The organism is Paenibacillus nanensis, assembly GCF_003583765.1.
Classification (GTDB): domain Bacteria; phylum Bacillota; class Bacilli; order Paenibacillales; family Paenibacillaceae; genus Pristimantibacillus; species Pristimantibacillus nanensis.
Window position 1 is genome coordinate 115,343 of the sequence record NZ_QXQA01000014.1, and the last position, 57,671, is coordinate 173,013.

The window sequence follows — 57,671 nt, forward strand, 5'->3', positions numbered from 1 at the left end:
GTTCATGGAGAGCAGCCTTCCCGATCATCAGCTGGAACAGCTTAACCAAGGCATTCGCGTAAGCGACATCGACGAATATAACAGCGTATTATCCACTTACAGCGACTATGCGATGGAGCCTAATGAGAAGGCCATGAAGCAGGCTTATTAGAATTTGGAATCGATGATTGAAACAAGGATAAAAGCCTCCTGCCCAATCCGATAAGCAGGAGGTTTTTTGTGCTGCTTGTTGGGCTTTGCATTTGTGACAAGTCCAATTCTATCAAACATTCGTTCTCATTCTCTTTTTATTTTGCTATAATGAAGGCTGGGCGTTTATTAGGCAGTCCCGATAGGAGTTGGCATGTTGCGAGTATTAGGCATTGACCCGGGCATAGCGATCGCGGGTTTCGGATTCATAGATAAAATAGGACATAAGCTTACGCCCGTGCAATACGGCGCGATCACGACGGAAGCAAGCACGCCTCAGGAACAAAGGCTCGTTCAAATTTACGAATCGGCAGGAGCGCTGATGGACCGGTACAAGCCGGATGCGGTAGCGGTTGAGAAGCTGTTCTTCAACCGGAACGTCACGACGGCTTTCGCCGTCGGACAGGCGCGCGGCGTCATCATATTGGCGGCCGCCCAGCGCGGATTGCCGGTAGCGGAATATACGCCGCTTCAAGTGAAGCAATCGGTCGTAGGCTACGGCAAAGCGGAGAAGCGGCAGGTGCAGGAGATGGTTAAGATGTTCCTTAAGCTGTCCGCGATCCCGAAGCCGGACGACGTGGCGGACGCTCTTGCCATAGCGATCTGTCATGCCCACTCCGCCGTGTTGACACAGAAAATAAATGAGGTGACCTAGTCAATGATCGATTTTTTAAAAGGACCGGTCGTACATATTGAAGCGGAGTATATTGTGATGGACGTAAGGGATGTCGGATACCGCGTATTCGTTCCAAGTCCTTACGCTTTTGCGGCTAAGGAGGGAGCGGTTACCGTATACATCCACCATCATGTGCGCGAAGACGCGATCCATCTGTTCGGCTTTGAATCAAGAGAGCAGCAGACGCTGTTCCGCAAGCTGCTGGATGTGTCCGGCATCGGACCGCGTGTCGCGCTGGGCGTCCTGTCGGCCGGTAAGCCGGAATCGATTGTGGCTGCGGTTCAGCAGGAGAATATCGGCTTTTTGACCAAGCTGCCCGGCATCGGCAAGAAAACGGCTCAGCGTATGATCCTTGACTTGAAGGACAAGTTATTCGGGGCGGTTGCTGACGGAGGACTGCTTGCCGCGGCGGGATTCGCCGCTGAGCTGGCTGGCGAGACTATAGGAGACGAAGGCGCAGGCACGGCATGGAAGGAAGCGCGCGAAGGGCTTGCGGCGCTTGGTTATACGTCCGCGGAGCTGGATAAGGCCTGGAACGGACTCAAGGACAGCGTCAAAGCGGACGAAACCGTCGATTCGCTGATGAAGCGGGCGCTGCAGCAGTTGTTTAAAGGGTAACGGAGAGGAGAGAACAGCGGGCAATGGACGATCGAATTATATCCGCCAACCTGATGATGGAAGACCAAGCTGTAGAGCTGAGCCTAAGGCCGCGCTACTTGGCTGAATATATCGGACAAACGAAGGTCAAGGAGAACTTGACCATTTATATTGAAGCCGCAAAAATGCGGAAGGAGGCGCTGGACCATGTGCTTCTTTATGGCCCGCCGGGTCTCGGCAAGACGACCTTGTCGAACATTATCGCCAATGAGCTTGGCGTTAATCTGCGCACGACGTCCGGTCCCGCCATCGAACGGCCGGGGGACCTTGCGGCGCTTCTGACCAATTTGCAGGAAGGCGATGTTCTGTTCATCGACGAGATTCACCGCCTGCACCGTACCGTTGAGGAAGTGCTTTATCCCGCGATGGAGGACTTCGCGCTTGATATTATGATCGGCAAAGGTCCGAGCGCGCGTTCGGTGCGGCTCGATCTGCCGCCGTTTACGCTGATCGGGGCGACGACACGAGCTGGGCTGCTCTCAGCCCCGCTGCGGGACCGCTTCGGCGTCGTAAGCCGGCTTGAATTTTATACGGTGGACGAGCTTGCGTTTATCGTATCGCGCGCATCCGAAATATTGGATGTGGCTATCGTCGGCGAAGCGGCGACGGAAATCGCAATGCGCTCCCGGGGAACGCCGCGGATCGCGAACCGGCTGCTGAAGAGGGTCCGGGACTTTGCTCAAGTGCGCGGAGACGGCGTGATCACGCATGAAATCGCGAGATCCGCGCTAGAACTCCTGCAGGTCGATCCTATGGGATTGGACCATATCGATCACAAGATGCTTCATGCCATGATGACCACCTTCTCCGGCCGGCCTGTCGGACTCGACACCATTGCGGCCACGATCGGCGAAGAAAGTCAGACGATCGAAGACGTGTATGAACCTTATTTAATGCAGATCGGCTTCTTGCAGCGCACTCCGCGAGGACGAATCGCAACCGACAGCGCTTATAAGCATCTTGGACTGCCGATACCGAAGCGTACGTAGAGAGAGGAGTTCAACTGGTGAAGACGATTAATCATACCTGGAGAAAGCTTGCGCTTACGACGATCGCGCTGCTTGTCCTCGTTTCTGCCGCAACGGCCGTTCCTGTTCGGACGCAAGCAGCCGTCCCATCCTTACAGGATATTCGGGTAGCAATGTTTATGCAGCTGCCCGGCAAGTACGATCAGACGACGGCGGCAGCCACATTCCAATCGGCGGGCGGTATAGGTCTTGGCGTTCGCGAGCCGGATGGCGCGCATAAATGGTTGTCCATACCCGCGGGGGAAAGCGTCCGCGTCGCAGTTGACGATTATAAGGTCAAGCTGCTGGAGACCAAAACCTTCACAAGCGCTTGGAGCGTCTATCAATACGTCGTCTCCGCTAAAGGCACAGCTTATATAACGTCAGTAAAGAAAAACGGCGCTCTTCATTATCAAATATTCGAAGGCGCGTATAAATCAGCGGCGGAATCGGCATCCGCCGTTAGCCGCTGGAATGCTGACGCTAAGCTGTCCGGGATGCTCGGCGGCTTTAAGCCGGCAGCGCAAGGCCCGCTGCGCTTGGAGACCCCTGCCTATAGCAGCAAAGCGGCCGCTGAAGCGGGGGCCGAGCAATACGGCGCGGCGGGGTTCGATGCTTATGTTGCGGTGAGAGCAGGCGCTTCCGGCCCGGTGTATTCCGTTATGATAGGCGGAGCGTCTACGGCTGAAGAGCTGAAGACGCTGCAGGCGGATGCAGCGAAAGCGCCAAGCAGCGCTTCCTTGAAGCCGGTGGATCCAACCTCGCGATATATGCTGATTCGCCCGGATTATGCGAACACCGGTAAGGCAAACGATAGCCAGACGCTTTACATGTTCCCTTTAAACGATATGAAGGTTTGGCTCACACCTTCCGGAGAGCAGCCAATCAGCCTCAAGGAGCGCAGCGGCCGGACGTATCGGGGGAGCTTCGAGCTTAGCGCGTTTAATGGGAAGCTCGCGGTGATTAATGAACTGCCCTTCGAGGAATATCTGTACTCGGTCGTAGCGGTGGAGATGTATACCTCCTGGCCGCTTGAAGCGCTGAAAGCGCAGGCGGTAGCGGCGCGTTCCTATGCTTTAAACAAAGGGCTAGGATTCCAGATCGCCCATGTCGTAGACACGACTTTAAGCCAGGCCTATAACGGTACGGGTGTCGAAAAGCCGTCTTCAATCGAGGCGGTCGAAGCGACGAGAGGCGTTGTCGCGTTATACAACGGCAAGGTCATTGAAGCGATATTTTCATCGAACGGCGGAGGCATGACGGCGGACGCCAAAGAAGCCTGGAATAATGAAGTGCCTTATCTGAAATCCGTTCCGAGCCCGGATGATGTGTCGGAGAAAGGGCTTTACAGCTGGTACCGCGTCGTTCTGCCGAGCGGACAGCTTGGGTATGTGCGCGAGGATCTAGTGACCGATTCAGGGCAAAAGACATCGGCCGGCAGCCGAATTTTGGAGCTGACTGCCGATGGAACGAATATTCGAAAGCATCCGTTGATTCAAGAAGCTGTCCCCGTCGTGGCTCAGTTGAATAAGGGCGCGCGGGTTGTCGAGCTCGAGAAGGTGATGGAGTCGAATCCGATGCGCTGGATTAGAGGTCCCTTTACCAGCACGGAGCTGCTGACAACGTTGAATCTTCGCGTCAATCCCAAGCTGACTGCTCCGATCACTGCGCTAGAAGTGAGCAGCCGAGGCGTTTCGGGACGCGCGACAGGTCTTTCCGTGAATGGGGCAGAGCTTACGCTCGCATCGCCGGATACGATTCGGTCGGCGCTAGGCGTAGGCGGGTCGCTCCCTAGCACATTATTTGATATTGAAGAAACGGGGAAAGTCGTTATCCTTGGCGCAGGGGGAGCGCAATCGACCAAGTCGGACGAATCCCGCAAGGTTTATGTAATGGGCGCCGACGGCAAGTCGGCAGCGTATAACGGCGAATATCTCTATGCGATGGACGGCGACGGTGACATTCGGGCCGCTTCGAAAGGCGCCGCGTTTGAATTTAGAGGCACCGGATACGGACACGGCGTCGGCTTGTCCCAGTATGGAGCGCTCAGCTTGGCTCAGCAAGGGTATGACTATGAATATATTTTGAAATACTACTATAAAGGCATTACGCTAGCTAAGGAATGAATATGAGATGAATGTAGATTGGTTTGATTTCCATCTTCCGGAGGAATTGATCGCACAGACGCCGCTTAAGGAGCGTACGGCTTCGAGGCTGCTTATGCTGGACAAGACGAGCGGAGAAATCAGTCACGGCGTCTTCACCGACTTGGAGGGCAAGCTGCGGGAAGGCGACGTGCTTGTGCTGAACAACACGAGAGTCATCCCGGCAAGATTGATGGGGATGAAGAAGGAAACGGGAGCTAAGGCGGAGCTGCTGCTCCTCAAGCAGCTAGGCGAGAATCAGTGGGAGACGCTGGCGAAGCCGGCTAAAAAGCTGAAGGTTGGATCGGTCATCGTCTTTGGCGATGACGGAACGGGCAATCCGCTAATGGAAGCGGAAGTGCTGTCGGAGGGCGAAATGGGATCGAGAACGATCCGGTTCCGCTATGAGGGGATCTTCCAGGAGCTGCTCGATAAACTGGGGGAAATGCCTCTCCCGCCTTATATTAAGGAGCGGCTGGAGGAACGGGAGCGGTATCAGACCGTATACTCCAAGCATGAGGGCTCAGCCGCCGCCCCAACGGCAGGTCTTCATTTCACCGAAGAGTTCCTTCACCGGTTGGAGCAAAAGGGCGTAAAGCTCGCGTATGTGACGCTCCACGTCGGTCTCGGAACGTTCAGGCCGATGTCGGTCGACACGGTGGAAGAGCATGAGATGCATTCGGAATATTACGAGCTGGATGAACAGAATGCGGAATTGCTGAATGAGGCGAAGCGTTCCGGCAGAAGAATCGTTGCAGTCGGCACCACATCCGCTCGTACGCTGGAGACGCTGGCCAATCGTTTCAAGGATGCGCCGATTGAGTCTTGCAGCGGCTGGACTTCCATCTTTATTTATCCGGGGTACCAGTTTCAGCTTGTGAATGCGCTGCTGACGAACTTCCATTTGCCGAAGTCGACGCTGGTTATGCTGGTTAGCGCGCTTGCCGGACGCGACACGATTATGAAGGCCTATCGCGAAGCGATCGAGCGCCGTTACCGATTTTTTAGCTTTGGCGATGCGATGTTTATTTATTAACCAAATCAGAGAATGGAACGTGACGAAGTGGCAGTTAAATATGAGTTGATTAAACAATGCAAGCAATCGGGGGCGCGGCTTGGACGTGTGCATACGCCCCACGGCGTCATAGAGACGCCGGCTTTTATGCCGGTAGGCACGCAGGCTACGGTAAAAACGATGAGCCCCGAAGAATTGAAAGCGATGGACGCGCATATTATTTTAAGCAATACTTATCATTTGTTCCTCCGTCCGGGACATGAGCTCGTTAAAAAGGCGGGGGGACTTCACAAGTTCATGAACTGGGACCGCCCGATATTGACGGACAGCGGAGGCTTTCAGGTGTTCAGCCTGGCTGAAATGCGGAAAATTACGGAAGAAGGCGTTCATTTCCGTTCGCACTTAAACGGCGATAAGCTGTTTTTGTCGCCAGAAGTTGTAATGGAGATCGAGAACGCGCTGGGACCCGACATCATGATGGCATTCGATGAATGTCCGCCGTATCCGGCCGAGTATGAATATGTCAAACAGTCGACGGAGCGAACGTCCCGCTGGGCGGAGCGGTGCCTGAAGGCGCATGCAAGACCGCATGATCAAGCGTTATTCGCCATTGTGCAGGGCGGCATGTATAAAGATCTGCGCATCCAAAGCGCCAAAGATTTGACTTCCATGGATTTCCCGGGGTATGCTATTGGTGGACTCAGCGTTGGCGAGCCTAAACACCTCATGTATGAGGTGTTGGATTATACGGTGCCTGAGCTCCCGGCGGACAAGCCTAGGTATTTAATGGGCGTCGGTTCGCCAGACGCGCTCGTCGAAGGCGCGATCAGAGGCGTCGACATGTTCGATTGCGTGCTGCCGACCCGTATCGCGAGAAACGGGACAACGATGACGAGCCAGGGACGCCTAGTCATTCGCAACGCCAAATATGCGGAAGACTTGGGGCCGCTTGATCCGAACTGTTCCTGTTATACCTGCCAAAACTATTCAAGAGCCTATATCCGTCATCTTTTGAAAGCGGATGAAACATTCGGAATTCGGTTAACGACATACCATAATTTGCATTTCTTGCTGCAGCTGATGCGGGATGTGCGTCAAGCAATAATGGAAGACCGGCTTCTGGATTTTAGAGACTCGTTCTTCGAGTCTTACGGCCTTCACGATAACGATAAAGGGTTTTGAAAGGGGTGAATTCAATGTTTCAATATTTAGCAGCAGACGGTGGTCAAGGCGCAACGAACATTTGGCAGCTCATCTGGCCTTTCCTGCTTATGTTCGCCGTATTTTATTTTTTGCTTATTCGCCCTCAGCAGAAGAAGCAGAAACAGCGTACAGCTATGTTAAATCAAATTAAAAAAGGCGATAAAATTACGACAATCGGAGGACTGCACGGCACTGTTATGGAGTTGAATGACGACACGGTCGTTATTCGCGTCAATGATACGACAAAAATGACGTTCGAACGCAGTGCAGTCAATACGATTATAAGCTCCGCGCCATCGGCATCCGAGCAGTAATTCCACGATAGGAATGAAACGACCGGCAGATCTCTCTGCCGGTCGTTTTTTTTGTTCCTATCTGCGCAGGTTCACGCCGATCATGCCGCCGAACGCTCCGGCAAGAAGCGCTGCGCCGAGCAGGAGCGCGCTATTCCAGGTTGGAGCGGCGTTAGCGGCCAAGAAGCTGATGATCATCACCATAATGCCATAAATGAGGCCAAGCATGCCGCCGTTGTACCAGCCCTTGCGTTCAGAACGTTTGCCGGCTGTAAATCCGCCTGCGAGAGCGGATACGCCGTGCACGATGAGGGAGTATGTGCCAAGCTCGCTCTCTTTCATACTGGAGAATTGGAGCAGAAGTGAAAGCAGCAGCGCGCCTGCGGCCAGCCATAGGATCGAAAAAATAACTCCGGCGAGCAATGGAGATCCGATGATCGGCGATTTGGGAGCTTGTTTGACGGAACTCATCCTATTCCTCCTTCGAGATGAAGTATTACTTATCCATATGGTCAAGCCTTTCGCTTTAGTACATGTCTTCTGTCCGGAATGTGCGCTTTTGCCATTAATTCGCGCAACGATTTTCGTATGATGTGTTTGGACGGGGGTGAGAATAGCTGTACGAGCTTAGGCGGACAGACTTCTACGATCGAGGAGGCGCATAGCACTTGGAATTATGGAGCCTGTTGTTGCGGACGGTGGTCATTTATTTTGTCGTGTTTCTCATTATGCGATTAATGGGAAAACGTGAAATCGGCAAGCTGTCGGTGCTTGACCTCGTCATTTCCGTTATGGTTGCCGAAATAGCTGTCATTGTTATCGAAGACGTAAAACGGCCATTGATGGATGGAATCCTGCCAATGGCAGTCCTTATGGCTATTCAAGTGGGCACGGCTGTATTGTCCCTTCATAACCGAAAGCTGCGCTTATTGTTCGACGGTAAACCAAGCGTTATTATCGCAAAGGGGAAGGTCGACAAGGAGGAAATGCGCAAGCAGCGATATAACCTGGATGATCTGATGCTCCAGCTTCGGGAGAATAAGCTGACCTCCGTAGCGGATGTCGAGTTTGCGATTCTGGAGACGAGCGGCAAGCTGTCCGTTATACCGAAGGAGGGCGTTCAGAGCGGCTCAAGCAGTTCGAACAGCAAGGATTCGCCAAATGTAGAAATTGAAAGGTCAAACCATCCGCTTTCCGAAAAAAGCAAGGAAAAGCTGATCCCTGCCGGCTTCCGCTATGAGATATTGCCGATTCCGCTTATTATGGACGGCAAAGTGCAGGACGAAAATCTCGCTAAAATTGATAAGACCCGGTTTTGGCTTAAAAATGCGCTTCAGGAGCATAAAGTGACGGATTTTAAAGATGTTTTCCTATGCACCATCGACCATAAAGGAAAGCTGTTTGTCGATGTCAATCAAAAGAAAACTACCTGAACCAATTGCCTACCCACGGTATGCGAGCGACATCATGCCGGTCGATAATCCGCATCCAAATCATAAGCAGCAGGTAAATAAGGACGCTTGCCGCACAAGCAAGGAGAAGGCTCATCCATTCCGCGCCTGCTGGCGAGTGCTTCATTACCCATTGCGCGGCCGCTCCCATAATAATCATGGCGGCGAAAACCTTCATAAAATCGAGCAGCTTCATTCGGAATCCGATGAATCGAAGCACGCCAATCGCGTGAAGAACAGTGACCAGCACAATATTAATGCTGATGGCGATTACCGCCCCGTAGATGCCAAGCTCCGGATTGGAAGCGAGATACACGATCAGGACGAGCTTGACCGCGGCAGCGATAAAGGTGTTCAACAGAGCGGTTCCCGGTTTGTTGAGCGCTTGCAGCGCGGCCTGGAGCGGAGCCTGCAAGTATATGAAAATCCCTACCGGAGCCATAATCTGCAGCATGGGGGCATACTCCGGATGATCATAGATCAGCCTGCACAGCGGCTCTGCGAATAACCCCATCACGACGGTAAACGGTGCGCCGGATACCAGCGCAATGCGCATCGATTGATGAAGACGTTTGTGAATAAGCGGTTTATCATTCCTAGCCGCCGCTTCGGAGAGCGAAGGAACAAGAGAAACCGCCAAGGAATAGGTTAAGGCGGTCGGGAGCAGCAGCAACGGAATAATCATGCCTTGCAGCGCGCCGTATTGGGCGGTGGCGATACCCGTCACAATGCCGGCAGCCGCCAGGCTGCGGGCTGTAAAGATCGACTCCAGCAAATAGGACAGCGAGCCGACAAGTTTGCTGCCGGTTACCGGGATCGATAATCCAAGCAATCGGCGCAAAACGGATGGCTGCGTGCTGGATGCAGCTTCAGATGGCTCGGACATTTCCGAAGGCGAAGATTTTGTCTTCTTTTCCCGGGCGTATTTCCATAGCAGAACGAGCAATCCCCCGGTTTCCCCGGCAACGACTCCAAGCATGGCGCCCGCCGCCGCCCACTCCAGTCCGTATGGAAGAAGCAAGTAAGCTAGGAAAAGGGAGGCTATAATGCGAACAATCGTTTCGACGAGCTGCGACACAGCGCTTGGTATCATATTTTGCTTACCTTGGAAGTAGCCTCTGTATACGGATGAAATACCGACAATGAGCAGCATCGGGCTCATCATGAGGAAAGAGCGGTAGACTCTCTCATCCGGCAGCAAGTAACGAATGATAACCGGGGCGAACACCAGCATGGCAACGGTTATAACGGCCGCAATGGAAACCGTTAGCAGCATGGCCGTCCTGAAAATATGTTTGACTCTTTTGGTGTCGCCTTGCGATTCCGCTTCTGCGATCCATTTGGCGATTGCGAGCGGGATGCCGCCGGTAATAATAGTTAGCAGCACGATCAAAAATGGATAGGCAAGCTGATAGATGCCGACGCCCTCCGCCCCGATGATACGCGGCAGCGCAATTCGCGGAATAAAACCAAGCAAGCGGTTTACAATACCGGCGGCAAGCAGGATCATAGCTCCCTTAATAAACGTTTGCTTCGTCATAACCCTGAACCTCATCTCCTTGAGAGTACCTGCCTGCATCGAACGTGCGGATAAGGACATGCAGGTATTATCACTTTATGCTCGGCATGTCCGCTTCCATGTCTGCCAATTTTGTTAATATCGCGGATTCGGCAGGAGAATACTGAAGGAATAGAGAATACATAGGATGTGGAACAAGATTTATGTATGCGAGGCAGGCTTCGCTGCATTGCAGAGCAATCGTCGGCGAAGCATCTAAGGAGGTTTGGCATGGCAGACGAAGAGCTTGCGGGGATGATCGAGGAGCTGTGTCACAGCAAAGCGGAGGAGTTCCGGATGCTCGGGTACGAGCACGTGGACGGAAAGGAAATTTGGGATTGCGTCAGCGCGAAATACGCGAAAACGGGTCAACCGGAGCTGCACCAGCTGGTTAACGATATTTTATCGCTGAAGGTGACGCAATTTATGAACCATATGACGCTGAACGCGTTTAAGGGGAACCCTTTCTAAAGAAGCGGGTTCTCTCTTTTTTGACTCGTTTTTGCGGCATCTGTATAATGGGAATATTGAGATCATAAGGGGGATTTGAGCGTATGTTCGGGAAGAGAATTGCAGCCTTCCTTGCGGTCTTGGTCGTGACGGTCGCCGTTATCGCCGGGACAAGCCCTTGGCTGCTTCAGGATGTCAAGCTTGGTCTTGATTTGAAGGGCGGCTACGAGGTGCTGTACAAAGCGACGCCGTTCGAAGGCGGCGCGGAAGTAACGCCGGAAACTTTGAAGGAAACAGCTAAAGGTCTTCAACAGCGTATTGACAAGGAAGGTTTGGTAGAGCCGGATATTACGCCGGAGGGCAGTGATAGAATCAGGGTCAAGCTGCCGGGTGTGGAGAGCGAAGACGACGAGGTGCTGAAAATGCTCTCGGAGCCGATCAACCTGACATTTCGCGCGCCTGACGGCGAAGTGATGCTGACGGGTACTGATTTTGTTGAAAACGGTGCGGGGATTGCATATGACAATTTGAATAACCCGATTGTCACCATTAAACTGAAGGACGCCAAAAAATTCGGCGATGTGACAACGAAACTAGTTGGACAGCCGATGTCCATCTACTTGGATGAAGAGCTGATCTCGAGCCCAATGGTAAACGAACCGATCAACAGTGACAGCGCGACGATTACATTGGGGAGTGGCCCTGATGTTCTAAAAGAAGCAAAGGATTTGCGCGACAAAATCAACATGGGCTCGCTGCCGCTGAAGCTTGAAGCTCTTTATACGAACAGCGTCGGAGCCAAACTGGGCATGGAGTCCTTGAAGGACACGGTGACGGCGGGCGTTATCGGCTCCTTGGTCGTCCTTGTATTTATGATTGTGATTTTCCGGATTCCGGGTTTTGTCGCTGCGATTACGATCATTACGTACGCTTGGATGCTCATCCTTGTGCAGAACCTGCTGAATACCACGCTTACGCTGCCGGGTATTGCGGCGTTCGTGCTTGGGGTCGGGATGGCGGTTGACGCCAACATTATTACGGCCGAACGGATTAAGGAAGAGATTCGAAGCGGCAAGAGCGTGCTTTCGTCTCTAAAATCCGGCTCCAAAAACTCGTTCCGTACGGTCATGGACGCGAACATTACGGGTATTATCGCCGCAGCCGTGCTCTATTTCATCGGGGACGGAGCCATTAAAGGATTTGCGCTGACGATGATTTTCAGTATTCTCGTCAGTATTGTCACGAACATCTACTTTGCGCGTTTCCTGCTGAATCTGCTGGTCCGGAGCAACAAGTTTATTAAACCGGGCTACTACGGCGTGAAGGAGAGTGAAATCCGTGAACTATAATACAAAAATTCGTTATGATGTCGTAGGCAACCGGAATAAATATTTTATATTCTCCCTTGCGCTTACGCTTGCAGGTATTGTGTCGCTCATTCTGGTTCAATTGAATCTCGGCGTCGACTTCAAAGCGGGCACCACTATGGACATATCGGTCGGTAAGTCGGTGACGCAGCAAGAAATGAAGGATGCTTTGGCGGAAGCGGGCTTCCCGGATGTGACGCCGACGGTCGGCGGGCAAAATAACGACCGGGCTTCCGTACGGTTTGACGATGTATTAACGCAAGAGCAATCGGCGAAAGTGAATCAGACGTTGAAAACGAAGTTCGGAGAAGACGTATCGGCTGAAACGAGCGTCGTATCGCCCGATATCGCGCGAGAGCTCGGTATCAAAGCCATATGGGCGATTCTGATCGCCAGCCTCGGGATTATGCTGTATGTCATGATCCGGTTCGAGTGGCGCTTCGCGCTTGCCGCGAATATTTCTATCTTATATGACAGCTTTGTCGTTATCGCGTTGTTCTCCATCTTCCAGCTGGAAGTCGATCTTCCGTTTATCGCTGCCGTGCTGACAACGCTTGGTTATTCGATTAACGATAAGATCGTTATCTTCGACCGGATCCGCGAAAACTTGAGATTTGCTCAGGTGAAGAATGAAGAACAGCTTGCAGAGCTGGTCAACGCAAGTATTTGGCAGACGATGGCACGGAACTTATATACGGTGCTGACGGTATTTATCATTACCGTATGTATTTACTTTTGGGGAAGTCCGTCGATCAAGCTGTTTTCGCTTGCTATGCTTATCGGTCTGGTCAGCGGGGCATACTCCACGATATTCCTCGCAAGCCCGCTGTGGTACCTCCTTAAGCGTAAGGAGAAGAAAAAGCCGAAAGCAGCAGCTGCGAAAACCGCTCCATAAAACGGAGGATAGAATATGTCAACCAGATCGCGAGATGGGAAGCGGGAGCCCGGCAGAACGCGCTTTTGGGAAAGCTTGCTAGCCTTTCTGTTTCGGGGTTCGCGAAGAAATAACAGTGTCTCCGGCAAGGAAGAAGCCGCGGATGAGCTCATGCAAGTGGTGCAGCGCGTTGAAGGCGTTGTGACCGTAGAATCGCTGCGCGCCAGAGAACAAGGGCATTACGTTGTCGCGGATATCGTCATCAGCGTCAACCCGAGAATTACGGTGCTCGAAGGGCAAGAGATTGCAAAAAAGGTGAAGACGCTGCTGATGCATCGTTTTCTCCATTTATCGGATGTTTCGGTTTACGTGGAGCCTTATGATCCCGGATATCCGTATAAATCCAATCATGATCCAAATCAGGAGCACATGCCGACACTGCTGCAATAGAAAGCTCGTCAGCAGAAAGGGAGAGATTACCTGATGATTCATAGGAAGACACGCTGGGCTCTAGCGGAATGGAAAGAGTCGGAGGAAGGCGCAGCCAAGCAGCTATGCGAGAGGCTCAGCCTTCCTCCTCTTGTTGCGCGTTTGCTGGTACAACGCGGATACCGCGATGAGGAAAGCGCTAGACGTTTCTTGCAAGCGGATGCCGCCGACCTTCATGACCCTTATTTGCTAAGCGGGATGGAGGCTGCCGTTCATCGGATAAGGAAAGCGGCGGAGCGCGGGGAAAAGATTCGTATTTACGGCGATTACGATGCCGACGGCGTATCCAGCACGTCGCTGCTCGTCCATGTGTTTCGCAAGCTAGGCTTGCAGTTCGACTATTATATTCCGCACCGCGCCCTGGAAGGCTACGGTTTGAACAATAACGCTATTGACCTGGCCGCGAGTGAAGGCGTGCAGTTGATCGTGACGGTGGATACCGGCATCAGCGCGTACGAGCAAGTGGAATATGCCAAGACGCTTGGGATCGATATTGTCGTAACCGATCATCACGAGCCCCCGGAGAAGCTGCCTGACGCTTGCGCGGTCGTCAATCCGAAGCAGGAGCATTGCGCTTATCCATTTAAAGGGCTGGCCGGCGTCGGTGTCGCTTTCAAGCTGGCTACCGCTTTGCTGGAGCAGCCGCCGCTCGAGCTGACCGATATCGTATGCCTCGGGACAATCGCGGATTTGATGCCGCTGACGGACGAGAATCGCATTTTGGTGCGCTGCGGTCTGGAGAAGCTCCGGAAGGATGCCGGCTGCGGATTCCGGGCGCTCGCGGAAGCGGCGGGGATTGAGCTTCCTTCGATCGTCTCGACGGGAGTTGCCTTCGGCATGGCCCCGCGCATTAACGCGGCGGGCAGGCTGGACCACGCGAGACGCGCCGTAGAGCTGCTTACGACCGATGATTATGACGACGCGATGCTGGCGGCGATCCATCTGGATACATTAAATAAAGAAAGACAGCGTATCGTAGATACGATTGTGAAGGAAGCGGAAGAACAATGGCTTTCGAAGCGCCTGGCAGCGGAAGAAGCGGGGGAGGATCCACCGGCTGTTATTGTGCTTGGCGGCGAGGATTGGAATGTCGGCGTGATCGGCATCGTCGCTTCGAAGCTGCTGGAGCGTCATTATAAGCCGGTTATAATTTTTGGCATCGATAAGGAAACGGGCATGTGCAAAGGCTCAGCCCGTTCTATCGACGGCTTCGATCTGCATGCCGCTTTGACGGAATGCGAAGAGCTGCTTGATCATTACGGCGGCCATCAGGCCGCGGCCGGCATGAGCCTTCACCGCGACAATTTGCCTATGCTCGAGCGGCGGATGTCTGAGCTGGCGATGAATTGGCTGAAGGAAGAGGATTGGATTCCGAAAACGCTCGTCGACATCGCCTGCGGTCTCGAGGACGCGACGCTGGAGACGATCTCACAGCTAGCGCTGCTTGAGCCGTTCGGTGTTGCGAATCCGTCGCCTAGACTGCTGTTCCAACATGTTCAGCTGGCGGATAAGCGAGCCATCGGCAAAGAAGCTAAGCATTTGAAGCTCGCTTTGGGGAGCGGACGAAAGCTTCTGGACGGCATCGGTTTCGGGATGGGCGAGATGGCCGCCGTTATGCCGCAAGGCTGCCGAATAGACGTAATCGGCGAGCTTTCCATTAACGAATGGAATAATCAGCGGAAAGCCCAGCTGCAGCTGCATGACTTGCATTATGAGCCTGCTCCGCTCACCGCATTCCCTACCCGAGAGCAATTCGGTCAAGTGTACCAGATGCTTCGGCGTTTGGGCGAGGCACCGGAACGCGGACTTGCCGCAAGGCTATCCGAGCATATCGGCTTGACTGTGGATGCTGTACAGCTTATGCTTGACGTATTCGAGGAGCTGAAGTTTATCGGGCTAAGTAACGGCATGTACATAACAGCCGCGGCCCCTGAGAAGCGTGAACTGGCTTCGTCGGAGCGATACCGTTCCGCAAAGGAAAAGCATGATCGGTTGCATGCGCTTGCTTGACGGACGAGTTACCATTAAAGTGTGAAGAAGAAAGGGTTGACCTCACGTGTCGAAGGCATTATACAATTTCAAGGATTACATTCGCGTTATTCCGGATTTCCCGCAGCCGGGCATCCGCTTTAAAGATATAACGACTTTGCTTAAGGACGGGGCTGCTTACCGCGCCGCCGTTGAACAAATGCGCGCGGCGGTCGAGCATTTGAAAATCGATATCGTGGCAGGACCGGAAGCTCGCGGCTTTGTTGTCGGCGCTCCGCTTGCGCTTGCGCTGGGAGTAGGCTTTGCCCCGATCCGCAAAAGCGGCAAGCTGCCGGGCGAAACGATCACGGCAAGCTATGATCTGGAATACGGCAAAGACCAGCTTGCAATGCACAAGGATGCGATCGCTCCCGGCCAACGCGTGCTGATCGCTGACGATCTGCTGGCTACGGGCGGCACGATCGCAACTTCGATCAACTTGGTTCGCCAGCTTGGCGGCGAGGTAGTCGGAGCGGCGTTTCTGATTGAGCTTGGGTATTTGAACGGACGCGAGAAGCTTGAAGGCCTCGACGTGTTCTCCCTTATGACATACGAATAATCGTGTTTGGAAGGAAGCCGCCGCGGCCAAACGTAATCGTCCGATGACGAGACGTGTGCCGGAGCGGCTTCTTTTTGTCGCAGGAAGTTGACGTAACCGCGCTGTTAAAGGCATAATATGATAAAACCTAAATACAGTGAAAGACGAAAACTCGGAAAATGCCGAATCGGTATATAGGATAAGAGAAGTAAGCGAATATGATGGCGTTAAACGCTACGCTTGGAAAGGGACGTTTCATGGGCATCGAGCAGTTACTTGAGAAGGCATCCGTCTATATGAAAGAGCAGGACCTCGTTCGCATCAAGGAAGCCTATGATTTCGCAGAGCAAGCCCATCACGGACAAGTGCGGAAATCGGGGGAGCCTTATATTCTGCATCCTGTGACGGTTGCCGATATATTAGTGGATATGGGGATGGACGTGCTGTCGATTATCGCAGCGCTTCTTCATGATGTCGTTGAGGATACGACCGTAGATTTGGAGACGGTTCGCGCGAAATTTGGCGAAACCTGCGCCATGCTGGTGGACGGACTGACCAAGCTGGAGAAGATCAGATTCCAATCCAAAGAGGAACAGCAGAACGAGAATTACCGAAAAATGTTTGTGGCCATGGCGCAGGATATTCGCGTTATTCTCATTAAGCTGGCTGACCGTCTTCATAACATGCGTACGCTCAAATACCAGTCGGAGGAATCGCAGCGCCGCATCGCTTATGAGACGCTTGAAATCTTTTGCCCGATCGCTCATCGGCTCGGGATTTCGGCGATCAAGTGGGAGATGGAGGATATTGCGCTCCGTTATTTGAACCCGCAGCAATATTACCGGATCGCCAACCTCATGAAGAAGAAGCGGGCCGAGCGCGAGCAGTTCATTGATGACGTTATTTCGCGCATCCGCGAGAAGCTCGAGGAAATGGGCATCGAAGGCGACATTTCCGGGAGACCGAAGCATCTATACAGCATTTATAAAAAAATGACGACGCGCAACAAGCAGTTTAACGAAATCTATGACCTGCTTGCCATTCGTATTATCGTAGACAATATAAAAGACTGTTACGCGACACTAGGCATTATTCATACGCTATGGAAGCCGATGCCGGGCCGCTTCAAGGATTATATCGCGATGCCGAAGGCGAATATGTACCAGTCGCTTCATACGACGGTCATCGGTCCTAAAGGCGAACCGACCGAGGTTCAGATCCGCACATGGGAGATGCACCGCACGTCGGAATACGGTATCGCGGCTCATTGGGCTTACAAGGAAGGCATGGTTGTGCCTGACGGCACCTTCGAGGATAAGATGTCGTGGTTCCGCGAAATTTTGGAGCTCCAGAACGAAACGCGGGACGCTTCCGAGTTTATGGAATCGCTTAAGATGGATTTCTTTGCCGATCTGGTGTTTGTGTTTACGCCTAGCGGCGAGGTCATCGAGCTTCCGGCCGGCTCCGTTCCGCTTGATTTTGCATACCGCATCCATACGGAGGTCGGCAACCGTACGATCGGCGCGAAGGTGAACGGCCGCATCGTGCCGCTTGACCATAAGCTCAAAACAGGCGACATCGTGGAAATTCTGACGTCCAAACATTCCTACGGACCTAGCCAGGATTGGATAAAGATCGCGCAATCCTCTCATGCGCGCAGCAAGATTAGGCAATGGTTCAAAAAGGAGAAGCGCGAGGAGAACGTGGCGAAGGGCCGCGATTTGCTGGAGCGCGAGCTGAAGCGTCTTGGACTTGAGCCGTCCGCATGGATGACCGAGGAAAAGCTGCAGGAAGCGGCGTCGAAGTTTACGTTCCATGATATCGAGGATATGATGTCGGCAATCGGCTTCGGCGGCATTACAGCCGCGCAGATTTGTACGAGGTTAACCGAAAAGCTGCGCAAAGAAGCAGAAGAGGCAAGCCAGATCGAGCTGACGGCCGAGAAGAAAGAAATAAAGACGCCGACGTCCGGCGCGAAAAAAAACCGTCCGAATCATGGTGTTACGGTTAAAGGCGTCGACAACCTTCTTGTCCGTTACGCGCGCTGCTGCAATCCGGTGCCGGGCGACGCCATTGTCGGTTACATTACGCGCGGGCGCGGCGTATCCGTGCATCGGATGGACTGCCTGAACATTCCGTTCGGCTCGGACGCGGAGGAAGCGGACCGCGTCATTGAGGTCGAATGGGAAGATTCCGTTGAAGCGAATTACAGCGTCGATATCGAAATTACCGGGCATGACCGCAGAGGCCTGTTGAACGAGGTGCTGCAGGCGGTATCGGAGAGCAAAACGAATATTTCCGCCGTAACAGGCCGATCGGTAAAAAATAAAATGGCGCTGATTCATATGACGGTGCTTATCCGGAACATCGACCATCTGTCGGCCGTTGTCGAAAAAATTAAGCGGGTTCAAGATATTTATTCCGTGCAGCGGATTATGCAATAAAGGGAACAGGAGAGGTTTAGAAGTGAAAGTAGTCGCGCAAAGAAGCAAAGCAGCGAGGGTGACGGTGGACGGCGAAGTGACGGGCGCAATCGATTCGGGATTAGTGCTGCTTGTCGGCATTACGCATGAGGATACGCTCGACGATGTCCGCTGGATGGCGGACAAAGTGGCGGGACTTCGCATTTTCGAAGATGAGTCCGAGAAGATGAATTTGTCCGTCCTTGATGTTGGCGGCGCGATTTTGTCCGTATCCCAATTTACGCTGTATGGAGATTGCCGGAAGGGAAGACGTCCGAACTTCATGGCTGCGGCTAGACCCGAGCAAGCGGAGGCGCTCTATAACTCGTTTAATGAAGCGCTGCGGGGACTCGGGCTTCGGGTTGAGACAGGCCGTTTCGGAGCGATGATGGACGTGCAGCTTACGAATGACGGGCCGGTTACATTAATTTTGGAGAGCGGCGCTTAAGTTTGGCCGGTTAAGCCAACACTAGGTGTAAAAGGCGGGAGAGGTCCCCGCCGCATCTAGGTTGGAGGAATGCATGACATGCATCAATCGAGGAAAGAGCAAGGCGTAGAGCGAATCACCAGAATGCTGCTGAACCCGGACCGCAGAGAAGCGAGAGCGATAGCGGAGCTGGCGGCGGATATGGAAGCGGGAGAAGAATGGGAAGGACGTCCGCAGCACGCGGGCCGATCCGGCATAGAACGATAAGCGCCGTAAAGCGCTTTACGAACAACCTCTAAAAGCGCTTTCGAATTTGTAATATGTTTGTAATGTATCCCTAACGTTTTATTAACATCGTGTCCCTATAATAAAGATCGACCCCCTTTTTTAAAATATAATTTATTTTGGACCTGCACATCGGTGCAGGTTTTTTTCTGTTTGTATAGCCCATTGACCTTGACTTTCGTCATTGCGATCAGTACAATTACAATCATTATATCCATATGGATTCGATGACGGGACAAAGTAGCTCCGCGCAGCGTACACAGAGAAGAATGCCATAGGCTGCAAGCATTCTAACGACGGCGGAAGGAAAGAACCTCCCTGAGAACAGTCGGCGAACCGCCGCGCGCGACGAGCGTTGCGCAGGGCAAGCTCCGAAGCTTAGTAGCCGATTTGCGTACGACGGACGTTACCCGTCTTGGAGCGAGCGCTTTTGTTTGAAGCTGCTCGGAATGTGGGTGGTACCACGGGAGATCAACTCTCGTCCCTTTCGGCGATGCCGATTGGAACGGGAGTTTTTTTGTATCCATATACGGGTACTAATAGGGTGTCAAGGAGGTAGAGACATGAAGTTTCAGAAATCGCCCGGAACGCAGGACATCTTGCCAGGCGTGGTGGAAAGATGGCAGTACGTAGAGGGCAAAGCCCGCGATATTTGCAGACGCTTCAATTTTAGAGAGATCCGCACGCCGATGTTCGAGTCGACGGAGTTGTTCCAGAGAGGCGTCGGTGAAACGACGGATATTGTCGAGAAAGAGATGTACACGTTTGTTGACCGCGGAGAACGCAGCCTGACGCTCCGTCCGGAAGGCACGGCGGGCGTCGTCCGCTCTTACGTGGAGAATAAGCTGTTCGGCGATCCGGATGTGAGCAAGCTGTATTACATCGGCCCGATGTTCCGTTATGAGCGGGCGCAGGCGGGACGTTACCGCCAGTTCCATCAGTTCGGCGTGGAGGCGATCGGCGCTGTCGATCCGGCGCTCGACGCTGAAGTCATCGCGCTTGGCTATACGTTCTATACCGAGGTTGGGCTGAAGGGCGTACGCGTCGAGATTAACTCTGTCGGCACGCCGGCTGTCCGCGCGGCATTCCGAGAGCGCCTGCTGGCGTTCCTTGAGCCGAAGCGCGACATTCTATGCAAGGATTGCCAATCTCGCATGGAGCGCAATCCGCTCCGTGTGCTGGACTGCAAGACGGATCAAAAGCATTTCGAAGGCGCGCCTTCCATTCTGGACAGTCTGGACGAGGAATGCACAGCGCATTTCGAGAAGGTTAAGCAATGCCTGTCGGATATGAACATTCCGTTTGAGATTAATCACCGTCTCGTTCGCGGATTGGATTATTACACGCATACCGCTTTCGAATATAAGGCGGAAGGCATTGGCGCCATCGATACGATCGGCGGCGGCGGACGCTATAACGGGCTCGTATCCGATATCGGCGGTCCCGAGCAGCCTGGCGTCGGCCTTGGCCTCGGCCTCGAGCGCACGATTCTGCTGCTGGAGCATCAGCAGACGGAGCTGCCGAATTTGAATGAAATTGACGTTTATGTCGTCGCCCTAGGCGATGACGCGGACCGGGAAGCGACAAAGCTTGTTTATGAGCTGCGCAAGCAAGGGATCAGAGCGGAGCGCGATTACCAGGGCCGTAAAATGAAGGCGCAGCTGAAGTCGGCTGACCGTCTGGGGACCCGCTTTACGGCAATTCTCGGCGACGATGAGCTGGCCCGCGGCGAGATCGCCTTAAAGGATATGGCGAAGGGCGAGCAGCGGATGGTGCCGATTCTAACGCTGGCGGATGAACTGAAGTAACGATTACGAGATGAAATGAGGAGAACGAAATGACGATGTTGAAAACGCATAGCTGCGGTACGCTGACGAAAGCGAACGTAGGAGAAACAGTTATTTTGAACGGATGGGTGCAGCGCCGCCGCGACCTTGGAGGCGTGCTTTTTATCGACCTTCGCGACCGTACGGGTATTGTGCAAATCGTATTTAACCCTGACTTTTCCGGCGACGCATTGGCTGTCGCGGACCGCGCGCGCAACGAATACGTGCTGGCCGTTAAAGGTAAAGTCGTCGAGCGCGATCCCGAGACGTACAATGCGAACCTCGCAACCGGCGAAATCGAAATCCGCGTAACCGAAATCGAGGTGCTGAACGCGGCGAAGACGCCTCCGTTCCCGATCGAAGACGGCGTTGAAGTCGACGAGTCGCTGCGCCTGAAATACCGCTATTTGGATTTGCGCCGTCCGGAAATGTACAAGACGCTGCTGCTCCGTTCCAAAGCGGCGAAAATATTCCGTGACTTCCTCGACGAAGAGGGCTTCCTCGAGGTTGAAACGCCGATCTTGACAAAGAGCACGCCTGAAGGCGCGCGCGATTATCTCGTGCCAAGCCGCGTTCATGAAGGCGAATTCTACGCGCTGCCGCAATCGCCGCAGCTCTTCAAGCAGCTGCTGATGGTGAGCGGGGTTGAGCGTTATTACCAAATCGCGCGCTGCTTCCGGGACGAAGACCTCCGCGCAGACCGTCAGCCGGAGTTCACGCAGATCGATATCGAGACGTCGTTCCTGACGCAAGACCAGCTGCTCGGCATGATGGAACAGGTGACGGCAAGATTGCTGCGCGAAACGGTAGGCGTGGAGCTCGAGCTTCCGTTCCAACGTATTACGTATGCGGACGCGATGAACAAATACGGCTCCGACAAGCCGGACCTTCGTTTCGGCCTTGAGATTGAAGACATTACCGACATCGTGTCGGGCAGCGACGTGAAAGTATTCGCTAGCGTTGCGGCAAGCGGCGGCGTTGTTAAAGCGCTGAACGCTAAGGGCTGCGCGAGCTGGAGCCGCAAAGAGCTTGACGACCTTCAGCCGTTCGCGGCACGCTACGGCGGCAAAGGCCTTGCATGGATTACTGTGAAGGACGGCGAGTGGCGCGGTCCGATCGTGAAGTTCTTGAAGCCTGAGGAAATCGCAGCGCTGACAGCTCGCCTAGGCGTTGAGGAAGGCGACCTGCTGACATTCTCCGCCGATAAGCCGAAGGTTGTTGCGGACGTTCTTGGCAACCTGCGTCTGAAGCTCGGCCGCGACCTGAATCTGATCGACGAGTCGAAGTTCAAATTTGCATGGGTCGTCGACTTCCCATTGCTTGAGTGGGACGAGGAAGCGAAGCGTTATGTCGCATTGCATCATCCGTTCACGCGTCCGAACGATGATGACCTGCATTATTTCGACACGGATCCAGGCCAAATCCGCGCCCAAGCGTATGACTTGGTGCTGAACGGTTACGAGGTCGGCGGCGGATCGATGCGGATTTACAAGAGAGAGGTTCAAATGCAAATGTTCAAAGCGATGGGCTTCTCGCAGGAAGAAGCGCAGGAGCAATTCGGCTTCCTGCTTGACGCGTTCGAATACGGAACGCCTCCGCATGGCGGTATCGCCTTCGGCTTCGACCGTCTTGTCATGCTGCTAGCCGGCCGCACGAACCTGAGAGAGACGATTGCGTTCCCGAAAACGGCAAGCGCGACGGACCTGCTTACCGATGCGCCTTCCGAAGTCAAACCGTCTCAGCTTGAGGAGCTGCACATTCGTACTGTCGTTAAGCCAAAACCGGTTCCAGCCGCAGCGGAAGCATCCGCTGAAAGCAAAGAATAATGAGTTAGAAGATAGAAGGAGGCGGCACATCCATGCTGCACCAATTTTCTCGCACGGAGCTTGCGATCGGTCCGGAAGGACTGGAGCTGATGAAGGGGAGCACGGTTGCCGTGCTCGGCATCGGCGGCGTAGGCTCCATCGCCGCGGAGGCGCTGGCTCGGACCGGCGTCGGCCGCATCATTCTAATCGACAAGGATGTTGTCGATATAACGAATATCAACCGTCAGATTCACGCCTTAACGACGACGGTTGGGCAGCCTAAGGCCGATTTGATGAGGGACCGGATCAAGCTGATCAATCCGGAATGTGATGTGATCTCGCTCCGCATGTTTTATACGGAGGAGACGTATGAGCAGCTGTTCGAATACAAGCTTGATTACGTCATCGATGCATCCGATACGATCATTTACAAGGTTCATCTGATCAAACAATGCTTGGAGCGGAATATTCCGGTCATCTCGAGCATGGGCGCCGCCAACAAGATGGATCCGTCACGGTTCCGCGTCGCGGATATATCCAAGACGCATACAGACCCGATCGCGCGCGTCGTCCGTACGAAGCTGCGCAAGGACGGCATCAAGAAGGGCGTCAAGGTTGTTTTCTCGGACGAAGAGCCGATGAAGCCTCGTGAGGATGTCACGCAGCGGATCGTGCCGGAGAACGCGCCGGAAATCCGTAAAGCGCAGCAGCCTCCTGCAAGCAACGCTTTCGTGCCGCCGGTCGCCGGACTGATCATGGTGAGCGTCGCGGTAAGGGATTTGCTTGAATCCGGGGGCGTGAAGCTGTGAACGAGGATTTAACTCGCAAGCTGCGTCTCGCTCCGGAGATGAAGGCGGTTGTCATGAATAGGCCTTCCGATTACGAGGTGCTCGAGGAGCTGGGATTGCCGGCGGAAGCGGGCGTATCAGCCGAATCGACGCTGGCGGAGGGCGAATACGATTTCGTCCTGTTGTTCGTCACCTCGCTTGCTGAGCTGAAGCAGTTCGCGCCGGCAGCGATTAAGGCCGCAGCCCACGACGCTTTGCTTTGGATCACGTATCCGAAAGGCACCTCCAAGATCAAGACGGATGTGAACCGCGATACGGGATGGGCGGTCATGATCGAGCTTGGCGTAGAAGGCATCGCCATGGTGTCGATGAACGATACGTGGTCGGCCATGCGTTACCGTCCGGCGGGCGTCGCGAAGACGAAGCGCGCTCGCAAAGGCGACGGCAATCCGATCCTATCGATTCCAACGAGCAAGGCGGATGTTCCTTTGCCGGACATGCCTCCCGATCTTAAAGCGGCATTGTCGGGTTCGCCAGCTGCAGCCGATTTCTACGGAACGCTGACGGACTCGATGAAACGGGACTATTTGAGCTGGATTCTCGGCGCGAAGAAAGAGGAGACGCGTGCGAAGCGCGTCGCGGCTGCGGTAGAGAAGCTGGAAAACGGGCTGAAGCGCCCAACGGATAAATAAAAGGAAATCGAAATGGCAGTGCCGAGGGCAATCCTTAGCGCTGCCATTTCTTATTTATGGCCCATTGCCATGGCCGAACGAACGGAGCAAGAAATGTTCTGGATATTATTATTACCAGTCATTGACAAGACTGATGCTTCGGATTAGAATGGACACTTGTGTATTTATACAGTTCCTAATGGAGAGGCGGTAGAAGCAAATGATTCGTGTTGGTTTAATCGGCGATTATGACGTTCAGGTCAAAGCGCATGTCGCAATTCCCCTAGCTCTGGAAATAGCGGCAAATGACCTGGGGGTACAGGTCGAATATGAATGGATCGCCACCCCAAACCTTACAAAGGATTTTGAGCGAAAACTAGGTAAGTACCAAGCGCTGTGGACGGTTCCGGCAAGTCCTTATGCCAGCATGCAAGGCGCCTTGAACGGCATCCGATTCGCTCGCGAGCGGCAGCTTCCTTTCTTAGGAACATGCGGCGGCTTCTAGCATATGCTAATCGAATTCGCCAGAAACGCGATGGGACTTCATGAAGCGGAGCATGCGGAAGAAAGTCCGGCAGCTTCCGTTCTATTGGTTGCTCCGCTTACCTGCTCTGTTAGCGAAACAACGAATATGTTCAAACTAACGCAGGGCACAAAAGTATCGGCGATTTACGGAAAAGAAGAAATTGCCGAACAATACGGCATTTGTAATTATGGGTTGAATTCCGAATACGCATCTTTGCTGGAGCAAGCAGGGATGCGGATTGCCGGAGTGGACGGCAATGGGGAGATTCGGATTATGGAGCTGGACGGACATCCGTTCTTCATCGGAACGCTTTATCAGCCCGAACGGTCCGCCTTTAAAAAAATTACGCATCCGCTGGTGAAGGCATTTCTTCATGCGGCGGGCGGCAAGCAATACATAAAGGAAAGACAAGCTGCGGAGATTTCTTGAAATCCGCAGCTTTTTTTCATATCACCGCGTTTTCTCCTTCCCCCTCGATTGGATTGCGCATCTTTTAGAAATGGGATATAATAGTAGATATAAGAAAAATGAAACGTTGTTTCACGTAATGAAACTGTTGAGCTGTCAGTAGAAAACAGGATTCGAATAGGAAATGAGGTGAGATTATGTCAAACGCATTGGCATTCCATTTCGAAGGCATTGACCATGTCCAATTGGCGGCTCCGGAAGGCTGCGAGGAGAAAGCGCGTCAATTTTATGGCGAGCTGCTGGGCTGGGCGGAGCTGGAGAAGCCGGAAACGCTTCGGGGCCGAGGCGGCGTATGGTTCAGTTGCGGCAACCATCAGGTGCATATCGGCGTTCAGGCGTCCTTTGCGCCGGCTTTGAAGGCGCATCCCGGCTTTGCCGTTCGGGGGCTGTCAGCTTTGAAAGAGCGGCTAATCCGCCATGGCATGCAGGTTATCGATGACGAGCTGCGGGCAGAGGAAGGCTGCAGACGTTTTTTCACGAATGACCCGTTTGGCAACCGTTTAGAGTTTTTAGAACACATGGAGACGAGTTGATAAGGAAGCGGAGGGATAATCGATGGACAATAAGGAACGGTTTTCAAACCGGGTAGAACATTACGTGAAATACCGACCGACTTACCCGCGCGAAGCGATCGATTTTTTGTATGACACTGTAGGGTTTCGTCAAGGCAGCGTTATCGCTGACGTCGGATCGGGGACCGGTATTTTTTCTAAGCTGCTCTTAGAGCGCGGAAGCCGGGTAATCGGCGTTGAACCGAATGAAGCGATGCGAAAGGCGGCGGTTGCTGCGCTCGGAGAGGAAGAGCGGTACAGCCCAGCCGACGGTTCGGCGGAGGAGACGGGACTATCCGAGCAGTCCGTCGATTTCATCGTGTGCGCCCAGTCCTATCATTGGTTCGACAAAGAACGGGCAAGGGAAGAATTCCGCCGCATACTGAAGCCGGGCGGCAAGGTAGTTCTGATCTGGAACTCAAGAAAAACAAGCGGCACCCCCTTCCTTGAGCAATTCGAGCGGCTGCTGCTGACATACGGAACGGATTACGAGAAGGTCGCCCATAAAAGCATCACATTGGAGACGCTTAAGCCTTATTTTGCGGAAGGCGGGCCTCGGCTTGATACGTTCTCGATGGTGCAGCTGTTAGACGAAGAAGGCTTAGCCGGCAGGCTGCTTTCCTCCTCGTACAGCCCGCTGCCCGGTCATCCGCATTATGAACCGATGATGCGCGAGCTGCGGGATATTTATCAATCCAATGAAGAGAACGGCTTCGTAGCGGTGGAATACGCGACAGAGCTTTATTGGGGCGAGGTATAACGACAGGGATGGTATAGCGAACGTCTGTGCTTATGTGCTATCATACAAAGGTAAACCATCATAAAGGATTGAACAAGCATGGACTTATTTAGCTACGAAGAGGCGGAGGCGCCGCGCGCCCGCCTGCTGGCGGACCGGATGCGGCCGCAGACGCTTGATGAATATATCGGACAAGAACATATTGTAGGTCCAGGGAAGCTGCTTAGACGGGCGATCGAGGGCGACCAGGTGTCGTCCATCTTGCTGTACGGCCCGCCAGGCTGCGGGAAAACAACGCTTGCCCATATTATATCGCTCAGGACGGAGGGCGACTTCGTCAAGCTGAATGCGGTAGACGCTTCGGTGAAGGACGTGCGGGACGTCATAGACCGTGCGAAAACAAACAAAACGCTTTATGGGAGAAAGACGATTCTCTTCCTGGACGAGGTTCACCGGTTCAACACGTCCCGTCAGGATGCGCTGCTTCCGGCAGTTGAGCAAGGCATTATCATCTTCATCGGCGCAACAACGGAAAACCCGTTCCATCATGTAAATGGAGCTTTACTATCCCGGTCGACGCTGTTCCAGCTGGAGGCGCTCGAGGAGAAGCATTCGCTCGAAGCGATGCGCAGAGCGATCAAGGATTCGGACCGCGGACTCGGCTTTATGAAGCTCGAAGTGGAGGAAGAGGCGCTCGCGCATATTGCGGTGATGTCGGGCGGAGACATCCGGCGCTCGCTTAACGCGCTGGAGCTTGCGGCGGTAACGACGCCCTCTGAGCCGGACGGTACGGTGCGCATAACGCTTGAGGTTGCGCAGGAATCGGTGCGCAAGCCGTCCATTCGCGCCGATATGTCGACGCAATACGATGTGCTCTCGGCCTTCCATAAGAGCGTACGCGGCTCCAGCGACGCCGCTCTGTTCTGGTTCCTGTACGCCGTCGAGCGGCTTGGCATGGATCCGATGACGTTCATACGCAGGTTGATCGTAGCGTGCAGCGAGGACATCGGACTTGCGAACCCGCAGGCAATGGTACAGGCGGTTACGGCGATGGATGCCTATCACAAGATCGGCTGGCCGGAAGCGAAGTACAACATTGCCCAGGCAATATTGTTCGCCGTCGAAAGTCCAAAGTCGAACGCAACGGCAGTTGCAATAGGCAATGTAATGGCGGCAATCGAAAGAAGCGGCAATCTGGAGGTGCCCTTGCATTTGCGGGATACGCACTATAAAGGCGCGGCCCAGCTTGGTCACGAGGGCTACAAGTATCCGCATGATTACCCGAACCACTATGTAAAGCAGCAATATTTGCCCGACCCGCTAGCCAGAGCAGTCTTCTATCATGCGACTGAGCAGGGGATGGAGGATAAAATTAAACAAAACCAGCAGCGCCGCTCTAAGTGAGGCTGCTGGTTTTTTGTTGTTAATTAGGACCCGCAGCAGCTTCTGATTGAATTACCTGCATAAAAATGTGATAAATTTTTGCAACTAACCATGTATAAGAGTTGTTTTTAATCATAGACAAGAGTGCGCTTCCCCCATTTTTTGATGGCGGCATGGAGTGCAGAATCAAGATTTCTAGAAAGTACCGCGACGGATTTCTTTGAAATGTAAATTGGAGGGGAGTCTTCTGAAAACAAAAAGAAGGATGCTGTCGATATGGATTGCTGCAATGACTTTCTTGTTCTTGTTAATTAGTTGCCAAGTAACGTCTTCCCAAAATCCTTACGAGCTTTTGATCGATTGTCTAACAGATGATGAATTCGAAGGGAGATTGACGGGAACGGAAGGCAATGCAAAAGCGCAAGCTTGGATTGAAAAACAGTTCAAAACGATCGGATTAGAACCTTTCCATAATGACAGCTATGCTATTCCCTATGAGCATGAATTTTATAATCCTGACAAACAGAAGATTTCGCTCGAGGTAATCTATTCGGATCAGGAGCGGTACACATTTAAGTATGGTGCAGATTTTCTTGATCAAGCGCATCATTTTCAGTTTGATGAAACAGCGCAATTAGCCTTTTCTTCGGATGACCCCGAGCTCTCCCAGAAAGTTTTGGTATTGGCGAATGGACAAGACCTTGTAAAGCTTCCTGCAAACAAACCTAAAGCGGTTCTGCTGAAGAGCGAGAGATTTAAAAAAATACCTCCAAGAGGCTCCGCGGAAAGCGCGATGCCAATTCTACAAATTAGCAGTCAATTGTATGAGCGGCTAATTCATGACAAAGAAGAAATAGACGAAGTGAAAATCGTTATGGAAATGGAAAGTGAAAACATTCAATCATCGAATGTAATAGGCAAGATCTCAAGCAAAGATGATGTTCCTAATGAGGCTATTATAATATCGGCTCATTTTGACTCAGTTGGATGGGCTGCTGATACATCCTTCAACGGGGCCTTGGATAATACAACAGGTGTAAGCATGATGCTTCAACTGGCAAACCTATTGAACATTCATTTCGCAAATCATCCTATAGGTGCCGATCTGATATTTGCCGCTTTTAACGGTGAAGAAACTGGTCTGCAGGGAAGCAGAGCGTTTGCAGATCAAATAGCCAATTTATATGAGTCCCTTTATGTTATTAATCTTGATTCTATTGGCGGGAAGAATAAGGGACAGACGCTTATTTCTGTATGGAATGGCAGCAATCCTCTCGCACTGTCGATGGAACAATTCCTCAACGACAACCAATTGCCTGCAAAGTTAGCGGATGGAGCAGTATCAAGCGATCATCTTCCATTCGCTGAACAGAGCATACAAGCGATTACAATTTCGGATGAGGATCTATCGTTACTACATACTTCAAGCGATGAAAATGACGTCCTAGATTACGCTCATATGGAAAAAATGGTGACGGCATTATTTAACTTTTTGACCGAAGGAACGCATCTTCCGAATGTTTTTAACGATGAAACAACTCCGTCACAGGACGCGATGGTTAGCGAGAACTCTCATGACGAGTTTAAGAAAATTTTAGATGAGGCCAAACAATATCAAAAGAAGTTGGAGTTAGGTCAATATCTCGCATTTATTGAATCCGTCAATCAGAAGAAGTTCATTACAAAAAGACTGGATTACACCTACTATGAAATAGCGGATATAGAAAACCGGATTAATGGGCTTAAGATACCGAATCAAGTGGATGGAATTCCATTCGAATCCGCTGCGGTGGCGATAAACGATTTCGGGGAGCAGATAAAGCTTGATGCAGAAGTCGGTAAAATCTATTCAATAGCAGAAATTAACGCTAGTGACATTAATAATATGTCCTTATATTATGTGGATCAGGAAGGGTACGGAGTCAGCTTTAACATTTATCCTATGCAGCCAGGGCAAAATGAAAAAGACTTTAGAAGTGCTTCCAATGATACCATAATTGAGGACTACACCTATAATGGGCGAAACTATACTCAACATTATTTATCTGATATTGATGAATCATTATTTGTATCGTTTTCGGTTCAATTAAATAATCAACAATATTTCATCACCGTCTATGAAGTTAAAAAAAATGGCGAGCAATACGCAACCATATCCAAAGCAAGCGAAAAAGAAAAATTCGTAGAAAAAGTAGATAAATTACCGTGGAAAGATTTGATTGAGGATATGGGATTAGGAAGTCGAAAAAGCAAATGAGCTCTATATAGTAAGCTATTTCCTGCATGGTTCTTTATGCGAGGACCATTTTTTCTTTTATATTTGCAAAATGCAAATAATTGTGCTACATTAAAAACAAGAGGTGAATCACAATGAACGAGCAACAAGATTTGCGCGGCATGTTCCTCGTACTCGCCAGACGATTCGGTTTTTTAACCGAGCAATGCTGCGACAACTGCTGCGGTACCGAGATTTCGCTGCAGCAAAGCCATATTCTGTTCGAGATCAAACGGCTTAACAGACCTTCCGTTCAAGAAGCGGCGAACGCGCTTGGCGTCGATATTACGACCTTCAGCCGGCAAGTGAAGGCGCTGGCGGAGAAGGGATTGGTGAACAAAACGCCTCATCCTGACGATAACCGGATTCAAGTGCTGACGCTTTCGGCACAGGGCGAGGCGATTAACAGCAGCTTGGACCGCCAAGTGAACCATCATTTGCGGCAAGTATTATCGCATTTGAGCGAATTTGAAAGAGAATCCGTCATTCGCTCGATCGGCCTATTAAACGACGCGATGCTGAAATCGGATTCCTGCTGCTCTCCTCTACGCTGATAGAGGATTTCTTTTCAATAAATATTTGCAAATTGCAAGTATACTTGAAGAAGGAGGTGAACAAAATGAGCCAACAAAACTGCTGCGAGCCAGCTTGCTGCGAAGAGGTAAAAGCCGAGACGAGCTGCTGCGAACCTGGATGCTGTGATCCGGGCTGCTGCTAATCCGGGAAATGCAAAAAAGAAGCAGCGCCCAAAGCGGCGCTGCTTCTTCCGTCTATCCTATCCTAAGATATAGAGAACATAAGCCCTAAGTACGTGAACCCTGCGGCAAGCAGCCCAAGCGGGAGCGCTGTCCACGGTCTGTTCAAGCGGTACGTCCACACAACGGCGACCGCAACTAGCAAAGCAGCCGCCAGCATCAGAATGCTTTCCATATGCAGCGTGAAGCGCAGATCGAGATCAGGACTGAACGAGCCTTTGTACAGCCAGGTGAACAACGGCGACGGCGACTCCGTTTGCAGCGTGTCTTTGACCGTATGCGGAGGCGTTTGCTGTCCCATAAATGCAGTCGCCCCAAGCATAAGAACCGCTGCAATGCTTTCGATTCGCAGCCATTTGACCGGATGAAAATCCGGGTTAGCCGCGACGGCGGATTTGTACATAAACCCGTTGGTGTAAGCAAACAGCAGCAGCGGCAGGATCAGCAGATGCTTGATCAGCAGCGCTTGGCCGTAAGGCAGCATCCAGGCATTCACATACTCCGGCGTCGTAAAGGTCATAAGCGTAAAGCCTGCGAGCAGCGTAACAACGACACAGATGATCGCAAGCGGCGAGAACCATTTCAGAAAAGCCGGCCAATTGTCTGCGCTTTTGCCTGCGCTTCTGGAGAACCAGGCAGTCACGAACAAAATGCCGATCCATAGGCTGAACGCGAAAAAGTGGGCGGTATGAACAACCAGCCCCTTTAGGGCGCTTAAAGACGAAGCATGGCTGGCGTAACCGAGCCATACGATCAGAAGCATCGTAACGAACAGCGCAACCTTCGGCATATGCCGGTCGTTCCGGAACGACTTGGCGGAGAGCAGCACCGCGAGTCCGGCAGCGCCTAACGCCGTCCACAGCCATGCTTTGCCCGCTTTGACGTCAAGCAGGATGCTCTTCAGCATCGCGAAATACGAAAGCTCGAAGTCTTTCGCGAACAACCTCGCAAGCTGGTGGATCGGCACATAAGACAATACCGGAATGGCCGCAGCGCAAGCCAATAGTAAGCCGTTCGGCACTTGCACGGCCGGCTGCAGCTTCTCCGGCACAATTCGGAGCGTCAGCGCCCCGATAAGGATCGCGAAGCATACATAAAGTAAACCTTCGCTTATATAAATCATGATTTGCGCCTCCGCGACAGCGTAATAATTACGGCAGCGATTACAATGATCCCCGCGATGATGAGTATAGGTGTCAGTGCGGAACCGTTGCCGTCATTTTCATTGCCGGTATCGTCTGCTTGCGCAGCATCAGCCGATGGCGACGGCTCGACTGTCGGGGACGGTTCAGCAGAAGCCGCAGGCTGGCCGGATGCTTCCGCGCTGTCTGGCGACGGCGAAGCTTCCGGGGATGGAGATGTTACAGGCGCATCGACCGTAAACGAGAACTCTCCTTCTACTGAATGGCTGTCGGCGCCAATAATCGTCCATTTCACCGTATAGACGCCATTTGCCAAATCGGGAGGCAGCGCGCCGGTCATTGTAGCGCCGTTAACGGACGCCTTGCCGGTTTCGATTTGTTCCCCCGCCGCATTGAACAGCTTAAAGTTGCTGAGCGATTCGATATCCGTATTAAAAGTCATTTCAACCTGCCCGGGAACGGTATTCACCGTAGAATCAGCGGAGGGCGTGGAAGCAGTCAGCTTGGAATGCGCTAGAACCGTATTTGGCAAGATCAGCATGAACGCAAAGATGAAGATAAGCATGCGTTTCATTTGAATCAATCCTCCTTTCATGATAGATGGGATAGCCGATGGCTCGGCATCTTGATGCCTCCTTGCATTATACCAAATAAGGTACGCGTTCCGCTTCGAAATAGGAGGGGCAAATTCATGAGATTATGAACGTTTCCTGACAAAAAAATCCCCCGCCCCCGTACTGCCTTGCATAACGGCTAAGCTATCCCGAATAGACATTATGTTAACTACACAAAGCTTTTTATTAAAGAAGCTTTGGACGCGAAAGGGAGGTGCGCCTGCCGTCGCGCTCGCTGCAGCGAGCGGCCGTGACAGGCAGGGACGTTTTGGGAGATCCATTACCGCTCAGCTTGTCGCTTGCTTTGGTACTGCTTCTGATTGGCGTGAACGGATTTCTTGTGGCGGCACAATACGCTCTTTCTACAGCAAGAATCTACCGGTTTGAACAGATGACAAAGGAAGGTGGCGTTAGAGCAAGAAGGGCAAGGCGAATTCTCGATCGGCTGAATTTATATATGACGTTATGTCAGCTTGGCGTAACGATCTCATCCGTAGGGCTAGGATGGCTTGCCGCGCGATTGACGGAATCGGCAGGCCTTGCCGAAAGCTTAGCTCGAGCCTTCCCCGAACTGACTTCTTCGACGTCGATTTTCGCTTTTCTACTCGTATTCGTCCCCACTGTCATGCTTCATTTGTTAGTAGGCGAGCTGCTGCCGAGATCAATCGTAAAGCGAAGAGCGGAGCGAACGGCGCTTGCGGCGGCGAAGCCGCTTCATATCCTTTATTTGCTGGCGTCTCCCGTTATCTGGCTCATTGAGCTAATCGCTTCGAAGCTGCAGCGGTTTTTTGGCGTTGTGCCCGACACGGCGAAGGAGACGGCGCATACGGAGGAGGATTTGCGCGACTTGCTGAAGGAGAGCCACCGCAACGGGCATATTGACCAAACCGAGCTCACGCTGGTGGATAATATTTTCGACTTTGCGGAAACGACCGCCAAAGAAATTATGATCCCGCGAACGGAGATGATTTGCCTTCATGCCCAGCTGTCGTTGGAGGCGAACAAAGCGATAGCGATCCAATATATGAGAACCCGTTACCCCGTTTGTGAGACGGATAAGGACAACATCATCGGTTTTGTTCATATGAAGGATTTGCTGAAGTCTTCCGCCGGAACGGAGGAATCGATTCTGGAGCTAATCAGGCCTATCACATCGGTGCCGGATTCGATCCCCATCAGCGCGCTGCTCAAGCTGATGCAGAAGAAAAAGTCGCAAATCGCGATACTGATCGACGAATATGGAGGAACTTCCGGTCTTGTCACGCTGGAGGATATTATGGAGGAGATTGTAGGGGATATTAAAGACGAGTTTGATCCCGACGTCTCCGCCATTGTAAAAAACGAAGACGGCTCGTATTCGGTCAGCGGCCTTATGCTGATCGAGGAAGTCAACGGCTTCTTCGGAACCGAAATTGATTCCGGCGACTACGATACGATCGGCGGCTGGATTTATTCGCATATCGATTTCCCGCCCGTAAGCGGTCAATCGGTCTATGTTGACGGGAGATATGCCTTTTATATCGAGGAAATGCAGCATTTGCGGATTACCCGTATTCGCATACAATTTGCGGACGGCGGGCTAAGCGGCGCCGCGCCGAATCCGGAGCATAAAAAAGGGCTGAGCGGGAACGCGTAGTTCCCGGCTCAGCCCGACTATTTATACGACGGTTTCCGCTTTTATTTTATTGACGACGTCGATCGTGCCTCCGCCTAAGCAAACCTCGCCGTCGTAGAAAACAACCGCCTGTCCAGGCGTAACGGCTTTTTGCGGCTTGTCGAAATCGACAAGCGCGGTTCCGTCTTCCCGCATTGTAACCGTAACGCCTTGATCCGGCTGGCGGTAACGGAACTTCGCCGTGCAGGAGAAGGGCTTTGAGGCTTCGATTGGAACAATCCAATTCACCCCGCTAGCGACTAAGCTCTCCGAATAAAGGCTTGGGTGGCTTTCGCCCTGTACGACATACAGCACGTTTGCCTCTAAATCTTTATCGGCTACGAACCATGGCTCGCCGTTGCCGCCGCCCGATCCGCCGATGCCAAGGCCTTGGCGTTGACCAAGCGTATAATACATGAGACCGTCATGACGGCCTTTCTTCTCTCCGGTGCGGATGTCCACCATATCGCCGGGACGGGCGGGCAGATAGCCGCTGAGGAATTCCTTGAAATTGCGTTCGCCGATAAAGCAGACGCCGGTGCTGTCCTTCTTCTTCGCGGTGTGAAGACCGGCTTCTTCCGCGATACGGCGAACCTCCGGCTTCGGCAGATGGCCGATCGGGAACATCGCTTTGGCTAGCTGCTCCTGATTCAGCGCGCTCAAGAAATACGTTTGGTCCTTGCCGGGATCGACGCCGCGAAGCAGCTTGGTGGTCCCGTCCGCCGACCGTTCCACTCTGGCGTAATGACCGGTCGCAAGATAGTCGGCGTTAAGCTCAAGCGCCTTGTTCAGGAAATCGCCGAACTTGATTTCCCGATTGCACATGACGTCAGGATTAGGCGTCCGTCCGCGCTTGTACTCGTCCAGGAAATAAGTGAACACCTTATCGAAATATTGGCGTTCGAAATTTACGGTATAATAAGGAATGCCGATTTGGTCGCATACGCGGCGGACGTCTTCGGCGTCCTCTTCCGCGGTGCAATGGCCGAATTCATCGGTGTCATCCCAGTTTTTCATGAAAATGCCGATCACGTCATACCCTTGCTGCTTCAGCAGCAGCGCGGTGACCGAAGAATCTACGCCGCCGGACATGCCGACGACAACTCGCGTTTCGGCGATTGATTTGCTCATAAGTTTCACCTTCCAGTCTGTTTGGAGCTTTCAACATTGTACCATAAGCCAAAAAGTTTTTCATGAAGTTGCCAACCTTTTTACACACGCAGCGCGGCTGATATGATAACATAGATGAATAATGGGAATACAGTGATTTATAGAATGAGGTGCCGCTTTTGAAAATATCGACGAAAGGCCGTTACGGCCTTACAATTATGATGGAGCTTGCAGCAAAGTTCGGAGAAGGTCCGATTTCGCTGAAAAGCATTGCCGAGAAAAATCAATTATCCGAGCATTATTTGGAGCAGCTCGTAGCGCCGCTGCGCAATGCGGGCTTGGTGAAAAGCATCCGTGGCGCATACGGCGGTTATATCCTGTCCAAGGAGCCGTCCGAGATTACATCGGGCGATATTATCCGCATCCTGGAAGGACCGATTTCGCCGGTTGATTTTACCGAGGAGGACGATCCGGCTAAGCGCAACCTATGGCTGCGAATCCGCGACAGCATCGCCGATGTGCTGGACTCGACGACGCTGGAGCATATGATCAATTACAAGGAAGAAGAGACGAAAGAAAGCTATATGTTTTACATTTAAGGACACTAGAACGGTTTTCGTATGGAGATGGAATAAAAATGAGCTATTACTTTGACCATGCCGCAACGACGCCTATGCATCCGGAGGTCATCCAGACGATGGTGGAACTGATGCAAGGGCCGGGCGGCAACGGCTCGAGCATTCACGCGTACGGACGCGCCGCCAAAGGGCAGCTGAGCCGTGCGCGTGATCTTATTTCGGCGGCGGTCGGCTGCAAGCCGAATGAATTGCTGTTTACTTCCGGAGGCACGGAAAGCGATAACGCCGCGTTAATCGGGGCGGCTAGAGCCCAGCGCCAGAAGGGGAAACGCCATATTATAACTTCCGCGGCTGAGCATCATGCCGTGTTACATACATGCAAGTGGCTGGAAGAGAAGGAAGGGTTCTCGCTAACGGTGCTGCCGGTGGATATCCACGGGCGCGTCCATCCGGAGCAAGTGAGAGAGGCGATGCGCCCGGAAACCGCGGTTGTCAGCATCATGCACGGCAACAACGAGGTTGGCACGATTCAGCCGATTGAGGAAATCGGCGAAGTTGTCCGCGCGGGCGGAGCTGTCTTTCACGTGGACGCCGTGCAGTCGCTTGGGTATACCGACTATCGGCTGTCGGAGCTGCCCGTCGATTTGATGAGCTTCTCGGCTCATAAAATTAACGGCCCGCAAGGCGTAGGCGCTCTTTATATCGCTTCGGGGACTCCTTTTGAACCGACCCAGCATGGCGGCTCGCAGGAGCGGAAACGCCGCGCGGGCACGGAAAACGTGGCCGGGATCGCCGGTTTTGCCAAAGCTGTTGACATTTGTGTGAACGAACGAAAAAATAAGAAACCTTTTATGGACAAGCTTCGTATGAGATGGATAGAGCTGCTTCGTCAAGACATACCGGGCGGCGAGCTCTTCATCAACGGAGACGAAAGCGGCAGTTTGCCCCATATTATCAACATTAGCTTCATCGGCGTGCAGACGGAGACGATGCTGATGAACCTTGATATGGCGGGAATCGCGGCTGCAAGCGGCTCGGCCTGCACATCCGGCTCGCTGGAGAAATCGCATGTGCTGCTGGCGATGGGCCTGCCGCAGGAACGTCTTGATTCCGCTGTAAGATTTAGCTTTGGAATGGGGAATACTTTGGAGGAGCTTGAGAGCGCTGCGAAGATCGTGACCGATATCGTCACTCGGATTCGGAGCAAAGGTTAGGAGGTTTCCTTCCAAAGTGGTGAAGCTTCAACAGCTGATTGGATTGCCCGTAATTGTCATTCATTCCGGCAAGCAGGTCGGCACCGTTAAGGACGCATGGTTTGACGAGAATTGGAAGCTGAACGGCTTGATCCTGGAATTCGCGAAGTGGTTCGCGTCGAAGACGCGGGTCGTCCCGTGGAGCGAGGTGCTTACCTGCGGCGAAGACGCGGTTATCATTTCCGGTGCGGAAGCCGTTATCTCGATGAAGCCAAAGCAAGTCAGGCGTGCCTTCTATACCGGTATCATCAAGCTGAAGCATATGCCGGTCATTACCGTGCACGGCGAACAGCTGGGGTTATTGTCCGATGTTTATTTTTACCCTTCGCAGGGAACACAAATAGTAGGCTATGAGCTTACAGACGGTTTTATTTCGGATCTGATGGAGGGGCGTAAATGGCTGAAGGCGCCGAGTGATCCGGATATGGTATTGCTCGGGGAAGACGCGATTATCGTTCCTGCTGTCAGTGAAGCGGAATTGGAGCCTGTCGCTGCTTCCAATTTCAGAGGATAGGGAGAATGGTTGCTATGAGTATGATGAGATGTCCAAACTGTAATTCGAAAGATATAGGGAAAATCGGTTCCCACCAATTTTATTGCTGGGGCTGCTTTATTGAGCTCACAGTGAACGGCGATAAAATGTCGGTCTACCAAGTGGAAGAGGACGGGACGCTCAGCTCGCTGGACGATCTGTTTTTTGAAGAAGAGATTCCGCCTTCTGTTCATTTGAACGGTTAACGGTTTGCAGCAGACGAAGACGGCCCCGCCGTCTTTTTTTGCGTTTTCGTAGGATGACGGGCACAACTTGTACATATACTGTACTAGATTAGCGTTATGGTCTTGCAGGGAAACGGGCGGGACGGGCGCGCTTTTTTGGTTCGGAGGTGGGCAAGTTGGAACGATTTACGAATAACCGGCTGTTTGTTTGGCTGGTCTACCTGATACTCGGCCTGATCGCGATTTATTTTTTGCTCCTGCTGAAGCCGCTTATTGTTTCGATCTATAGCTTTCTAAAAGCGGTGCTGGGGCCCTTCCTGATTGCCATGATTATTTCGTACGTGCTCAATCCGATTGTCACGCTGCTGCATGAGCGGAAGGTGCCGAGGACGATTGCGGTGCTGCTTATTTACGCGGTGTTCTGCGCGGCGCTGACCGTTCTGCTGGTTAATATGATCCCGATGTTTATCGAGCAAGTGCAGGAGCTGAACCGTCATCTACCCGAGTTCACCGTTCGAGCGCAGAGCATCGTGACGGATCTGAACAATACGTCCTTCCTGCCGGAAAGCTTCCGGGACGGGATCGACAAGGCGCTTGTCGGCATGGAGAAGCGGGTTACGGAAGCGCTCATGCATTTTGTCAACAATATCGGCTCGATGCTGAATGCGGTGTTTGTAGCGTTTATCATCCCGTTTCTCGCTTTCTACATCTTAAAGGATTTCGATGTGTTCGAACGAACGGTCATTACCTATGTGCCGAAATCTCACCGGAAAAATACAGTCAGGCTGATGAAGGATATCGATCATGCGCTAGGCAGCTATATCCGCGGCCAGTTCCTGGTCTGTATTATCGTGGGAACCCTCGCGTATTGCGGCTACCTGCTCATTGGCATGCCTTACGCTTTGCTGCTCGCCAGCATTGTCGCGATTACGAACGTGATTCCGTATATGGGGCCGTTCTTCGGCGCGGCGCCGGCGCTGCTGATGGCGTCTACCGTTTCGCTTAAAATGATGGTGCTGGTTGCGATCGTCAACACGGCGTGTCAAATTCTCGAAGGCAACGTGATCTCTCCGCAAGTCGTTGGCCGAACGTTACATATGCATCCGCTGCTAATCATATTTGCTCTCCTGGTCGGCGGGGAAATCGCGGGAATTGTCGGGATGATATTAGCTGTTCCGATCTTTGCCGCCTGCAAGGTCATCGTTCAGCATATGTTCGCTTATTATGTAAGGCGCAAGATCATTTGACAGCCTTTTCGGCGATGGATATAATTTGAACTATATGTCTGAACACGTTGACGAAATGAAGTAAGCCATTGCCCGACATCCAGAGAGAGCGCTCCTTCGCTTATTGCCCCAGGGCCTAGGCGTTGGTTGGGAGAGCGCTTATGCGAAGAATGGCCGAAAGCTGTTTTCGGAGTGTGAACGAACTTCACCGGTTGGACCCGTTATCGTCTTCTAAGGAGATTGCGCTTTGCATGCGCGATAACCAGGGTGGTACCGCGAATTTCATTCGTCCCTGTCGATGACAGGGGCGTTTTTTGCGTCAATGAGGAAGCGGGGATGCTTCGCGCGACTTGGATAGGTTAACGAGGCGGTTTTGCTTCGCAAAACTTTGAGGAGGAATAAAGGATGAAAGCTAGTGAGATAAGAGCCAAATGGCTGCAATTTTTCAAAGAGAAAGGACATGCGATCGAGCCGAGCGCGTCGCTCGTTCCGCATAACGATCCGTCGCTGCTGTGGATCAACGCGGGCATGGCTCCGCTTAAGCCGTATTTCGACGGCCGCGTCATCCCGGACAATCCGCGGATTGCGAACTCGCAGAAGTGTATCCGCACCAACGATATCGAGAACGTAGGCAAAACGCGCAGGCACCATACTTTTTTTGAAATGCTTGGCAACTTCTCCATCGGCGATTATTTCAAGGAAGAAGTCATTACGTGGGCATGGGAGTTTCTGACGGACAAGAAATGGATCGGCTTTGATCCGGAGCGCTTGTCTGTAACGGTCTATCCGGAGGACGAGGAAGCGTTCCGCTATTGGAACGAGAAGATCGGGATTCCGGAGTCGCGTATCTACAAGCTCGAGGAAAACTTCTGGGATATCGGCGAAGGTCCGTGCGGCCCATGTACGGAAATTTTCTATGACCGCGGCGACAAATACGGCGATCTGAACGATCCGGAATGCTGGCCTGGCGGCGAGAACGAGCGTTTCCTCGAAGTATGGAACCTCGTATTCTCCCAGTTCAATCACAATAAAGACGGCAGCTACACGCCGCTGCCGAACAAAAACATCGATACGGGCGCAGGACTCGAGCGTTTCGCTTCCATTCTTCAAGATGTGGACTCCAACTTCGACACGGATCTGTTCCGTCCGATTATCGACCGTACCTGCGAAATCGCGAATGTGAAATATCATGTGAATGAAGAGCACGACGTTGCGCTGAAGGTTATTGCCGACCATATCCGCACGGTGGTGTTCTCCGTCGGCGACGGCGTTATGCCGTCTAATGAAGGACGCGGCTATATTATCCGCAGATTGCTTCGCCGCGCGGTGCGTTACGGCAAGAAGCTCGGCGTTGACCGCCCGTTCCTGTATGAGCTGACAAGCGTTGTCGGAGACATCATGGGCGTGTATTATCCGGAGGTTGTCGAGAAGCGCGAGTTTATCGAGCGCGTAATTCGGACGGAGGAGGAGCGTTTCCATGAGACGTTGACCGAAGGTCTGGCGCTGCTTGCAGATGTCGTCTCCTCCGCTTCGGCGTCGGGGAGCAAGCAAATCGCGGGCGCTGACGCATTCCGTCTGTACGACACCTACGGCTTCCCGTTCGACTTGACGGAGGACTTTGCCGCTGAGCACGGCATGACGGTAGACCGCGAAGGCTTCGATAAAGAAATGGAGCTGCAGCGCGAGCGCGGACGCGGCGGACGCCGCGATACCGGCAGCATGAAGGTCCAGGGCGGACCGCTCTCCGACTTTACGGTTAAAAGCGAATTTGTTGGCTATAATGATCTGGTAACAGAATCCCATATAACGGCTATCGTACTGAGCGATGAGCTGGTGGAGGAAGCCGGCGAAGGAAGCGAAATTATGCTTCTGCTCGACCGGACGCCGTTCTATGCGGAAAGCGGCGGTCAAGTGGCCGACCGCGGCTTGATCACGGCGGACACCTTCGTCGTCCGCGTGAACAACGTGACGAAAGCGCCTCACGGCCAATCTGTCCATCATGCTGTGGTAGAGTCCGGCACTGTGGCGGTTGGCGCGAAGGTGAAGGCGGAAATCGATAAAGCGGCCCGCGAAGATATTATCAAAAACCATACGGCGACACATCTGCTGCATAAAGCGCTGAAGGAAGTGCTGGGCGACCATGTTAACCAAGCGGGATCGCTCGTCGAAAGCGAGAGACTGCGGTTCGACTTCTCGCATTTCGGCAGCGTAACGCCGGAGGAGCTTGCCGAAATTGAGCGCAGAGTGAACGAGCAGATCTGGTTCGGCACGGATGTCGACATTTCGAACAAATCGCTGACGGAAGCGAAAGCGATGGGCGCGATGGCGCTGTTCGGAGAGAAATACGGCGACATCGTGCGCGTTGTGCGCGTCGGCGACTACAGTTTGGAGCTGTGCGGCGGCTGCCATGTCCGCAATACGTCGCAAATCGGATTGTTCAAGCTGCTCGGCGAAAGCGGCATCGGCTCCGGCGTGCGTCGTATTGAAGCTGTAACCGGCAAGCATGCTTACGCGTACTACGAGGAGCAAGTGGAGCTGCTGAAGCAAGCGGCAGGCCTGCTGAAGTCGAATACGGCCGATGTGCCGAAGCGGGTTGAAGCCTTGTACGGTCAGCTGAAGGAGCTTTCGAGAGAGAATGAATCGCTGCAAGGAAAGCTGAGCCGGATTGAAGCGGGCTCCCTGGAATCGAAAGCGATCAAAGCCGGAGACGTAACCGTCCTGTGCGCGAAAGTAAGCGCTCCTTCGATGGACGCGCTGCGCGGCATAGTTGACGAGCTCAAAGGGAAGCTCGCATCCAGCGTCATCGTGCTTGGCGCCGCCGGCGAAGACAAAGTGAATCTGGCTGCGGCTGTATCCGCCGATTTAGTGAAGAAGGGCTTCCATGCCGGCCAAATTATTAAGGAAGCGGCTGTCGTGTGCGGCGGTAATGGCGGAGGACGTCCGGATATGGCCCAAGCAGGCGGCAAAGACGTGTCGAAGCTCGAAGAAGCGCTCAAAGTTGCGGAAGAACTGGTTGTTAACCGGGCGAATGTGATATAGTAAAGTTAGGTAACAGCGATTTGGATGGTTTTTGAAAGCGAGGTGCTGTTGATGAGTTCTATGGACCAAACAATGAAGTTTAACGTGAAGGCAGAGGGGGTGGAGACTTCTTCTGGGGATATTCTGCTTAAGGTGCATGAAGCGCTGCTGGAGAAAGAATATAATCCGATAAACCAGATCGTTGGGTATTTGCTGTCCGGAGACCCCGCGTATATTCCGCGGCACAACAACGCCAGAAGTTTGATTCGCAAGAAGGAACGTGACGAATTGATCGAAGAGTTGGTCCGGTTTTACTTGCAGCATAAGAACCAATAATAGGTGAGGAGCCGGACACCGGATGAGAGTTATGGGACTGGATTACGGAGACCGCAATATCGGGGTAGCCGTGAGCGACGCGTTTAGATGGACGGCTCAAGGCCTGACCGTCGTTGAGAAACGGCGGGACGGCGGAGAGCTGGATCGGATCGCAGAGCTCGTGAAGGAGCATGAGGTTTCCGAGATCGTAGTCGGTCTGCCGAAAAACATGAACGGTACCGTCGGCCCGCGTGGCGAAATTTGCATCGCATTTGCAGAGCAGATTGGGCAGAAGCTAGAAATACCCGTTCACCTTTGGGATGAAAGGCTGACAACGGTAGCCGCCGAGCGAACGCTGCTTGAAGCGGACGTCAGCCGGAGGAAGAGGAAGCAAGTAATCGACAAGATGGCGGCAGCGCTCATCTTGCAAAATTATCTCGATTCTAATACGAAAAGGTGAGGGTTACGATGACAAAGGACGACATGCAGTACGAAGAGCCGGAAATTATCTATATTCCGGATGAAGAGGGTAACGAAGAAGAATTCGAAGTCATCATGAAGTTCGAGGTCGATGGTTCGGATCAGAAATATATGATGGTTGTTCCTCTTATCGGGTCGGACGAAGAAGAAGACGAGGTGTACGCTTTCCGCTATGAGGAAGAAGGCGATGACCTGAAGCTTTATACGATCGAAGACGAAGAAGAGTGGAATATGGTGGAGGAAACCTTCAATACGCTGTTGGGCGAGATGGAGGAGCAAGACTAATGCCGGAAGGTTATGATAACGCTCCCGTGGAGCAAAGCCGCCTGAAGGAATTGTTCGGCGGGGAAATCGAGCTTGTGGCTGAGGACGGCGCTACGGAGACGTATCGCATTAAAGCGGAGTTTCAATTAGGTGATGTACAGTATGTCGCCTTACAGAACGAAGCAATGCGCGGCGAAGACGAGGTTGAGCTGCTTCGCATTCGTTTGGAGGACGGAGAGCCCCACTTGGAGTCCATCGAGGACGATGAAGAATGGGAAGCGGCGTCGGAGGCGTACGACGATATGATGTTCGCGGGTGACGAACGCCCCTAGCGGATGGTGACACATTCCTATAGTTGAACCAAAAGGGCGGCTTACGGGCCGCTCTTTTTTTCGGAAACTTTTCAAAAGAGGGTGCGATCAGTTGTTAGATACGACGGAAGAGAAGCAGAAGAAGAAAAAAAGAAAAAAAGCGCAAGGACCTAAGCGGTGGCTCATCAATCTGTGGGTTGCGCTCAGTTTGCTTGGCCTTATGCTGCTTGTCGCCGGAGGCGTATTGTTTTACATATGGAACAGCCTGCAGCCTACGAAGAGCGGAGAAGTGAAGCAAGTTACGATCAGCCGGGGCATGTCTGCCAATGGGGTTGCGGAGCTTCTGGAAGAGAACGGCATTATTAAAAATGGATTCGTATTCAGCTATTATTTGAAACTGAAGGATGAAGGCTCCCGTTTCCAAGCGGGCGTGTACGAGCTGTCCCCAGGGATGGAGATCAACGCTGTCATCGCCAAGCTAAACTCCGGCGATATCATTGAAGAGGAAACGATCCGATTCACGATTCCGGAGGGCTATACGGTGCTGCAAATCGCGGAGAAGCTCAGCTCGGAAGGCATCGTGGACAAGGATAAATTTCTTGAGCTTGCGGAGACGGATCGTGAATGGGGAGACGCCGAGGCGGTGCGGGACATTCCGAAGGAAGCGGCGCTGCATAAACGGCTCGAAGGCTACTTATTCCCGGAAACGTATGAATTGAAAAAAGACAGCACGGAAGAGGATATTATTATCCGGATGCTGACGGAGACCGACCGCAAGCTCAGCGGGCTTCCTGATGATTGGCAGTCTGTGCTGGAGTCGTCCGGCAAGACGCTTCACGAAATTTTGACCATCGCTTCCTTGGTGGAACGCGAAGTCGTCGTGGACGAGGAACGCGCGCTCGTAGCCGGCGTCATCTACAACCGTTTGTCATATCCTATGCGGCTTCAGATCGACGCTACCGTGCAGTATGCGCTTGACGCTCCTAAGGAGCGGCTGTCGCTGGCCGATTTGGAAATTGATAGTCCGTACAATACGTACAAAATCGATGGTTTGCCGCCGGGGCCGATTGCAAGTCCTAGCTTAGCGTCCATTCAGGCGGCGCTGTATCCGGCCGATACCGACTATTTATTCTACGTAACGAAAAAAGACGGCTCACAGACGCATTTATTCGCCAAAACGTTCGAGGAGCATCAACGGAATATTGAACTAAGCGAAAAGGCGACGGAATAGCCGAATAGTCAAAGTGGACTGTTTGAACAACCTCAAAAGGAGTTTTATCTATGTCGTACAAACCTGAACTGCTGGCGACCGCGTCCTCGATCGAGGAGTTAACGCGATTGACGGATGCGGGCGCGGATGCGTTCCTCATCGGGGAGGCACGCTTCGGCATGCGGCTTGCCGGCGAGTTTACACCGGAGATGATCAAGGAAGCGGTAGAACTGGCCAAGCCTCGGGGCGTCCGCATCTATGTCGCGGTAAACAATTTGATGGATAATAACATATTGGATGATTTGCCGGGCTATCTCTCGTATTTGCACGAGGCGGGCGTTGACGCGATTGTGTTCGGCGATCCCGCCGTTCTGATGGCGGCGCGCAAGCATGCCCCGGGCATGGCTTTGCATTGGAATGCCGAAATGACATCGACCAACTATTCAACGGCCGAGTATTGGGCGCGCAGGGGAGCGACGAGGTTTGTGCTTGCCCGCGAGCTGAACATGGAGCAAATTGAAGAGACGAAAGCGAAATCATCGATGGAAATACAGGTTCAAGTTCACGGCATGACAAATATTTATCATTCGAAGCGAACGCTTGTGAACAGCTACTTGGATCATCAAGGCGATTCGGAGAAGGCCCGCGAGCTGGATCAAAACAAAGCTCTTTATTTGATGGAAGCGGAACGCCCGGGTGAACGCTATCCGATCTTTGAAGACGCGAATGGCACGCATGTAATGAGCTCGGACGATATATGCATGATCGAAAACTTGCATGAGCTGCTGGTAATTTCTGTAGACAGCTTAAAAATTGAAGGCATCCTGAAATCAATCGAGTATAATGAAAGAGTCGTCCGCGCTTACCGCCAGGCGATCGACGCTTACCTTGCGGATCCGGAGGGCTATACGTTCCGCGAGGAATGGCTGGATTCGATTCGTGAAGTGCAAGATCCGAACCGTGAGCTTAGCTACGGATTTTTCTATAAAGAACAGGTTTATTGACAGGCATTAGCAGGAGGTGGAGACGAAATGACGTCAAACACAAAATCGGCGCCGCGTTATCATGGGAAGCGGTACCGTCTGGATAGACCGGAGCTGCTGGCTCCGGCCGGCAATTTGGAAAAGCTGAAATTTGCGATCCATTATGGCGCGGACGCCGTCTATATCGGCGGACAAAAGTACGGTCTGCGTTCCAACGCGGACAATTTCAGCTTTGAGGAAATGAGAGAAGGCGTAGAATTCGCGAATCGTTATGGGGCGAAGGTGTTCGTCGCGACTAACATTTATGCCCACAACGAGGATATCGAAGGGCTGGAGGACTATCTCCGCAGCCTGGAGGAAGTCGGCATCTCGGCGATTATTGCAGCCGACCCGATTATTATCGAGACGGCGCAGCGCGTTGCTCCCAAGCTGGAGGTTCATCTCAGCACGCAGCAATCTACGCTGAACTGGCAGGCGGTGCAATTCTGGAAGGAAGAAGGCTTGCCTCGCGTTGTGCTCGCCCGGGAAACCAGCTTTGAAGAGATCGAGCAGATTAAAAAGCATGTCGATATCGAAATCGAAGCGTTTATTCATGGAGCGATGTGCTCATCGTTCTCTGGACGCTGCGTCTTGTCGAATCATTTCACCGACCGGGATTCCAACCGGGGCGGTTGCTGCCAATCATGCAGATGGAAATACGATTTGTACCAGGATGAAGAGCGGATGTACGAAGAGGGTGAAGACCAGTTCACGATGGGCTCGAAGGACCTCTGCATGATCGAATATTTGCCTGAGCTGATAGAGGTTGGCGTGGACAGCTTCAAAATCGAGGGACGCATGAAGAGTATTCATTATGTGGCAACGGTGGTGAACGTGTACCGACAAGCGATTGACGCTTACTTTGCGGACCCGGAAGGTTACGAGCTGAAGCAGGAGTGGATCGAGGAAATTAATAAGGCGGCCAACCGTCCGCTGAACACAGGCTTCTTCCTTGATGCGCCAGGCGCCGAAGATCATATTTACGGTCCGGAGGAGAAGGCCGCTCCGTATGATTTTGCCGCGATCGTGCTGGATTACGACGATCGTACGGGTTTTGCGACGATTCAACAGCGTAACCATTTCAAAATGGGGCAGGAAGTCGAGTTTGTCGGTCCAGGAGGCACGTTCTTCAAGCAGACCGTTACGGAATTAACGGATGCGGACGGCAACCCTCTGGAAGCGGCTAGACATCCCATGCAGCATGTCCGGCTCCGTACGCTTAAACCGGTTAAAGCGATGGATATGATGAGAAAAAAGATTCGTTAAAGATAAATTTCTAATTACAAAATGATTATTATAATCATAAATTTGAACCTTATGATCTTTCGTAAGGTTCTTTTTTTCATTTTTTGTTGACAGTCACGCATCTTTCCAGAATAATGGGTAACAAGAATCGTACATCAACGGTGAGTTAATTTGACATAAGACTGATTGATGTCGCTCATCTAAGATCTAAGACCATGAAGGAAGGTGCTGCAGGATGTTCGGAATCAGACGGACGAGAGAGAAAACTGTGAATAAGAAGGAAGATGGCCCGGCAAGGGGGAAATCGTTACACTTCGTCAAATCCTTGAATATTGCGCAAGCAGTGAATTCCGTCGGAGTTAAGCTTTTTTTTATCATTTTCTTCAGTATTCTTGCATGCGTATTGAGTGTAGGGCTGCTATCTTATTCCCAATCCAAAAAAATGGTGGAAACCAATGTTTCGGGAGCCAGCCAGCAAACGATCAACCAAGCGGCGGGCAATTTGGATGTGGTCTTTCATACATACGAGGATTTCACGCTGCAGTTGTTCAACGACAAAGAGTTTCACGATCTAGCCCGAACGATGACGGAAACGGACGATGACCAGATTCACTATGAGGCGGGCCTGAGGATGAAGGATAAAATGTCCGCACTCGCGTTAAGCCAGAGCAACGTTAACGGGATGATGCTGCTCCCTTTAAAGGATGGTTTAAGCGTAGTGGCGACAGGCTCCTCCCTGAGCACGAAAGCGGAAGCGTTAATGGAAACGGATTGGTTCAAAGAGACGGTACAATTGGAAGGACAGACGCTATGGATCGCTCCGCAAGCGGGCGGAATTTCTTACGATTCGAAGACACCGACTATTGGGCTCAGCCGTATGATTAAAAACGGCGTCTCCAGCACCCCGTCGTACGTGCTGCTCATGGAGCTGGACGCCGCGGTAATCAGTGAACGCTATGCCGATGTTAATCTCGGAGAAGGCAGTGAAATTTCGATCGTGGACAGCAAAGGGCTGTACGTGATTGCGGACGAGCCTTCCTTCATTGGCCAGCCCGTCAATGTAGGCTTGCCCGAGAAGACCGAGGGCTCGCTGAAGCTGACCAAGACGGATGGCACAGAAACGTTGACGATATTCCAAACGTTTGACACGATGAATTGGAGAATTGTCGCTACAATACCGGTGGACCAGCTGGTGAAGGACGCCGAGGTCATTCGCAGGTTTACATGGATGATTTCGATTGCGGCCGCGATGATTGCAATCGGTATTGGAGCGCTTGTCATTTATACGATCGCGAGGCCGCTTGTCCGGATACGGGACTTAATGCTGAAGGGAGCAGGCGGTAACTTGACCGTCCGGTCCTCTTTGAGAAAAAGGCGCGACGAAATCGGCGCGCTAAGCGATAGTTTTAACCGAATGATGACGCAAATGAGCGAGCTTGCCGAGCAGACAACACATTCGGCTGCTGCCGTTTTATCAACAGCGGCTGATTTGTCGGACGCATCGAAGAAAACATCCGCGTCTGCGCGGGAAATAGCAGTTGCGACGGAAGAAATCGCAAAGGGTGCGGCGAATCTTGCGGCAGAGGCGGAAAAGGGCAGCGGATTGACGGAGAATATGAATACAGGTATGAGAAACGTCGTTACCGTGAGCGAAGCGATGCAGACCTCCGCTGTGAACGTCGAGGAAGCGAGCGTTCAAGGCTCGGCTTATATGAGCCAACTGATCGAAAAAACAAACAGGACGGAAGAAATGACGCGCTCGATGGCGGCCAAGGTCGAAACGCTGAAGGAGAGCACAAGCTCCATCGCCAAAATTTTGGATGTGCTTAACAGCTTAACGAAGCAGACAAATATTCTATCGTTGAACGCTGCCATTGAAGCAGCCAGGGCGGGGGCCGCAGGGAAAGGCTTTATGGTTGTAGCGGATGAAATTCGAAAGCTGGCCGACCAATCGCGCCATTCCATTGACGTCGTCGCGGGAATTATAGGGAGTATTCATCACGAAATCGATGAGACCGTTCAAATGATGACGGAGGCGAATCCGTTGTTCCGGCAACAGATCGAATCCGTTAAAGAAGCTAACGGTATCTTCCTCAGCGTGCAAGAGCAGATGAGGCAATTCGTGCAAGGGATGCACAGCGTGTCGGATTCGGTCCATGATCTGGAACGTTCTCAAGCCATATTAGCTGAAGCGATGTTCAGCGTAAGCTCGGTCGCGGAGCAATCCTCCGCCACATCGGAGGAGGTTGCATCCTTGAGCGGCGAACAGCTTGGGGTCAGCGAAAACCTGGTTTCATTGTCCGAGAAGCTGAGCGAAGTATCGGACGCGCTTAAGGTTACACTGTCGCAATTTAAGATTTAGTTCGGTGGAACAAGGGCCCTATTTGTTCGTTAATCATGCATAGGCATGCGTTTGCGGACAATAGGGCTTTTTTTGTTCGAATGAATTGACAAGTAAGCAACTATGTCAAATAATAGAACTAATATAATTGTAGACAAAAATCGCCAGTATTCGCTAAAGTGAAGACTTTAGGTTCGTTAATCAACCATTCTATCAGAGGCGGGTGTACCTGTATGGCCGATAAAGAAAAAAAGACAGGCATGCGGTTTTTCAAGAAGAAGATGAATAACGTGGAACAAAATGAAACCGCTGTCAAAAAGACTGACGCAACGTCTTGGCAAAAAGGCCGTCAAGCCGTAACGGTCTCGGCTAAAGCGGCATCTTCCGTGTTGGGAGAATTGAACTGGACGAACCCGTTAAAGTCTGTCGGGATGAAGCTGTTTATTGCGATTTTCGTCAGCATTCTAGCGTGCGTACTGACCGTAGGACTATTGGCATATAACGAAGCGAAATCAATGGTCGAAAAGAAGGTTTCGGACGCGAGCCTGCAAACCGTTAATCAAGTGACAGGGAATTTGGATATTATTTTTAAAACGTATGAAGATATAACGCTGCAGCTGTTGGTTGACAAGGACTTTCATGAGCTCGTGTCGCGCATTGACGAGAGCGGGGATGATTATGCCAGATTCGAAGCGACGAGCGAGCTCAGCGAGAAAATGCAAGCCATCACGCTCGGAAACGACACAATCGAGGGGCTGGCGCTGCTGCCGTTGAAGGAGAACCTTCCTCCCATTGTAAGCGGCGGAGCGCAAATGTCCCGAATCGAGACGCTGAAGGATGCGGGATGGTATCAGCAAACGATTGACTTAAACGGCAAGGTGAATTGGATTGTGCCGCAAGCTGAAGGAATGGCTGTAGACGGCGATTCGTCGACCATCGGAGTCGCCCGCTTGCTGAAGGATTCGATATCCAGCAATGCCGGTTACCTTCTGCTTCTTGAGATTGAATCGGCATCGATCGCCAATCGTTACAAGGATGTCAATCTTGGCGAAAACAGCGAGCTAAGCATCATCGACCAACAAGGGAACTATATTACAGCCAATGATGCTGCCCTGATCGGCCAGCCAAGCCGCGTCGCATTGCCGACAGAGGGGGAGAAGGCGAGCAGCGGAGACGAAAAAACAACGACAACGGATGGCGTCGAAGTGCTCGCGGTTTATAAGACGTTCGAATCGATGGATTGGCGCCTGCTTGGAACTATTCCAGTCGAGGCGCTCGTGAAGGATGCCCAGTCCATCCGGAATTTAACGTGGATAACCGCCATCGCGGCCGGCATTATTGCCATTTTAATCGGCTTCGTCGTTATAATGACGATTGCGAGACCGCTTGTAAAGATATGCGCGCTTATGATGGAAGGAGCCCGCGGCAATCTGACCGTGCGTTCTTCGATTAAACGGAAGGATGAAATCGGTACGCTTAGCGTCAGCTTCAACGGCATGATGGAACAGATCACCGAGCTTGCGATGCAGACGACGCAATCGGCACAGCAAGTGCTGCTGACTGCGTCTGACTTGACGGAGGCCTCAAGGAAAACCTCCGCTTCCGCCAAAGAAATTGCCGTCGCGACGGAAGAAATCGCAAACGGCGCGACAAGCCTTGCGGTTGAAGCGGAGAAAGGCAATGAGCTGACCGCTCATATTAACGAGCAAATGAAGCAGGTAATGGAAGCGAACAGCGAAATGGTGGCGTCCGCCTCCAAGGTCGAGAAGGCAAGTGAGCAGGGAACAACCTATATGAACGGTTTAATCTTGAAGACGGGCATGACGGAAGAGATGACGCGCTCGATGGTGGAGAAGGTCGATTCGCTGAAGGAAAGCACGGGCTCGATTGTAAAAATATTGGACGTGCTGAACAGCTTGACGAAGCAGACGAATATTCTTTCCTTAAACGCGACGATCGAGGCGGCGAGAGCCGGGAATGCAGGCAAAGGATTTATGGTGGTAGCCGACGAGATCCGCAAGCTGGCGGATCAATCCAGGCAGTCGATCGACGTGGTCGGTCAAATTACCGAAAAAATCAGATCCGAGATCGACGAGACGGTGAATGTCTTGTCCGACGCCTATCCGCTGTTCCAAGAGCAGATTCAATCGGTGAAGGAAGCGAACGAAATCTTCCTAAGCGTGCAGGAGCAGATGGGACAATTCGCTGAACGCCTAGAAGGTGTGACAAGCTCGATCGGCCGGTTGGACGAGTCTCAATCGGTGCTGGCGGAAGCGATGACGAACGTAAGCGCCGTCGCCGAAGAAGCGTCCGCAACTTCAGAGGAAGTGGCGTCGCTCAGCAGCGAGCAGCTAAGCATCAGCGACAATCTGGTCGGACTGTCGGAGAAGCTGGATGCCGTATCCCGCGGTCTTTCCGAGTCGTTATCCCGGTTCAAAATTGAATAAATGTTAGGGAGCTGATCCTGCGCTTTTTGGGGTCAGTTCCATTTTTTTTGGAAAAACTATTACATTACGCCAGCCTTCGGTCGATAACAATCATGTATTGAATGTTAATAAGGCGGTGTCTTACAACATGACAGACTTTATGAAAAAGGTCGGTAAAGGGATGAAGAAAGCGCTTAAAAAAGCGGGGGAAATGACAGGAGGACTGATGGCTTCCGTACGCCGCGCAGGCAATAAACCGGAGTCGCCGGGGCAGTCGGCAGAACATGGTTCAACGCAGACGAGATTGATGAAACAGTTAAGGTCCGTCGGAGGAAAGCTGTTTCTCATTATTTTTGTCGGCATAATCATTTGTGTAATGACAGTAGGTTTAGTGGCTCATTCGAGAGCGAAATCCATTGTAGAGAACCAAGTGTCTGAAGCAAGCTTCCAAACGGTTAACCAGGTAACAAACAATTTGGATATTGTTTTTCAGTCCTATGCGGATCTTTCCTTGCAGGTTTTGATCGACAAAGACATTCAGGAGCAGCTGAACACGCTTGAAAAGTCTAGCGACCAATTCGAAGCGTTACAGGCTTCGCGTTCAGTGTCCGACCGGCTGACGAACTATGTAATGGGCAACACCAACATCTCGGGCGCGGCGTTAATTCCGGTCAGCAAAGACCTTAATATGATTACAGTCGGCAGTACGAACGGGAAGAAGGAAGATATATTAGCAGAAGCCGAGTGGTTTAAAAACGCCCAGGAACAGCAAGGCCGCGTCTTATGGATTGAGCCTCAAGAAGGCGGTCTCATTGCGAAAAGCACCAAGGATACGATTGGTTTAGCAAGAATGGTAAAACCGACGGGCTTGAAAGAGCCGTATGTGTTCGTGGTTGAAATTAATATGAAATCTATTTTGGACCGGTACAGCGATGTTAATTTCGGCGAGGGCAGCGAGCTTGCCATCATTAGCGCCGATAACAAGTATATTGTATCGAACCAGCTGGATAAGATAGGACAGCCATTCAAGGTTGCTCTTCCAACGGAAGGGGAGCAAGCCGTTCAAGGCAGAGAGTCTCTCAAAACAACGGATGGCGATAAAGTGCTGGCTGCTTACCAAACCTCCGAGCAAAGCGGTTGGCGGTTTGTGGCGACGATTCCGGTCGAGAAGCTGGTAGAAGACGCAGAAGTCATCCGTACGTTGACATGGATTATGGTTGGTCTTGCAGCCGTTATCGCTATCGGTATTGGTTTGCTGGTCTTCCAAAACGTCGCGAAACCGCTTATTACGCTTCGCAATCTCATGCGCGAAGGCGCTAGAGGCAACTTAACAGTACGTTCGAGCATGAACAAGCGTCATGACGAAATCGGCGAGCTGTCCGAAAGCTTCAACGATATGATGAAGCAAATAACGGAGCTGGCGAAGCAAACCACTTTATCCGCCGAAGAAGTTCTCTTCACGGCCAACGAATTGACGGACGCGTCCAAAAAGACTGCGATTGCCGCAAAAGAAATCGCCGTAGCGACGGAAGAAATTGCGAATGGAGCGACGAGCCTTGCGGTCGAAGCGGAAAAGGGCAGCGACATTACGAATCATATGAACGACCAGATGAAAAACGTCATCGCCGCCAACAGCGAGATGGCGGAGTCGGCGTCCGAGGTCGAGAAAGCGAGCGAGCAAGGCACGACTTACATGGGGCAGCTTATTCAGAAGACGGGCATGACGGAAGAAATGACCCGTTCGATGGTAGAGAAGGTCGACGCGCTGAAAGACAGCACGGGCTCTATCGTCAAAATTTTGGATGTATTGAACAACTTAACGAAGCAAACGAATATTTTGTCGTTGAATGCGACGATTGAGGCGGCTCGCGCGGGAGCTGCGGGCAAAGGCTTTATGGTGGTTGCCGATGAAATTCGGAAGCTGGCCGATCAGTCCCGCCAATCCATCGACGTGGTTGGCCAGATTACCAGCAAAATTCAAGGCGAGATTGAAGAGACGGTAAAGGTGCTTTCCGAAGCGAATCCGATATTCCAGGAGCAAATCGCTGCCGTCAAAGACGCCAACCAAATATTCTTATCCGTACGCGGTCAAATGAGCCTGTTTACTGAGAAGCTTGAGCATGCGACTAGCTCCATCAATACGCTCAATCAATCGCAATTCGTGTTGTCCGAAGCGATGACTAGCGTAAGCGCGGTTGCAGAGGAATCTTCCGCAACCTCGGAAGAGGTAGCTTCGCTAAGCAGCGAGCAGCTAAGCATCAGCGAAGGGCTGGTTAAGCTGTCAGAGAAGCTGGACTCCGTATCGAAAGGCTTAAAAGAATCGCTTTCGAAGTTTAAAGTAGAATAAGCGAGCTTATGCAGACTGTCCTCGAGTTCATACTCGGGACAGTCTTTTTTTTGCCGTTTCGGCAACACTTATAGGGAGGTGTTTCATTAGGAGGATGGACGGTGGGTTAGATGGCGAAAAGAATGCTGGCGGCAGGGCTGCTCATCACTTTCCTTATGCTTTTGTTTATCGTGAGGCTTGCCTCTTTGCAGCTTCTACCGAGCCATGGCTCTGCGGCTCCGCCTGCTGGAGGAGGAAGAGACGGCTGGAAGAGGATGGCCGTTGTTCAGAGACAGCGCAGCCTCGTATTGGATACGGGAAGGGGCGATTTCGTCGACCGATATGGGAAGGCGATAACCGGTGAAACCTACTTGACCGTCGCCCTGTTCCCGGTACGTCCTGATGCGCGCGGTAACGCGCAGCAGCTCGCTGCTTTGGCGCGATTGCTCGGCGTGGAGGATTCCGAGCTGAATAGACGGTGGGATAAGCTGACCGCCCCTGATTTCTGGCATAGCGGTTCAGAGGACCATCCGATCCGGCTGTCCGAAGCCCAGGCGGATGCGATCCGTAAGCTGGGCGTGAGCGGAATTCGCGTGCTGCCTTATCGCAACCGGTATATGTCAGGGTTCGATGCAAAGCATTGGATCGGATTCACAAGTCAGCATCCGGAGTGGCTGATGGCGGCTCACCAAAAGGATCTGCTTGAAGGCAAGCGCAAGCTGTCCGAGCAGGTGGGAGGCGCGGGTCTCGAGAAATCGCTAGACGGACTGCTTCACGGGATTGGCGAAACCTCGGTTTCTTATTTTATCGACGGTCAGAACGCGCCTCTACATGGGCTGGATGTTCGGGTCATTCAACCGAAAAATAAGTATTACCCGCTTAAAGTGGTGACCACCATCGATTTGGAGCTGCAGAACGAGCTGGAGGCTTATGCCGATCGAGAAGGGCTCAAAGAAGGAGCAATCGTCGTTCTGGATGCGCGCAACGCGGATATTGTTGCGATGGTGTCCCGCCCTAAGCTTCAGCCTGGGCAGTTTCTCACGGCGGACGGCAGCGAATGGGAGAATAACGCGCTAAAGGCGGTAGAGCCGGGCTCCATCTATAAGCTGGTAACGGCAGCGGCCGCGCTGGAGCATCATGCCGTGGACCGCGGCGAAACGTTTGAATGCAACGGCCATTATGGCAAATACGGCCTATCCTGCTGGAAGGAAGGCGGGCATGGCAGACTGACGTTCCAGGAAGGGCTGGCGCAATCCTGCAACATCGTTTTTGCGGAGGCAGCGGAGAGACTGAAGGCGGAGCAGCTGCAGCGTACGGCTGATGCGTTAGGAGTTACGGGGCGGGTAGGCTGGCATAGCGGAAAATTCGGGCCATTTGCCAAACCGCTTAGGCTATTGGAGGAAGAGCAGGCCGGGCGGCTCTTCGCGGCTGATGATCCGGGCCATGTGGACGGCGGAATTATGGCGCAAAGCGGAATCGGACAGCGCGACGTGCGAATGACCCCGCTGCAGGCGGCGAATTTGATCGTTACGCTGCTCCACCGCGGAAGCGTGCATGAACCGAGACTCGTCAGCGAAATCCAATTTGCGACCGGGGAGAGAATGGTTGAGCTTAAGGCTCGTCATGCGAAGGGACCGGGGCGGCGGATTGGAGCGCATACCGCAGAGGCGCTTCTGCGCGGCATGGAGGCTGTCGTCGATCACGGGACGGGCCGGTCGATTCGGGAAGGAATATGGAAGGTAGCGGGCAAATCCGGCACGGCCGAAACGCAAAACAACGGCGTCCCGCTCAATCATCAATGGTTTGCGGGTTACGGGCCCGTGAAGTCGCCACGGTACGCGGTCGCCGTTCTCGCGGCAAATCGTCCGATCGGCAGCGGCCATCAAGCAACCAGGCTGTTTCGCGGCGCGATGGACATTGCGGCAAAAAGAGAGAGCCATAAACAAGGCTCCTAAACAGCTTTCAGGAAGCTGCTTTAGGAGCCTTGTTTAAAGTGATCGTTTTATTTACGATTTCAGTCTTTCCACGAAGGAGCCTTCCTTCAAGCCATCCGTCTCCACAGCGGGTTCTGCTCCGGCTGGCGCGTCAAACTCGCCTACCGGCGGTCGGATCCAGCGGTGGAAGTAGCCTTGATCGTACAAGGATTTCAGGAGAATAACCAAGATCGGGGACAGAATGACGCCCGCGACTCCGAACAAGGACAAGGAAATAATCATAAACGACAGCATAGTGAAGGCGGAGACGCCAAGCGAATCTCCCGTTATTTTCGGTTCTAATATTTGCCTGGTTACCGTGACGACCAGCAGCAGAGCCGTCAACCAAATCGCAAGCGCGGTTTTGCCGACGATAAACAAATAGAGAATCCAAGGGATAAACAACGCGCTGACGCCAAGCAGCGGCAAAATATCAAAAATAGCCGCAACAACCGAAATAATAAACGCATTGTCCACGCCGAGCAGAATCAAAGCGACTAGAATGACGATAAAGGTAATGCTGATCATTTTGGCCTGCGCTTTTATATAAGTCGCAATCCCTTTGAACACATTATCCCGTAAGAAAACAAACGCGTTTTTGAAGGTGCGAGGCGTTTTTTCGGACGCTGTGCGTTTCCAAGTCGTAATTTCGATACTTAAGAAATACGCTAATATAATACCGATAACAAAGTTGAAAACAAAAGTAGAAAACCCCGAAACGTAGCCGATAAATCCGAGAAGGAAAGACTTAATCCATTTTTGAAGGTTTTCGGTCGCGCCTTCGGTTATGTTTTTTGTCTCTTCCGATAAATTGATATCATTAGGCAGTTTGTCCAGCTGCTTCTCGAGCTCCGCTGTCAGATTGCCGATCTGTTCGGTGAAGACAGCCCGGTAGGTATCGAAATTATCGATCAGCGCTTCGCCTTGATTTTTAATCAGCACGGCCGCTCCCGAGAATGCGCCCAGTATGACTAAAGTGAAGACAAGAACGGATATGCCGGATGCAATCGACTTTTTGATCCCCCATTTATGGAGCAGGCGGGCAAGCGGTTCAATGCATAAATAAATGACAAACGCAAAAAAGATGGGTGTCGCGATTTTGTATATGTAGCTGAACACTAACATGATGAGATAGACGGTTAACGCGATAAGCGCGATGTCGAACGCGGTTCTCCAATATTTTTTGTAAAATGGCAGCATGTGATTCCCTTCTTTCCGTCATTCAGAATGAGAAATGGTATTCTTTCCATTAAGATTGTACTATAGTTTTTACGAAATGTACTCATTTTTTAAGAGAATATGCTACAATTAGAGGTATTGTTATGATTCAGATTCATCCACTTAATCTTTGACTAATTCATAAACGGTGGGGAAAAACAAAATGGAAAATTTGCTGCTTTGGGGAATTTCGATCATGACGTTCTACGCGTTTCTCCCTGGCCTCATCAGCCGCATCTTCGGTTTCCGCGTATTTAAAAAAGGGTTGGTAGAAAAGGAGATCGCGCTTACGTTCGACGACGGGCCGGATCCCGTATATACCGCGCAG

At 52.3% G+C, this 57,671-nt stretch carries 54 protein-coding genes (2 of these 54 running past the window's edge); 48 read left to right on the forward strand and 6 right to left on the reverse strand.

Annotated features, from left to right (window positions below; genetic code table 11):
* The 8 genes from D3P08_RS19970 to yajC all read left to right on the forward strand — a co-directional run.
* Nucleotides 1-151, forward strand: the 3' end of a protein-coding gene (locus tag D3P08_RS19970) for a BofC C-terminal domain-containing protein (protein ID WP_162848540.1). The gene continues 485 nt to the left of window position 1, outside the view; only the last 151 of its 636 coding nucleotides appear in the window; its start codon lies beyond the left edge, outside the window; the stop codon is at nt 149-151.
* 195 nt (nt 152-346) lie between these two features.
* On the forward strand, nt 347-844 hold the full coding sequence (gene ruvC, locus D3P08_RS19975; RefSeq protein ID WP_119601937.1) for a crossover junction endodeoxyribonuclease RuvC: 498 nt from the start codon (nt 347-349) through the stop codon (nt 842-844).
* A 3-nt stretch (nt 845-847) separates the two neighbouring features.
* Nucleotides 848-1,483 (forward strand): Holliday junction branch migration protein RuvA, encoded by a 636-nt coding sequence (ruvA, locus tag D3P08_RS19980; protein WP_119601827.1) that lies wholly within the window; start codon nt 848-850, stop codon nt 1,481-1,483.
* Between the two features lie 23 nt (nt 1,484-1,506).
* Nucleotides 1,507-2,511 (forward strand): Holliday junction branch migration DNA helicase RuvB, encoded by a 1,005-nt coding sequence (ruvB, locus tag D3P08_RS19985; RefSeq protein ID WP_119601828.1) that lies wholly within the window; start codon nt 1,507-1,509, stop codon nt 2,509-2,511.
* Between the two features lie 17 nt (nt 2,512-2,528).
* The gene (locus tag D3P08_RS19990; protein WP_119601829.1) at nt 2,529-4,655 is read left to right on the forward strand and encodes a SpoIID/LytB domain-containing protein; all 2,127 of its coding nucleotides are present in this window, start codon (nt 2,529-2,531) and stop codon (nt 4,653-4,655) included.
* A 7-nt stretch (nt 4,656-4,662) separates the two neighbouring features.
* Nucleotides 4,663-5,709, forward strand: a complete 1,047-nt coding sequence (queA, locus tag D3P08_RS19995; protein ID WP_119601830.1) for a tRNA preQ1(34) S-adenosylmethionine ribosyltransferase-isomerase QueA — start codon at nt 4,663-4,665, stop codon at nt 5,707-5,709.
* 12 nt (nt 5,710-5,721) lie between these two features.
* Nucleotides 5,722-6,870: a tRNA guanosine(34) transglycosylase Tgt gene (gene tgt, locus D3P08_RS20000; protein ID WP_119601831.1), complete on the forward strand. Its 1,149-nt coding sequence runs from the start codon at nt 5,722-5,724 to the stop codon at nt 6,868-6,870.
* A 14-nt stretch (nt 6,871-6,884) separates the two neighbouring features.
* Entirely contained in the window at nt 6,885-7,205 is a 321-nt protein-coding gene (gene yajC / locus D3P08_RS20005) for a preprotein translocase subunit YajC (RefSeq protein WP_119601832.1), read from the forward strand.
* A 57-nt stretch (nt 7,206-7,262) separates the two neighbouring features.
* Here yajC and D3P08_RS20010 read toward each other — a convergent pair whose 3' ends face one another.
* Nucleotides 7,263-7,655: a TIGR04086 family membrane protein gene (locus tag D3P08_RS20010; protein WP_119601833.1), complete on the reverse strand. Its 393-nt coding sequence runs from the start codon at nt 7,653-7,655 to the stop codon at nt 7,263-7,265.
* Nucleotides 7,656-7,852: 197 nt separating this feature from the next.
* Here D3P08_RS20010 and D3P08_RS20015 point away from each other — a divergent pair, with 197 nt between their 5' ends.
* Nucleotides 7,853-8,617 (forward strand): YetF domain-containing protein, encoded by a 765-nt coding sequence (locus D3P08_RS20015; protein ID WP_240647665.1) that lies wholly within the window; start codon nt 7,853-7,855, stop codon nt 8,615-8,617.
* On the opposite strand, the gene spoVB is transcribed toward D3P08_RS20015, so the two are convergent.
* Nucleotides 8,610-10,175 carry a stage V sporulation protein B gene (spoVB, locus tag D3P08_RS20020; RefSeq protein WP_119601834.1) on the reverse strand — a complete coding sequence of 522 codons (1,566 nt, stop codon included), beginning with the start codon at nt 10,173-10,175 and terminating at the stop codon, nt 8,610-8,612. The genes D3P08_RS20015 and spoVB overlap by 8 nt on opposite strands.
* Nucleotides 10,176-10,424: 249 nt before the next feature.
* Between spoVB and D3P08_RS20025 the strand changes: the two genes are divergently transcribed.
* From D3P08_RS20025 to D3P08_RS20110, 20 genes are all read left to right on the forward strand, one after another.
* On the forward strand, nt 10,425-10,664 hold the full coding sequence (locus D3P08_RS20025) for a post-transcriptional regulator (protein WP_119601835.1): 240 nt from the start codon (nt 10,425-10,427) through the stop codon (nt 10,662-10,664).
* A gap of 83 nt (nt 10,665-10,747) precedes the next feature.
* Complete coding sequence (gene secD, locus D3P08_RS20030; RefSeq protein ID WP_119601836.1) at nt 10,748-11,992, forward strand: protein translocase subunit SecD; 1,245 nt, start codon at nt 10,748-10,750, stop codon at nt 11,990-11,992.
* Nucleotides 11,982-12,905 (forward strand): protein translocase subunit SecF, encoded by a 924-nt coding sequence (secF, locus tag D3P08_RS20035; protein WP_119601838.1) that lies wholly within the window; start codon nt 11,982-11,984, stop codon nt 12,903-12,905. The genes secD and secF overlap by 11 nt, the downstream gene beginning before the upstream one ends.
* Nucleotides 12,906-12,920: 15 nt before the next feature.
* Nucleotides 12,921-13,334 carry a cation transporter dimerization domain-containing protein gene (locus tag D3P08_RS20040; protein ID WP_119601840.1) on the forward strand — a complete coding sequence of 138 codons (414 nt, stop codon included), beginning with the start codon at nt 12,921-12,923 and terminating at the stop codon, nt 13,332-13,334.
* 33 nt (nt 13,335-13,367) lie between these two features.
* The gene (gene recJ, locus D3P08_RS20045; protein WP_119601842.1) at nt 13,368-15,383 is read left to right on the forward strand and encodes a single-stranded-DNA-specific exonuclease RecJ; all 2,016 of its coding nucleotides are present in this window, start codon (nt 13,368-13,370) and stop codon (nt 15,381-15,383) included.
* Between the two features lie 46 nt (nt 15,384-15,429).
* The gene (locus D3P08_RS20050; protein ID WP_119601844.1) at nt 15,430-15,960 is read left to right on the forward strand and encodes an adenine phosphoribosyltransferase; all 531 of its coding nucleotides are present in this window, start codon (nt 15,430-15,432) and stop codon (nt 15,958-15,960) included.
* 236 nt (nt 15,961-16,196) lie between these two features.
* Complete coding sequence (locus D3P08_RS20055; RefSeq protein ID WP_119601939.1) at nt 16,197-18,383, forward strand: RelA/SpoT family protein; 2,187 nt, start codon at nt 16,197-16,199, stop codon at nt 18,381-18,383.
* Between the two features lie 22 nt (nt 18,384-18,405).
* On the forward strand, nt 18,406-18,849 hold the full coding sequence (dtd, locus tag D3P08_RS20060; protein ID WP_119601846.1) for a D-aminoacyl-tRNA deacylase: 444 nt from the start codon (nt 18,406-18,408) through the stop codon (nt 18,847-18,849).
* 78 nt (nt 18,850-18,927) lie between these two features.
* On the forward strand, nt 18,928-19,095 hold the full coding sequence (locus D3P08_RS27385) for a hypothetical protein (protein ID WP_162848541.1): 168 nt from the start codon (nt 18,928-18,930) through the stop codon (nt 19,093-19,095).
* A gap of 581 nt (nt 19,096-19,676) precedes the next feature.
* A complete protein-coding gene (hisS, locus tag D3P08_RS20065) occupies nt 19,677-20,921 on the forward strand; it encodes a histidine--tRNA ligase (protein ID WP_119601848.1) in 1,245 nt (414 codons plus the stop codon).
* Between the two features lie 35 nt (nt 20,922-20,956).
* Nucleotides 20,957-22,765: an aspartate--tRNA ligase gene (gene aspS, locus D3P08_RS20070; protein WP_206098987.1), complete on the forward strand. Its 1,809-nt coding sequence runs from the start codon at nt 20,957-20,959 to the stop codon at nt 22,763-22,765.
* Between the two features lie 32 nt (nt 22,766-22,797).
* Nucleotides 22,798-23,553 (forward strand): tRNA threonylcarbamoyladenosine dehydratase, encoded by a 756-nt coding sequence (locus D3P08_RS20075; RefSeq protein ID WP_119601852.1) that lies wholly within the window; start codon nt 22,798-22,800, stop codon nt 23,551-23,553.
* On the forward strand, nt 23,550-24,224 hold the full coding sequence (locus tag D3P08_RS20080; RefSeq protein WP_119601854.1) for a YdeI/OmpD-associated family protein: 675 nt from the start codon (nt 23,550-23,552) through the stop codon (nt 24,222-24,224). Before D3P08_RS20075 ends, D3P08_RS20080 begins: the two co-directional genes overlap by 4 nt.
* A gap of 199 nt (nt 24,225-24,423) precedes the next feature.
* Nucleotides 24,424-24,708: a CTP synthase gene (locus tag D3P08_RS27745; protein ID WP_240647666.1), complete on the forward strand. Its 285-nt coding sequence runs from the start codon at nt 24,424-24,426 to the stop codon at nt 24,706-24,708.
* Between the two features lie 3 nt (nt 24,709-24,711).
* The gene (locus tag D3P08_RS27750; RefSeq protein ID WP_240647667.1) at nt 24,712-25,158 is read left to right on the forward strand and encodes a CTP synthase; all 447 of its coding nucleotides are present in this window, start codon (nt 24,712-24,714) and stop codon (nt 25,156-25,158) included.
* Between the two features lie 188 nt (nt 25,159-25,346).
* Entirely contained in the window at nt 25,347-25,730 is a 384-nt protein-coding gene (locus D3P08_RS20090) for a VOC family protein (RefSeq protein WP_119601940.1), read from the forward strand.
* Between the two features lie 22 nt (nt 25,731-25,752).
* On the forward strand, nt 25,753-26,508 hold the full coding sequence (locus D3P08_RS20095) for a class I SAM-dependent methyltransferase (RefSeq protein WP_119601856.1): 756 nt from the start codon (nt 25,753-25,755) through the stop codon (nt 26,506-26,508).
* 78 nt (nt 26,509-26,586) lie between these two features.
* Nucleotides 26,587-27,891, forward strand: coding sequence for a replication-associated recombination protein A (locus D3P08_RS20100; RefSeq protein ID WP_119601858.1), 1,305 nt, complete (start codon nt 26,587-26,589; stop codon nt 27,889-27,891).
* Nucleotides 27,892-28,135: 244 nt separating this feature from the next.
* Nucleotides 28,136-30,127, forward strand: a complete 1,992-nt coding sequence (locus D3P08_RS20105) for a M28 family metallopeptidase (protein WP_119601860.1) — start codon at nt 28,136-28,138, stop codon at nt 30,125-30,127.
* A gap of 113 nt (nt 30,128-30,240) precedes the next feature.
* Nucleotides 30,241-30,699 (forward strand): MarR family winged helix-turn-helix transcriptional regulator, encoded by a 459-nt coding sequence (locus D3P08_RS20110; RefSeq protein ID WP_119601862.1) that lies wholly within the window; start codon nt 30,241-30,243, stop codon nt 30,697-30,699.
* A 226-nt stretch (nt 30,700-30,925) separates the two neighbouring features.
* Here the strand turns inward: D3P08_RS20110 and D3P08_RS20115 are convergent, their stop codons facing one another.
* Together D3P08_RS20115 and D3P08_RS20120 are read right to left on the reverse strand one after the other, a co-directional pair.
* Entirely contained in the window at nt 30,926-32,023 is a 1,098-nt protein-coding gene (locus D3P08_RS20115) for a copper resistance D family protein (protein ID WP_119601864.1), read from the reverse strand.
* The gene (locus tag D3P08_RS20120) at nt 32,020-32,616 is read right to left on the reverse strand and encodes a copper resistance CopC family protein (protein ID WP_162848542.1); all 597 of its coding nucleotides are present in this window, start codon (nt 32,614-32,616) and stop codon (nt 32,020-32,022) included. Before D3P08_RS20120 ends, D3P08_RS20115 begins: the two co-directional genes overlap by 4 nt.
* 308 nt (nt 32,617-32,924) lie before the next feature.
* Here D3P08_RS20120 and D3P08_RS20125 point away from each other — a divergent pair, with 308 nt between their 5' ends.
* Nucleotides 32,925-34,292: a hemolysin family protein gene (locus tag D3P08_RS20125; RefSeq protein WP_119601868.1), complete on the forward strand. Its 1,368-nt coding sequence runs from the start codon at nt 32,925-32,927 to the stop codon at nt 34,290-34,292.
* Nucleotides 34,293-34,313: 21 nt separating this feature from the next.
* On the opposite strand, the gene mnmA is transcribed toward D3P08_RS20125, so the two are convergent.
* Nucleotides 34,314-35,441 (reverse strand): tRNA 2-thiouridine(34) synthase MnmA, encoded by a 1,128-nt coding sequence (mnmA, locus tag D3P08_RS20130; RefSeq protein WP_119601870.1) that lies wholly within the window; start codon nt 35,439-35,441, stop codon nt 34,314-34,316.
* A gap of 158 nt (nt 35,442-35,599) precedes the next feature.
* Between mnmA and cymR the strand changes: the two genes are divergently transcribed.
* The 17 genes from cymR (at nt 35,600) to D3P08_RS20215 (ending at nt 56,107) form a co-directional block, all read left to right on the forward strand.
* Complete coding sequence (gene cymR / locus D3P08_RS20135) at nt 35,600-36,019, forward strand: cysteine metabolism transcriptional regulator CymR (protein WP_119601872.1); 420 nt, start codon at nt 35,600-35,602, stop codon at nt 36,017-36,019.
* 38 nt (nt 36,020-36,057) lie between these two features.
* Nucleotides 36,058-37,212, forward strand: a complete 1,155-nt coding sequence (locus D3P08_RS20140; protein ID WP_119601874.1) for a cysteine desulfurase family protein — start codon at nt 36,058-36,060, stop codon at nt 37,210-37,212.
* A 16-nt stretch (nt 37,213-37,228) separates the two neighbouring features.
* On the forward strand, nt 37,229-37,765 hold the full coding sequence (locus D3P08_RS20145) for a PRC-barrel domain-containing protein (protein WP_119601875.1): 537 nt from the start codon (nt 37,229-37,231) through the stop codon (nt 37,763-37,765).
* A 20-nt stretch (nt 37,766-37,785) separates the two neighbouring features.
* Nucleotides 37,786-37,989 (forward strand): hypothetical protein, encoded by a 204-nt coding sequence (locus D3P08_RS20150; RefSeq protein WP_119601941.1) that lies wholly within the window; start codon nt 37,786-37,788, stop codon nt 37,987-37,989.
* 155 nt (nt 37,990-38,144) lie between these two features.
* The gene (locus D3P08_RS20155; RefSeq protein ID WP_119601877.1) at nt 38,145-39,215 is read left to right on the forward strand and encodes an AI-2E family transporter; all 1,071 of its coding nucleotides are present in this window, start codon (nt 38,145-38,147) and stop codon (nt 39,213-39,215) included.
* Nucleotides 39,216-39,599: 384 nt separating this feature from the next.
* Nucleotides 39,600-42,233, forward strand: coding sequence for an alanine--tRNA ligase (gene alaS / locus D3P08_RS20160; protein ID WP_119601879.1), 2,634 nt, complete (start codon nt 39,600-39,602; stop codon nt 42,231-42,233).
* Between the two features lie 51 nt (nt 42,234-42,284).
* Nucleotides 42,285-42,548 (forward strand): IreB family regulatory phosphoprotein, encoded by a 264-nt coding sequence (locus D3P08_RS20165; RefSeq protein ID WP_119601942.1) that lies wholly within the window; start codon nt 42,285-42,287, stop codon nt 42,546-42,548.
* Nucleotides 42,549-42,570: 22 nt separating this feature from the next.
* Complete coding sequence (ruvX, locus tag D3P08_RS20170; protein WP_119601881.1) at nt 42,571-42,987, forward strand: Holliday junction resolvase RuvX; 417 nt, start codon at nt 42,571-42,573, stop codon at nt 42,985-42,987.
* 8 nt (nt 42,988-42,995) lie between these two features.
* Nucleotides 42,996-43,292: a DUF1292 domain-containing protein gene (locus D3P08_RS20175; RefSeq protein ID WP_119601883.1), complete on the forward strand. Its 297-nt coding sequence runs from the start codon at nt 42,996-42,998 to the stop codon at nt 43,290-43,292.
* A complete protein-coding gene (locus D3P08_RS20180) occupies nt 43,292-43,603 on the forward strand; it encodes a DUF1292 domain-containing protein (RefSeq protein ID WP_119601885.1) in 312 nt (103 codons plus the stop codon). The genes D3P08_RS20175 and D3P08_RS20180 overlap by 1 nt, the downstream gene beginning before the upstream one ends.
* A gap of 169 nt (nt 43,604-43,772) precedes the next feature.
* Entirely contained in the window at nt 43,773-44,813 is a 1,041-nt protein-coding gene (gene mltG / locus D3P08_RS20185) for an endolytic transglycosylase MltG (RefSeq protein ID WP_420819051.1), read from the forward strand.
* A gap of 50 nt (nt 44,814-44,863) precedes the next feature.
* Nucleotides 44,864-45,796: a peptidase U32 family protein gene (locus D3P08_RS20190; RefSeq protein ID WP_119601887.1), complete on the forward strand. Its 933-nt coding sequence runs from the start codon at nt 44,864-44,866 to the stop codon at nt 45,794-45,796.
* A 27-nt stretch (nt 45,797-45,823) separates the two neighbouring features.
* On the forward strand, nt 45,824-47,080 hold the full coding sequence (locus D3P08_RS20195) for a peptidase U32 family protein (RefSeq protein ID WP_119601889.1): 1,257 nt from the start codon (nt 45,824-45,826) through the stop codon (nt 47,078-47,080).
* A 214-nt stretch (nt 47,081-47,294) separates the two neighbouring features.
* Nucleotides 47,295-49,421: a methyl-accepting chemotaxis protein gene (locus tag D3P08_RS20200; protein ID WP_240647668.1), complete on the forward strand. Its 2,127-nt coding sequence runs from the start codon at nt 47,295-47,297 to the stop codon at nt 49,419-49,421.
* Between the two features lie 212 nt (nt 49,422-49,633).
* On the forward strand, nt 49,634-51,847 hold the full coding sequence (locus D3P08_RS20205; protein ID WP_240647669.1) for a methyl-accepting chemotaxis protein: 2,214 nt from the start codon (nt 49,634-49,636) through the stop codon (nt 51,845-51,847).
* A 127-nt stretch (nt 51,848-51,974) separates the two neighbouring features.
* The gene (locus D3P08_RS20210) at nt 51,975-54,173 is read left to right on the forward strand and encodes a methyl-accepting chemotaxis protein (protein ID WP_240647670.1); all 2,199 of its coding nucleotides are present in this window, start codon (nt 51,975-51,977) and stop codon (nt 54,171-54,173) included.
* A 110-nt stretch (nt 54,174-54,283) separates the two neighbouring features.
* Complete coding sequence (locus tag D3P08_RS20215) at nt 54,284-56,107, forward strand: peptidoglycan D,D-transpeptidase FtsI family protein (protein ID WP_119601891.1); 1,824 nt, start codon at nt 54,284-54,286, stop codon at nt 56,105-56,107.
* Between the two features lie 51 nt (nt 56,108-56,158).
* Here the strand turns inward: D3P08_RS20215 and ytvI are convergent, their stop codons facing one another.
* Nucleotides 56,159-57,325 carry a sporulation integral membrane protein YtvI gene (gene ytvI / locus D3P08_RS20220; protein WP_119601893.1) on the reverse strand — a complete coding sequence of 389 codons (1,167 nt, stop codon included), beginning with the start codon at nt 57,323-57,325 and terminating at the stop codon, nt 56,159-56,161.
* A gap of 181 nt (nt 57,326-57,506) precedes the next feature.
* Here ytvI and D3P08_RS20225 point away from each other — a divergent pair, with 181 nt between their 5' ends.
* Nucleotides 57,507-57,671 carry the beginning of a polysaccharide deacetylase family protein gene (locus D3P08_RS20225; protein ID WP_119601895.1) on the forward strand. The gene runs 1,248 nt beyond the window's last position, so only the first 165 of its 1,413 coding nucleotides appear in the window; the start codon lies at nt 57,507-57,509; its stop codon lies beyond the right edge, outside the window.

What these genes read in the sequence shown, in the direction of transcription:
- D3P08_RS20165 (WP_119601942.1), top strand. Translation starts at nt 42,285, where the DNA reads ATGAGTTCTATGGACCAAACAATGAAGTTTAACGTGAAGGCAGAGGGG.
- D3P08_RS20040 (WP_119601840.1), top strand. Translation starts at nt 12,921, where the DNA reads ATGTCAACCAGATCGCGAGATGGGAAGCGGGAGCCCGGCAGAACGCGC.
- D3P08_RS20175 (WP_119601883.1), top strand. Translation starts at nt 42,996, where the DNA reads ATGACAAAGGACGACATGCAGTACGAAGAGCCGGAAATTATCTATATT.
- D3P08_RS20010 (WP_119601833.1), bottom strand. Translation starts at nt 7,655, where the DNA reads ATGAGTTCCGTCAAACAAGCTCCCAAATCGCCGATCATCGGATCTCCA.
- D3P08_RS20205 (WP_240647669.1), top strand. Translation starts at nt 49,634, where the DNA reads ATGGCCGATAAAGAAAAAAAGACAGGCATGCGGTTTTTCAAGAAGAAG.
- queA (WP_119601830.1), top strand. Translation starts at nt 4,663, where the DNA reads ATGAATGTAGATTGGTTTGATTTCCATCTTCCGGAGGAATTGATCGCA.
- tgt (WP_119601831.1), top strand. Translation starts at nt 5,722, where the DNA reads ATGGAACGTGACGAAGTGGCAGTTAAATATGAGTTGATTAAACAATGC.
- D3P08_RS20195 (WP_119601889.1), top strand. Translation starts at nt 45,824, where the DNA reads ATGACGTCAAACACAAAATCGGCGCCGCGTTATCATGGGAAGCGGTAC.
- ruvB (WP_119601828.1), top strand. Translation starts at nt 1,507, where the DNA reads ATGGACGATCGAATTATATCCGCCAACCTGATGATGGAAGACCAAGCT.
- ytvI (WP_119601893.1), bottom strand. Translation starts at nt 57,325, where the DNA reads ATGCTGCCATTTTACAAAAAATATTGGAGAACCGCGTTCGACATCGCG.
- D3P08_RS20210 (WP_240647670.1), top strand. Translation starts at nt 51,975, where the DNA reads ATGACAGACTTTATGAAAAAGGTCGGTAAAGGGATGAAGAAAGCGCTT.
- D3P08_RS20215 (WP_119601891.1), top strand. Translation starts at nt 54,284, where the DNA reads ATGGCGAAAAGAATGCTGGCGGCAGGGCTGCTCATCACTTTCCTTATG.
- D3P08_RS20140 (WP_119601874.1), top strand. Translation starts at nt 36,058, where the DNA reads ATGAGCTATTACTTTGACCATGCCGCAACGACGCCTATGCATCCGGAG.
- recJ (WP_119601842.1), top strand. Translation starts at nt 13,368, where the DNA reads ATGATTCATAGGAAGACACGCTGGGCTCTAGCGGAATGGAAAGAGTCG.
- D3P08_RS20150 (WP_119601941.1), top strand. Translation starts at nt 37,786, where the DNA reads ATGATGAGATGTCCAAACTGTAATTCGAAAGATATAGGGAAAATCGGT.
- D3P08_RS20075 (WP_119601852.1), top strand. Translation starts at nt 22,798, where the DNA reads ATGCTGCACCAATTTTCTCGCACGGAGCTTGCGATCGGTCCGGAAGGA.
- D3P08_RS20025 (WP_119601835.1), top strand. Translation starts at nt 10,425, where the DNA reads ATGGCAGACGAAGAGCTTGCGGGGATGATCGAGGAGCTGTGTCACAGC.
- D3P08_RS20100 (WP_119601858.1), top strand. Translation starts at nt 26,587, where the DNA reads ATGGACTTATTTAGCTACGAAGAGGCGGAGGCGCCGCGCGCCCGCCTG.
- ruvA (WP_119601827.1), top strand. Translation starts at nt 848, where the DNA reads ATGATCGATTTTTTAAAAGGACCGGTCGTACATATTGAAGCGGAGTAT.
- mnmA (WP_119601870.1), bottom strand. Translation starts at nt 35,441, where the DNA reads ATGAGCAAATCAATCGCCGAAACGCGAGTTGTCGTCGGCATGTCCGGC.
- D3P08_RS20115 (WP_119601864.1), bottom strand. Translation starts at nt 32,023, where the DNA reads ATGATTTATATAAGCGAAGGTTTACTTTATGTATGCTTCGCGATCCTT.
- D3P08_RS20200 (WP_240647668.1), top strand. Translation starts at nt 47,295, where the DNA reads ATGTTCGGAATCAGACGGACGAGAGAGAAAACTGTGAATAAGAAGGAA.
- yajC (WP_119601832.1), top strand. Translation starts at nt 6,885, where the DNA reads ATGTTTCAATATTTAGCAGCAGACGGTGGTCAAGGCGCAACGAACATT.
- secD (WP_119601836.1), top strand. Translation starts at nt 10,748, where the DNA reads ATGTTCGGGAAGAGAATTGCAGCCTTCCTTGCGGTCTTGGTCGTGACG.
- D3P08_RS27745 (WP_240647666.1), top strand. Translation starts at nt 24,424, where the DNA reads ATGATTCGTGTTGGTTTAATCGGCGATTATGACGTTCAGGTCAAAGCG.
- D3P08_RS20105 (WP_119601860.1), top strand. Translation starts at nt 28,136, where the DNA reads ATGCTGTCGATATGGATTGCTGCAATGACTTTCTTGTTCTTGTTAATT.
- D3P08_RS20055 (WP_119601939.1), top strand. Translation starts at nt 16,197, where the DNA reads ATGGGCATCGAGCAGTTACTTGAGAAGGCATCCGTCTATATGAAAGAG.
- spoVB (WP_119601834.1), bottom strand. Translation starts at nt 10,175, where the DNA reads ATGACGAAGCAAACGTTTATTAAGGGAGCTATGATCCTGCTTGCCGCC.
- ruvX (WP_119601881.1), top strand. Translation starts at nt 42,571, where the DNA reads ATGAGAGTTATGGGACTGGATTACGGAGACCGCAATATCGGGGTAGCC.
- D3P08_RS27750 (WP_240647667.1), top strand. Translation starts at nt 24,712, where the DNA reads ATGCTAATCGAATTCGCCAGAAACGCGATGGGACTTCATGAAGCGGAG.
- D3P08_RS20110 (WP_119601862.1), top strand. Translation starts at nt 30,241, where the DNA reads ATGAACGAGCAACAAGATTTGCGCGGCATGTTCCTCGTACTCGCCAGA.
- D3P08_RS27385 (WP_162848541.1), top strand. Translation starts at nt 18,928, where the DNA reads ATGCATCAATCGAGGAAAGAGCAAGGCGTAGAGCGAATCACCAGAATG.
- D3P08_RS20095 (WP_119601856.1), top strand. Translation starts at nt 25,753, where the DNA reads ATGGACAATAAGGAACGGTTTTCAAACCGGGTAGAACATTACGTGAAA.
- aspS (WP_206098987.1), top strand. Translation starts at nt 20,957, where the DNA reads ATGTTGAAAACGCATAGCTGCGGTACGCTGACGAAAGCGAACGTAGGA.
- D3P08_RS20190 (WP_119601887.1), top strand. Translation starts at nt 44,864, where the DNA reads ATGTCGTACAAACCTGAACTGCTGGCGACCGCGTCCTCGATCGAGGAG.
- hisS (WP_119601848.1), top strand. Translation starts at nt 19,677, where the DNA reads ATGAAGTTTCAGAAATCGCCCGGAACGCAGGACATCTTGCCAGGCGTG.
- D3P08_RS20180 (WP_119601885.1), top strand. Translation starts at nt 43,292, where the DNA reads ATGCCGGAAGGTTATGATAACGCTCCCGTGGAGCAAAGCCGCCTGAAG.
- alaS (WP_119601879.1), top strand. Translation starts at nt 39,600, where the DNA reads ATGAAAGCTAGTGAGATAAGAGCCAAATGGCTGCAATTTTTCAAAGAG.
- D3P08_RS20120 (WP_162848542.1), bottom strand. Translation starts at nt 32,616, where the DNA reads ATGAAACGCATGCTTATCTTCATCTTTGCGTTCATGCTGATCTTGCCA.